Origin of the sequence: Flavobacterium amnicola (genome assembly GCF_004122165.1) — a bacterium.
GTDB classification, from domain to species: Bacteria; Bacteroidota; Bacteroidia; order Flavobacteriales; family Flavobacteriaceae; genus Flavobacterium; species Flavobacterium amnicola.
This window is the reverse complement of record NZ_SBKO01000001.1, coordinates 346,030-403,700: the sequence shown is the minus strand read 5'-3', so window position 1 is coordinate 403,700 and position 57,671 is coordinate 346,030. Positions and strand designations below refer to the sequence as shown.

General features: G+C 34.9%; 57 protein-coding genes and 1 tRNA gene (2 of these 58 only partly in view). 33 read left to right on the top strand and 25 right to left on the bottom strand.

Annotation, left to right across the window (positions count from 1 at the left end; genetic code table 11):
* The 3 genes in view from EQG63_RS01875 to EQG63_RS01865 are tightly spaced (at most 18 nt apart) and all read right to left on the bottom strand, a layout consistent with a single transcriptional unit that may run on beyond the window.
* Positions 1–890: the 5' portion of an efflux RND transporter periplasmic adaptor subunit gene (locus tag EQG63_RS01875; protein WP_129433855.1), read on the bottom strand. The gene continues 250 nt to the left of window position 1, outside the view; the window shows 890 of its 1,140 coding nt (coding positions 1–890); the start codon lies at positions 888–890; the stop codon falls past the left edge of the window.
* Between the two features lie 18 nt (positions 891–908).
* The gene (locus EQG63_RS01870; protein WP_129433853.1) at positions 909–2,258 is read right to left on the bottom strand and encodes a TolC family protein; all 1,350 of its coding nucleotides are present in this window, start codon (positions 2,256–2,258) and stop codon (positions 909–911) included.
* Positions 2,259–2,858 carry a TetR/AcrR family transcriptional regulator gene (locus EQG63_RS01865; RefSeq protein WP_129433851.1) on the bottom strand — a complete coding sequence of 200 codons (600 nt, stop codon included), beginning with the start codon at positions 2,856–2,858 and terminating at the stop codon, positions 2,259–2,261. It abuts the gene before it with no gap.
* A gap of 141 nt (positions 2,859–2,999) precedes the next feature.
* Here EQG63_RS01865 and EQG63_RS01860 point away from each other — a divergent pair, with 141 nt between their 5' ends.
* Positions 3,000–3,974, top strand: a complete 975-nt coding sequence (locus EQG63_RS01860) for a polyprenyl synthetase family protein (protein ID WP_129433848.1) — start codon at positions 3,000–3,002, stop codon at positions 3,972–3,974.
* Here the strand turns inward: EQG63_RS01860 and EQG63_RS01855 are convergent.
* The gene (locus tag EQG63_RS01855; protein ID WP_129433845.1) at positions 3,971–4,906 is read right to left on the bottom strand and encodes a bifunctional riboflavin kinase/FAD synthetase; all 936 of its coding nucleotides are present in this window, start codon (positions 4,904–4,906) and stop codon (positions 3,971–3,973) included. The genes EQG63_RS01860 and EQG63_RS01855 overlap by 4 nt on opposite strands.
* A 135-nt stretch (positions 4,907–5,041) precedes the next feature.
* On the opposite strand from EQG63_RS01855, the gene EQG63_RS01850 reads away from it, so the two are divergent.
* The 4 genes from EQG63_RS01850 to EQG63_RS01835 all read left to right on the top strand — a co-directional run bounded on the left by EQG63_RS01850 (position 5,042) and on the right by EQG63_RS01835 (position 13,499).
* Complete coding sequence (locus tag EQG63_RS01850) at positions 5,042–8,359, top strand: zinc-dependent metalloprotease (RefSeq protein WP_129433843.1); 3,318 nt, start codon at positions 5,042–5,044, stop codon at positions 8,357–8,359.
* A gap of 124 nt (positions 8,360–8,483) precedes the next feature.
* The gene (locus EQG63_RS01845; RefSeq protein ID WP_129433841.1) at positions 8,484–11,288 is read left to right on the top strand and encodes a T9SS-dependent choice-of-anchor J family protein; all 2,805 of its coding nucleotides are present in this window, start codon (positions 8,484–8,486) and stop codon (positions 11,286–11,288) included.
* Between the two features lie 131 nt (positions 11,289–11,419).
* Entirely contained in the window at positions 11,420–13,171 is a 1,752-nt protein-coding gene (gene aspS / locus EQG63_RS01840) for an aspartate--tRNA ligase (protein ID WP_129433839.1), read from the top strand.
* Between the two features lie 130 nt (positions 13,172–13,301).
* Positions 13,302–13,499 (top strand): cold-shock protein, encoded by a 198-nt coding sequence (locus EQG63_RS01835; RefSeq protein WP_129433837.1) that lies wholly within the window; start codon positions 13,302–13,304, stop codon positions 13,497–13,499.
* Positions 13,500–13,580: 81 nt separating this feature from the next.
* Here the strand turns inward: EQG63_RS01835 and EQG63_RS01830 are convergent, their stop codons facing one another.
* On the bottom strand, positions 13,581–14,024 hold the full coding sequence (locus EQG63_RS01830; protein WP_394343564.1) for a nucleoside deaminase: 444 nt from the start codon (positions 14,022–14,024) through the stop codon (positions 13,581–13,583).
* A gap of 171 nt (positions 14,025–14,195) precedes the next feature.
* Here EQG63_RS01830 and EQG63_RS01825 point away from each other — a divergent pair, with 171 nt between their 5' ends.
* Positions 14,196–14,384: a hypothetical protein gene (locus EQG63_RS01825; RefSeq protein WP_129433835.1), complete on the top strand. Its 189-nt coding sequence runs from the start codon at positions 14,196–14,198 to the stop codon at positions 14,382–14,384.
* Between the two features lie 40 nt (positions 14,385–14,424).
* On the opposite strand, the gene EQG63_RS01820 is transcribed toward EQG63_RS01825, so the two are convergent.
* Positions 14,425–15,627 (bottom strand): ABC transporter permease, encoded by a 1,203-nt coding sequence (locus EQG63_RS01820; RefSeq protein WP_129433833.1) that lies wholly within the window; start codon positions 15,625–15,627, stop codon positions 14,425–14,427.
* Position 15,628: 1 nt separating this feature from the next.
* Positions 15,629–16,021 (bottom strand): 30S ribosome-binding factor RbfA, encoded by a 393-nt coding sequence (gene rbfA / locus EQG63_RS01815; protein WP_129433831.1) that lies wholly within the window; start codon positions 16,019–16,021, stop codon positions 15,629–15,631.
* 83 nt (positions 16,022–16,104) lie between these two features.
* On the opposite strand from rbfA, the gene mce reads away from it, so the two are divergent.
* From mce to EQG63_RS01800, 3 genes are all read left to right on the top strand, one after another.
* A complete protein-coding gene (gene mce, locus EQG63_RS01810; RefSeq protein WP_129433829.1) occupies positions 16,105–16,509 on the top strand; it encodes a methylmalonyl-CoA epimerase in 405 nt (134 codons plus the stop codon).
* A 46-nt stretch (positions 16,510–16,555) separates the two neighbouring features.
* Positions 16,556–16,629 (top strand) — tRNA-Ile (locus EQG63_RS01805).
* A 151-nt stretch (positions 16,630–16,780) separates the two neighbouring features.
* On the top strand, positions 16,781–17,143 hold the full coding sequence (locus EQG63_RS01800; protein ID WP_129433827.1) for a YegP family protein: 363 nt from the start codon (positions 16,781–16,783) through the stop codon (positions 17,141–17,143).
* A gap of 81 nt (positions 17,144–17,224) precedes the next feature.
* Here EQG63_RS01800 and EQG63_RS12205 read toward each other — a convergent pair whose 3' ends face one another.
* The 3 genes from EQG63_RS12205 to EQG63_RS01790 all read right to left on the bottom strand — a co-directional run bounded on the left by EQG63_RS12205 (position 17,225) and on the right by EQG63_RS01790 (position 21,114).
* On the bottom strand, positions 17,225–17,449 hold the full coding sequence (locus EQG63_RS12205; RefSeq protein ID WP_164974427.1) for a hypothetical protein: 225 nt from the start codon (positions 17,447–17,449) through the stop codon (positions 17,225–17,227).
* A gap of 201 nt (positions 17,450–17,650) precedes the next feature.
* Positions 17,651–19,807 carry a S46 family peptidase gene (locus tag EQG63_RS01795; protein WP_129433825.1) on the bottom strand — a complete coding sequence of 719 codons (2,157 nt, stop codon included), beginning with the start codon at positions 19,805–19,807 and terminating at the stop codon, positions 17,651–17,653.
* Positions 19,808–19,872: 65 nt separating this feature from the next.
* Positions 19,873–21,114 carry a 3-deoxy-D-manno-octulosonic acid transferase gene (locus EQG63_RS01790; protein ID WP_129433823.1) on the bottom strand — a complete coding sequence of 414 codons (1,242 nt, stop codon included), beginning with the start codon at positions 21,112–21,114 and terminating at the stop codon, positions 19,873–19,875.
* Positions 21,115–21,207: 93 nt separating this feature from the next.
* Here EQG63_RS01790 and EQG63_RS01785 point away from each other — a divergent pair, with 93 nt between their 5' ends.
* Together EQG63_RS01785 and galE are read left to right on the top strand one after the other, a co-directional pair.
* Positions 21,208–22,335 carry a DegT/DnrJ/EryC1/StrS family aminotransferase gene (locus EQG63_RS01785; protein WP_129433821.1) on the top strand — a complete coding sequence of 376 codons (1,128 nt, stop codon included), beginning with the start codon at positions 21,208–21,210 and terminating at the stop codon, positions 22,333–22,335.
* Positions 22,336–22,378: 43 nt separating this feature from the next.
* Positions 22,379–23,395: a UDP-glucose 4-epimerase GalE gene (gene galE / locus EQG63_RS01780; protein ID WP_129433819.1), complete on the top strand. Its 1,017-nt coding sequence runs from the start codon at positions 22,379–22,381 to the stop codon at positions 23,393–23,395.
* A gap of 57 nt (positions 23,396–23,452) precedes the next feature.
* Here galE and EQG63_RS01775 read toward each other — a convergent pair whose 3' ends face one another.
* From EQG63_RS01775 to fabD, 3 genes are all read right to left on the bottom strand, one after another.
* The gene (locus tag EQG63_RS01775; protein ID WP_129433817.1) at positions 23,453–23,704 is read right to left on the bottom strand and encodes a hypothetical protein; all 252 of its coding nucleotides are present in this window, start codon (positions 23,702–23,704) and stop codon (positions 23,453–23,455) included.
* 158 nt (positions 23,705–23,862) lie between these two features.
* Positions 23,863–24,543, bottom strand: a complete 681-nt coding sequence (locus EQG63_RS01770; RefSeq protein ID WP_129433814.1) for a peptidoglycan DD-metalloendopeptidase family protein — start codon at positions 24,541–24,543, stop codon at positions 23,863–23,865.
* An 83-nt stretch (positions 24,544–24,626) separates the two neighbouring features.
* On the bottom strand, positions 24,627–25,499 hold the full coding sequence (gene fabD / locus EQG63_RS01765; RefSeq protein WP_129433812.1) for an ACP S-malonyltransferase: 873 nt from the start codon (positions 25,497–25,499) through the stop codon (positions 24,627–24,629).
* Positions 25,500–25,877: 378 nt separating this feature from the next.
* Between fabD and EQG63_RS01760 the strand changes: the two genes are divergently transcribed.
* On the top strand, positions 25,878–27,236 hold the full coding sequence (locus EQG63_RS01760) for a hypothetical protein (RefSeq protein WP_235827798.1): 1,359 nt from the start codon (positions 25,878–25,880) through the stop codon (positions 27,234–27,236).
* Positions 27,237–27,278: 42 nt separating this feature from the next.
* Here EQG63_RS01760 and EQG63_RS01755 read toward each other — a convergent pair whose 3' ends face one another.
* The 3 genes from EQG63_RS01755 to EQG63_RS01745 all read right to left on the bottom strand — a co-directional run bounded on the left by EQG63_RS01755 (position 27,279) and on the right by EQG63_RS01745 (position 31,057).
* Positions 27,279–27,671 (bottom strand): DUF1801 domain-containing protein, encoded by a 393-nt coding sequence (locus EQG63_RS01755; RefSeq protein ID WP_129433808.1) that lies wholly within the window; start codon positions 27,669–27,671, stop codon positions 27,279–27,281.
* Positions 27,672–27,756: 85 nt separating this feature from the next.
* Positions 27,757–29,346 (bottom strand): OmpA family protein, encoded by a 1,590-nt coding sequence (locus tag EQG63_RS01750; RefSeq protein WP_129433806.1) that lies wholly within the window; start codon positions 29,344–29,346, stop codon positions 27,757–27,759.
* Between the two features lie 193 nt (positions 29,347–29,539).
* The gene (locus EQG63_RS01745; protein ID WP_129433804.1) at positions 29,540–31,057 is read right to left on the bottom strand and encodes a GH3 auxin-responsive promoter family protein; all 1,518 of its coding nucleotides are present in this window, start codon (positions 31,055–31,057) and stop codon (positions 29,540–29,542) included.
* 126 nt (positions 31,058–31,183) lie between these two features.
* Here EQG63_RS01745 and EQG63_RS01740 point away from each other — a divergent pair, with 126 nt between their 5' ends.
* On the top strand, positions 31,184–31,978 hold the full coding sequence (locus EQG63_RS01740) for a DUF2797 domain-containing protein (protein ID WP_129433802.1): 795 nt from the start codon (positions 31,184–31,186) through the stop codon (positions 31,976–31,978).
* Between the two features lies 1 nt (position 31,979).
* On the opposite strand, the gene EQG63_RS01735 is transcribed toward EQG63_RS01740, so the two are convergent.
* On the bottom strand, positions 31,980–32,339 hold the full coding sequence (locus EQG63_RS01735; RefSeq protein WP_129433800.1) for a hypothetical protein: 360 nt from the start codon (positions 32,337–32,339) through the stop codon (positions 31,980–31,982).
* Positions 32,340–32,355: 16 nt separating this feature from the next.
* Positions 32,356–34,986, bottom strand: a complete 2,631-nt coding sequence (locus EQG63_RS01730) for an AsmA-like C-terminal region-containing protein (protein ID WP_129433798.1) — start codon at positions 34,984–34,986, stop codon at positions 32,356–32,358.
* A gap of 211 nt (positions 34,987–35,197) precedes the next feature.
* Between EQG63_RS01730 and EQG63_RS01725 the strand changes: the two genes are divergently transcribed.
* From EQG63_RS01725 to porT, 9 genes are all read left to right on the top strand, one after another.
* Positions 35,198–35,944, top strand: a complete 747-nt coding sequence (locus tag EQG63_RS01725) for an electron transfer flavoprotein subunit beta/FixA family protein (protein ID WP_129433796.1) — start codon at positions 35,198–35,200, stop codon at positions 35,942–35,944.
* 24 nt (positions 35,945–35,968) lie between these two features.
* Positions 35,969–36,937 (top strand): electron transfer flavoprotein subunit alpha/FixB family protein, encoded by a 969-nt coding sequence (locus EQG63_RS01720; protein ID WP_129433794.1) that lies wholly within the window; start codon positions 35,969–35,971, stop codon positions 36,935–36,937.
* Positions 36,938–37,101: 164 nt separating this feature from the next.
* On the top strand, positions 37,102–37,722 hold the full coding sequence (locus EQG63_RS01715) for a bifunctional nuclease family protein (RefSeq protein WP_129433792.1): 621 nt from the start codon (positions 37,102–37,104) through the stop codon (positions 37,720–37,722).
* A 73-nt stretch (positions 37,723–37,795) separates the two neighbouring features.
* Entirely contained in the window at positions 37,796–38,620 is an 825-nt protein-coding gene (locus EQG63_RS01710) for a thymidylate synthase (protein ID WP_129433790.1), read from the top strand.
* A gap of 16 nt (positions 38,621–38,636) precedes the next feature.
* The gene (locus EQG63_RS01705; protein ID WP_129433788.1) at positions 38,637–39,620 is read left to right on the top strand and encodes an energy transducer TonB; all 984 of its coding nucleotides are present in this window, start codon (positions 38,637–38,639) and stop codon (positions 39,618–39,620) included.
* Between the two features lie 35 nt (positions 39,621–39,655).
* Positions 39,656–39,982, top strand: coding sequence for a 2TM domain-containing protein (locus EQG63_RS01700; RefSeq protein ID WP_129433786.1), 327 nt, complete (start codon positions 39,656–39,658; stop codon positions 39,980–39,982).
* Positions 39,975–40,472, top strand: coding sequence for a dihydrofolate reductase (locus tag EQG63_RS01695; protein ID WP_129433784.1), 498 nt, complete (start codon positions 39,975–39,977; stop codon positions 40,470–40,472). The genes EQG63_RS01700 and EQG63_RS01695 overlap by 8 nt, the downstream gene beginning before the upstream one ends.
* Positions 40,473–40,977: 505 nt before the next feature.
* The gene (gene ubiE, locus EQG63_RS01690) at positions 40,978–41,709 is read left to right on the top strand and encodes a bifunctional demethylmenaquinone methyltransferase/2-methoxy-6-polyprenyl-1,4-benzoquinol methylase UbiE (RefSeq protein ID WP_129433782.1); all 732 of its coding nucleotides are present in this window, start codon (positions 40,978–40,980) and stop codon (positions 41,707–41,709) included.
* A 2-nt stretch (positions 41,710–41,711) separates the two neighbouring features.
* Positions 41,712–42,422: a type IX secretion/gliding motility protein PorT/SprT gene (porT, locus tag EQG63_RS01685; RefSeq protein WP_129433780.1), complete on the top strand. Its 711-nt coding sequence runs from the start codon at positions 41,712–41,714 to the stop codon at positions 42,420–42,422.
* Here porT and EQG63_RS01680 read toward each other — a convergent pair.
* The 3 genes from EQG63_RS01680 to pepE all read right to left on the bottom strand — a co-directional run bounded on the left by EQG63_RS01680 (position 42,403) and on the right by pepE (position 44,327).
* Positions 42,403–43,146 (bottom strand): TrmH family RNA methyltransferase, encoded by a 744-nt coding sequence (locus EQG63_RS01680; RefSeq protein ID WP_129433778.1) that lies wholly within the window; start codon positions 43,144–43,146, stop codon positions 42,403–42,405. The genes porT and EQG63_RS01680 overlap by 20 nt on opposite strands.
* 4 nt (positions 43,147–43,150) lie before the next feature.
* Complete coding sequence (locus EQG63_RS01675; RefSeq protein WP_129433776.1) at positions 43,151–43,462, bottom strand: DUF6370 family protein; 312 nt, start codon at positions 43,460–43,462, stop codon at positions 43,151–43,153.
* A gap of 157 nt (positions 43,463–43,619) precedes the next feature.
* A complete protein-coding gene (pepE, locus tag EQG63_RS01670; protein ID WP_129433774.1) occupies positions 43,620–44,327 on the bottom strand; it encodes a dipeptidase PepE in 708 nt (235 codons plus the stop codon).
* Positions 44,328–44,436: 109 nt separating this feature from the next.
* Between pepE and EQG63_RS01665 the strand changes: the two genes are divergently transcribed.
* From EQG63_RS01665 to EQG63_RS01640, 6 genes are all read left to right on the top strand, one after another.
* A complete protein-coding gene (locus tag EQG63_RS01665; RefSeq protein ID WP_129433772.1) occupies positions 44,437–45,159 on the top strand; it encodes a hypothetical protein in 723 nt (240 codons plus the stop codon).
* The gene (locus tag EQG63_RS01660; RefSeq protein ID WP_129433769.1) at positions 45,159–45,896 is read left to right on the top strand and encodes a hypothetical protein; all 738 of its coding nucleotides are present in this window, start codon (positions 45,159–45,161) and stop codon (positions 45,894–45,896) included. The genes EQG63_RS01665 and EQG63_RS01660 overlap by 1 nt, the downstream gene beginning before the upstream one ends.
* Positions 45,897–45,898: 2 nt before the next feature.
* The gene (locus tag EQG63_RS01655; RefSeq protein ID WP_129433767.1) at positions 45,899–46,402 is read left to right on the top strand and encodes a DUF6702 family protein; all 504 of its coding nucleotides are present in this window, start codon (positions 45,899–45,901) and stop codon (positions 46,400–46,402) included.
* A gap of 67 nt (positions 46,403–46,469) precedes the next feature.
* Complete coding sequence (locus EQG63_RS01650; RefSeq protein WP_129433765.1) at positions 46,470–48,716, top strand: M1 family metallopeptidase; 2,247 nt, start codon at positions 46,470–46,472, stop codon at positions 48,714–48,716.
* A gap of 89 nt (positions 48,717–48,805) precedes the next feature.
* Positions 48,806–49,153, top strand: a complete 348-nt coding sequence (locus EQG63_RS01645) for a Sec-independent protein translocase subunit TatA/TatB (protein ID WP_129433763.1) — start codon at positions 48,806–48,808, stop codon at positions 49,151–49,153.
* Entirely contained in the window at positions 49,153–49,722 is a 570-nt protein-coding gene (locus EQG63_RS01640; protein WP_129433761.1) for a phosphatase PAP2 family protein, read from the top strand. Before EQG63_RS01645 ends, EQG63_RS01640 begins: the two co-directional genes overlap by 1 nt.
* On the opposite strand, the gene EQG63_RS01635 is transcribed toward EQG63_RS01640, so the two are convergent.
* Together EQG63_RS01635 and EQG63_RS01630 are read right to left on the bottom strand one after the other, a co-directional pair.
* Positions 49,717–50,358 (bottom strand): O-methyltransferase, encoded by a 642-nt coding sequence (locus tag EQG63_RS01635; RefSeq protein WP_129433759.1) that lies wholly within the window; start codon positions 50,356–50,358, stop codon positions 49,717–49,719. The genes EQG63_RS01640 and EQG63_RS01635 overlap by 6 nt on opposite strands.
* A 100-nt stretch (positions 50,359–50,458) precedes the next feature.
* Positions 50,459–51,406, bottom strand: coding sequence for an NAD(P)H-dependent flavin oxidoreductase (locus EQG63_RS01630; protein ID WP_129433757.1), 948 nt, complete (start codon positions 51,404–51,406; stop codon positions 50,459–50,461).
* 156 nt (positions 51,407–51,562) lie between these two features.
* On the opposite strand from EQG63_RS01630, the gene rlmN reads away from it, so the two are divergent.
* Positions 51,563–52,606: a 23S rRNA (adenine(2503)-C(2))-methyltransferase RlmN gene (rlmN, locus tag EQG63_RS01625; RefSeq protein WP_129433755.1), complete on the top strand. Its 1,044-nt coding sequence runs from the start codon at positions 51,563–51,565 to the stop codon at positions 52,604–52,606.
* Between the two features lie 57 nt (positions 52,607–52,663).
* Here rlmN and EQG63_RS01620 read toward each other — a convergent pair whose 3' ends face one another.
* Positions 52,664–53,485: a hypothetical protein gene (locus EQG63_RS01620; protein WP_129433750.1), complete on the bottom strand. Its 822-nt coding sequence runs from the start codon at positions 53,483–53,485 to the stop codon at positions 52,664–52,666.
* A gap of 141 nt (positions 53,486–53,626) precedes the next feature.
* Entirely contained in the window at positions 53,627–54,493 is an 867-nt protein-coding gene (locus tag EQG63_RS01615) for a hypothetical protein (RefSeq protein WP_129433748.1), read from the bottom strand.
* 117 nt (positions 54,494–54,610) lie between these two features.
* Between EQG63_RS01615 and EQG63_RS01610 the strand changes: the two genes are divergently transcribed.
* From EQG63_RS01610 to EQG63_RS01595, 4 genes are all read left to right on the top strand, one after another.
* Positions 54,611–55,591, top strand: coding sequence for a polyprenyl synthetase family protein (locus EQG63_RS01610; protein ID WP_129433746.1), 981 nt, complete (start codon positions 54,611–54,613; stop codon positions 55,589–55,591).
* 102 nt (positions 55,592–55,693) lie between these two features.
* Entirely contained in the window at positions 55,694–56,254 is a 561-nt protein-coding gene (locus tag EQG63_RS01605; RefSeq protein ID WP_129433744.1) for an RNA polymerase sigma factor, read from the top strand.
* On the top strand, positions 56,241–56,960 hold the full coding sequence (locus EQG63_RS01600; protein ID WP_129433742.1) for a hypothetical protein: 720 nt from the start codon (positions 56,241–56,243) through the stop codon (positions 56,958–56,960). Before EQG63_RS01605 ends, EQG63_RS01600 begins: the two co-directional genes overlap by 14 nt.
* A 15-nt stretch (positions 56,961–56,975) precedes the next feature.
* A protein-coding gene (locus tag EQG63_RS01595; protein WP_317125535.1) for a hypothetical protein crosses the window boundary here: on the top strand, positions 56,976–57,671 show its 5' portion. Its footprint extends 363 nt past the window's final position; 696 of the gene's 1,059 nt are visible here — the first part of the coding sequence; it begins with the start codon at positions 56,976–56,978; its stop codon lies beyond the right edge, outside the window.

The window sequence follows — 57,671 nt, the reverse complement described above, 5'->3', positions numbered from 1 at the left end:
ATTTTTAATTTGGCCACTTGGTTAGGGCGTAATAAACCTTCTGGATTAGGAACGCTTACTTCTATGCCAAAACTTCTGTTAGCAGGATTAATGGTTTTCGCTACTTGACGAATTCTTCCTGAATATTCTTTCCCGATGGAAGTAATTGCAGCCTGTACTGGAGTACCTACTTTTACTTTTCCAACATACGCTTCAGGAATAGAAGTGCTCACATACATTTGGTTTAAATTCACAATACGCATTAAACCTTGTGGACTCGCCGAAACGACTTGACCTCTTTCCACAAAAACTTCATCGACCACCCCATTAAAAGGCGCTTTAATTAATGTTTTTGCAATTTGTGCTTTCATTTGATTTACTGATTTCGACAAACTAATCATTTGAGTTTGTGCTTGTAAATACTGAATTTCTGAACCAATTTTTTGATCCCATAAACGTTTTTGACGTTCGAAAGTTGTTTTGGCCAATTCGTATTGCGTTTGAATGCTGGCTAATTGTTGACTCATACCTCCATCGTCTACTTTTCCTAAAATTTGACCTGTTTGTACACTTTGACCTGCTTTCACATTCAATGAAATTAAAGTTCCTGGCATTTCAGGTTGAATTAAAATGTTTTGATTGGTGTCTACATTTCCTTGAATTTCAAGGTAATGACTAAAAGTCGTGTCTTTTACTGTAAGTACTTCTACTAATGCTTCATCTGCTTTAGAATTAGCTGCAGCTAAAGCGGCATCAATTTTAGTTAAATCAGATTGAAGTACCTCTCTTTTCTTTTTTAATTCGGTAAAGTTTTTAGCTTCAATTAATTGATCGACAGAAGTGGAAGCGTCATTTCCTTTGCAAGAAAATAAAACGACTGATGTTATGGCTAAGATTATTATTTTTTTCATTGTAGTATGTTTATGGGTTTATTTATTGATGACTTTTTGTAAAGTGGCTCTTTTGTTGATGATGTCTACCATAGTTTGCAAGTAGCTTTGTTGGGCCGAGAACAATTGATTTTGCGCTTCGGTAAATTCAAAACTTGTGGATAGCCCTTCTTTGAATTTGATGCTTTGTTTGTTTTCGATGCGTTCGGCTAATCGTAAGGTGCTTTTCGCCGAATTGTATTGTGCAACACTATACTCGTAATCACTTTTAGCTTTTTGATACTGTAGCTTAAGTGTTTGTTCGGTTTCGATAAGTTTTGTTTTGGCTTGTTCGAAAGCAATTTTCGCTTGTGCGGTTCTAGAACTTCTTGCGAAAGAACTAAAAATAGGCACATTTAAACCAATACCAAGGTTGGAGAAATTATACCATCGGTTGTTAGCATTAAACATGGTAAACTCTTTTCCGAAAGTGTTGTATCCAAAATTTACTTGCGCCGATAATGAAGGCAAGGCTTTACTTTTCTCGTACTTTAACTGTAATCGTTTGGAGTCTTCTAAGTTTTTGCTAATTTGATAATCAATATTGTTTTGCAAATCAAAATTTTCATTGAGCAGGGCCATATCAATATTACTGGTGGTTAAAGCGTCCAATTTTTCTGTCAATGTAATGGATTCATCTAAATCGATTCCCATTAATAACTTTAGCATATTGGTAGCAATAGTTTTCATTCTATTGGCATAATCATACGAACTTTTTACCGCTGTCAATGTGATTTGCAAACGTTCAACCGATTCTTCTTCCAGAAACCCATTTTTATAAGTTTCACGCGTGTCTTTAAGTGTTTTTTCTAATGTTTGTTGGTTGCGCTCGATAATTTTGATGCTTTCTTCCGACATTAAAACATTGCCGTAAGCAGTAGTTGTTAATTCGGTAATTTCTTGCGCTGTTTTCTTTTGTGCGTTTTCAGAAATTTTTAAATAGGTTTTTGCTGATTGTAATCCGACCAAATAAGAACCGTCAAAAATTAATTGATTTAACGTTAACGTTCCTACCATGTTGTGTTTTAATCCAAAACCTACTACATCAATTGCATCTGCTGGAGCTGATGGGTTAAAATTTTGGGCTTCAATTCCTTGCTGTTGTATGGCGAACGTGTTTTGATAGCCTAAATTTCCATTAATTTGAGGCAATCCCATAGTGGTGGTTTCCTTCTTTTTAAGTTTGGCAGCTTCATAATCACGATTGGCATTTATGGCACTGTAATTGTTTTTTACGGCGTGATCTATGGCTTCTTTTAGTGAATACGACTTACTAGTGGTAGTCGTTTCTTGGGCAAATAATTGGACTTGAAAAAATATCAAGGCAATAAGTACAATACCTTTCTTCATTTATTCGGATTTATGATTTAATAATTGTTTTTCTAATTCGATGATTCCCTTTGGGGTTGCCATGGCTCTTGTGTGGTATTCTAAAGCTTCCATTTCTAATTTTAATGCCTCACTTTCCAATTGGGTGTTTTCATTAATACTAAAAATCAGGGTATAATAAAATTGTATGTAGGATTCAATATTAATTTCGCTTCTGTACAGTTCTTGTGCAATTCCTTTTCTGATGTTTTTGCCAAACATTTCGCTACAATCTTGAATTTCATTTTCCAATAACTTTCCATAAATTTCTGGATAATGTTTTTTTAATTGATACACTGGTGAGGTATCCGCATTTTGAAACATTTCTTTGAAAAGTCTTCTGATTTCGAAGTTTTCTTGAATAGCATTGAAATCCTTTTCTATGATTTCATCAATAACCGTATGAATTTTTTCATGTACAATCTCTGTCGCTTCTTCAATTAGCGCTTCCTTATTGCTAAAAAATTTGTAAATCGTTTTTTTTGAGATACACATTTCGCAAGCAATATCATCCATAGTCACACTTTTGAAACCGAGTTTCAAAAACATATCCGTTGCTTTCGCTATGATTTTATCTTTCATAAGTATTCTAAATTCTCTGCAAATATAGAATGGAAACTTTTAACACCAAAATAGTTTCCTGTGTATTTACAAAATTTTAACATTTTCTTAATTTTGGCAATTCCCTTTAATTGAAGTATTTTAGCTGAAATTTTCAAAGCAATGCATTCTATAGCCTACTATCAAGAAGTAATTTCCGCTCATTTTTCTTCACTTCAAATAGACAAACAGCCCAATAACTTATACGAACCGATTCGTTATATTTTAGCTCTTGGTGGGAAACGCATGCGTCCGGTTTTAACGTTAATGGCGGCTGAAATTTTCAATGCAGAGTGTTCCAAAGCTTTAAGTGCCGCTACAGCAGTTGAGGTTTTTCATAATTTTTCATTGATCCATGACGATATTATGGATGATGCTCCATTGCGTCGCGGTAACCCAACGGTTCATGAAAAATGGAACATTAATACGGGGATTCTTTCAGGAGATGCGATGCTAATTTTAGCCTATCAGTATTTTGAAAATTACGAACCCAAAGTATTTAAAGAATTAGCCCAATTATTCAGTAAAACAGCATTAGAAGTTTGTGAAGGCCAACAATATGACGTTGATTTTGAAACCCGAAACGACGTGAGTATTTTGGAATACCTAAAAATGATCGAATATAAAACGGCCGTTTTGGTAGGTGCTGCCATGAAAATGGGAGCAATTGTTGCAGAAACTTCGGAAGAAAATGCCAATTTAATTTATGATTTCGGACTCAATTTAGGGATAGCATTCCAGCTTCAAGACGATTATTTGGATGCCTTTGGCGATCCGAAAACTTTCGGAAAGCAAGTTGGTGGCGATATAATTGAGAATAAAAAAACCTTTTTGTATTTAAAAGCAATGGAGTTTGCGACTCCAACCGAAAAGGAACAATTGTTACACTTATTTTCGATTCAACCACAAGATAATGCCGATAAAATAAAATTGGTAAAGGATATATTTGTTACTTCTGGAGCCAGTTTGGCCACTCAAGAAGCCATCAAAGACTTTACTTTTGAAGCCTTCAAAACATTAGAAAAAATGAACATCACCTCAGATAAAAATGAACTTTTGAGAGCTTTCGGAGAAAATCTGATGGGCAGAAATGTTTAGTTGTCGCCTTTTTTAAAGTAACTTAAAGTAGCTTCTTTGTCTTTTGAAAGCTGATTTTTCAATTCTTCGATCGAATTAAATTTTTGTTCCGCTCGAACAAATTGATGGACTGCAATAGTGATTTCTTTGTCGTATAGATCTTCATTCAAATCCAAGAAGTGTACTTCAATCGTCTTTTTGTTTTCGTTTAAAGTGGGTTTAATGCCAATATTCATCATTCCGATATGTGCATTTCCATTCCAAGAACCTTCCACAATATAAACCCCATTTTTAGGCAGTATTTTTTGGGTATCTTCAAGTGCTATATTTGCTGTAGGAAAATTAATGGTTCTTCCAATTTGATTTCCTTTTACGACAATCCCCGAAAACGAAAACGTATAACCAAGATATTGATTGGCTAATTCGATGTTTCCGTCTAAAATGGCATTTCTGATTTTAGTAGAACTTATGGTAATTTCGTTTAATTCCTCTGCGGAAATTTGCTCGACATCAAAATGATATTTTTTTCCGAAATTGATCAAATCGTGAATGTCGGAAGCGCGATTTTTCCCAAATTTATGATCGTAACCAATGATAACTTTTTGAATATTTAATTTGTCAACTAGAATGTTTTTTACAAATTCTTCGCCAGACAAGTTAGATAGTTCAGCATTAAACTCCAAAATCATTAAATTGTCAATTCCGGTTTTTTCTAACTGATGAATTTTTTCTTCGGTCGTATTTAATAGTTTAATATCATATTCCGATTGTAAAACCGTTCTTGGATGCTGCGCAAAAGTGAGAACGATGCTTTGCGTGTTGTTGTCTTTGGTATTGTTTAAAATTCTTTGAAGAATCTTCTGGTGTCCTAAGTGAACTCCGTCAAAAGTGCCAATAGTAAGTACAGTTTTTTGATTGGAATTGTATTCGGAAAGCGAATGAAAAATATTCATGTAGGTAATGTAATTTTTAAACGACAAAGATATTCTTTGTTTTTTATATGTAACAGCCTTTGTATAAAATAAATAACTTTTTCGTTTGTGTTGTTTTTTTTAATAAATTTGAAAATCAACTATAATAATTAAAAGATGAAAAAACAACTACTAACACTTTTAGCGTGTTTTGTTCTGGTACAAGTAAGTGCCCAGACCGGGAACTATTGGACCGCTCGGAAAAGCAACACAGGAAAGATTGTTACGGCAAAAGGTGTCGAAAGGCCATCGTTTCCTAAAACTTTCGATTTGTATGATTTAAATATAAATCCGTTGCGACAAGTTTTATTTTCAACTCAGGCTCTCGTTTCAAAACAAGGAGTTGTTATTAATTTGCCAAATGCAAATGGGCAGATGGAACAGTTTGAAGTATATGAAGCTTCTAATTTTGAGCCAGCGTTACAAGCGCAGTTTCCTGAAATTAGAGCGTATTCTGGAAAAGGAATTACAGATCCATCTGCTACTTTAAAATTGAGTATTGCTCCAAACGGAATTCAAACGATGGTTTTTAGAACCGATAGAGAAAATGAATTCATGGAGGCCTATTCTCAAGATGGTAAGACTTATGCGGTTTACAAATCTCAAAGAAACAAAGGGAGTTTGCCTTTTACATGTACAACTGAAGACAATCAGTTAATGAAAAATGTGAATAGTCAAATTGAAGGAAAAGTAGCATTATCTAGTGATAGAAAATTAAGAACTATGCGATTGGCGCAGTCTGTAACCGCTGAATATTCAGCGTATTATGGATGGACTACTACAATTGGAAATATTGGATTGGTAGTTACTGCAGTTAACAACACGATGACACGTTGCAATGGGGTATACGAAAAAGATTTAGGATTACATTTAAATTTAATTCCAACAACAACCAGTGTTTTCTTTAACAATCCTGCAACAGATGGTTATACAGATGGCGCGGATACCAATTATAATTCTCAATTACAAACCAATTTGACCAATATAATTGGAGATGCAAATTATGACATTGGACATTTGTTCTCAGCAGTAGGTGGTATTACAGGTAATGGAAATGCAGGTTGTATTGGATGTGTTTGTGATACTGGTAAAGGAAGTGGTTTCACCACAAGAAGTGTTCCTCAAGGTGATGATTTTGATATCGACTTTGTTGTGCATGAAGTTGGACATCAATTAGGTGCCAATCATACCTTTACTATGGGGGCTGAAAGATCTGGAAACAATATGGAACCAGGTTCAGGAGTTACCATCATGGGGTATGCAGGGATTACATCTCAAGATATTGATAACCATTCTATTGATACTTTTCATGCCACTTCAATCAGTCAAATGCAATCGAATTTATCTGGTAAAACATGTCCTGTTGTTACAGATGTGCCAAATATGGCGCCGACTGTTGCAGCGGGTGTAGATTATGTTATTCCAATCAGTACACCTTTTGTTTTAGAAGGGACGGCTACCGATCCAAATGGAACGTTATCGTATCAATGGGAGCAATTTGACCACGACACCGCCAATCAAACGGGGGCAAATAGTGATGCAGCAACAAACAAAACAATTGGACCTAACTGGCAATCATGGCCACCAACGAGTTCAGGTAATCGCTACATGCCAAGAGTAGAGTCTATTATTGCCAATGCTGCCACGACTTCTGCTACTGTAAACGGAAGTAATGATGCAGGAATTTTAACAGAAGCGTTAAGTTCGGTTTCAAGAACTTTAACTTTCAGATTGACTGTAAGAGACAATGTTCCATATGTGGCTAGCACAAATGTTGGACAAACCAATTTTGATGATAAAGTGGTAACGGTATCTAATACTTCAGGACCATTTGTAGTAAATATACCAAGTGCTACAGGTTTGTCTTATACTGTTGGAACGAATCAAACAGTTACCTGGAATGTTGCTTCAACAAATGCAGGTGCTGTGAATTGTCCATTTGTAGATATTTATTTGTTTACAGATAACACGTTAACAAATGGTATTTTACTAGCCCACAGGGTTCCTAATGATGGCTCTGAAACGGTTACCATTCCAAATAATGCTGGGACGACGCACCGTGTTATGGTTAGAGGAAATAATAATATTTTCTTTGATATTTCAAATAACAATTTCACAATTGCGGCTCCTGCTTCTTCGTTTGCAGTATCTTTTAATAGAACAGCTGGAGAACAAAACAAATCAGTGTGTCAAGGACCTAATACTATTAATTATACTATAGACTATACGGCTTTAGCGGGTTTTAGCGGAACAACTAATTTTACAGCAACTGGAGTACCTGCTAATACAACTGTAGTGTTCACGCCAACGTCATTGTCAGCTAATGGTACAGTTAATATGGCAGTTACTACAACAGCTTCAACTCCTGTTGGACTTGCCAATATCATTGTGAATGCTACTTCAGGAGCAACGACAAAAACAGTTCCTTTTTATTTAGATGTTAATGCAGCTCCTGCTGTACCAGTTTTAACAACTCCAGCTAATAATGCGACTGCTCAAAACACTACTTTAAATCTAACATGGGGAGCCACTGCCGGTGCTACAAATTATGATGTTGAAGTTTCTACAAATGGAACTTTTACAGCAATCGTAGCTACAGGGAATACCACAACAACCTCATTTAGTGTTTCGGGACTAACACAAGGAACAGATTACTGGTGGAGAGTTTTACCAAAAAACAGCGGTTGTCAAGGGGTGTTTACTTCAGGATTTAAGTTTACTACTTTTGTTTTAAATTGTACGAATTACAATAATAATACTCCTGTTGCTATTTCGGCAAGTGGAGCGCCAACAATCAATTCAATTATTAATGTGCCAAGTGGAGGAACACTATCTGATGTTAATTTAACAATGAATATTACCCATACTTATGTTTCCGACTTAACTATTACGTTATTAGGACCAACTGGCGCATCAGCAATAGTTTTCAACCAATCCTGTGGGTCAAGCCAAAACATTAATACAACTTTTGATGATTCTGGTTCGGTGTTAGCTTGTGGTGGAAATCCAGCAGTAAGTGGAATTGTAATTCCTGCAAATGCACTTTCAGTATTTAATGGAACAAATCCTGTTGGAAACTGGACGTTACGAGTTGCAGATGGATTTAATCTTGATGGGGGTACATTAAACAGTTGGTCATTAAATCTTTGTAGTACAGCGGCTCCGCTTTCAACACAAGATTTCGAGTTTGCTGATTTTTCAATCTCACCAAACCCGTCAAATGGGAACTTTAATGTGAAGTTTAGTTCTGTTTCAAGTAATGGTATTACTATTAATGTTCATGACATGAGAGGTCGACAAGTGTATGAAAAATCATATACAAGTAATGGCGCTTTCAATCAAGATATAAGCTTAAACAATGTTGAAGCCGGAATTTATTTAGTATCTATTGTAGAAGGAAACAAGAAAATAGTAAGAAAAATTATTGTTGAATAAATCTTCTTACCTTAAACCAAAAAGCGAGGCTCTTTACTGAGTCTCGCTTTTTTTGTTAAAAAAAAACAATTCCTTAGTTTATTTGTGACAAAAGAATATATTTGTGTCCAAAAAATTAAAAAATATGAAAAAATTATTACTATTTATTTTCATTTTGAATTTATCATTATCCTATTCTCAGGTGGCTAAATTAGTGCAACCGATAGAGAACAAAACTAATGTTTTTCAAACTGAAATTGAAAAAGCAAGAGCAACATCTCCTGGTGGAGTTGTTAGATGTGCTACACATGAGCATCATTTAGCGCGTCAAGCTAGCGGTAAAGCAGCTAGTGATGAAGCGTTTGAAAACTGGTTAGCGCCAAAAGTTTTAGAAATTCAAAAACAACGTGCTGAAGGCAGATTAAGGTTGCCTTCTGTTATTAGAATACCGGTAGTTGTACACGTAATTCACAATGGTGATGCAGTAGGAACTAACGAAAATATTGCTGATGCTCAAGTTTTAGCACAAATTACTGTTTTAAATCAAGATTTTAGAAAGATGACAGGTACGCCTGGAGCTGGAGCTGGAGTTGATACTACTATTGAGTTTTGTATGGCTACAGTAGATCCAAGTGGTAATCCTACCAATGGTATTGATCGTAGAAATTTAGGGATTGCTTCTTTTGACCAGGCAGGGGTGGAAACCAACATGAAGCCAAATACTATTTGGGATCCAACTAAATATTTTAACATGTGGACAGCTTCGTTGTCAGGTGATTTAGCGGGTGTTTTAGGATATGCACAATTTCCATCTGGTTCTGGTTTAGCAGGAATGCCTTCTGCAGATTGTGTATCTGGCGAAGCATCTACAGATGGTTTCATATGTGCTTACGGTACTTTTGGTTGTAGAGCAATTTATCCAGGAGGAAATTATTCAGATACTCAATATGACCAAGGTAGAACAGCAACTCACGAAATCGGACACATGTTTGGTTTAAGACACACTTGGGGTGACGCTACCGATTGTTCAGGAGATGATTATTGTGCTGATGTACCACCTTGTAGTAATTCATATTTTGCAGCCGAAGCTACTTGTTTAAAACCAGTTCAATGTAGTGGACAGGCAAGACAAACAGAAAATTACATGGATTATTCAGATGATACATGTATGAATAGATATACACAAAATCAAAAGGATAGAATGTTGGCTGTGATACAAAACTCTCCACGTAGAGATGACTTGTTAGTATCACCCGTATGTAATGTAGCTACATCATCTATTCAATTTAAGAGAGTTGATTGTTCAACTCGTTTGATTAATGCAGATGTAGCTGAAGGAAATGGCTGTAGTTTTACAGATTATACTATTCCATTAAGCATCAATAAAGCGCCTACTCAAAATGCAGTAGTTACTTTTGCTATCGATGGTACTTCTGTGGCTAATGCAAATGATTTTACTATTCAAACTCCAACAGTTACATTCCCAACTGGAACAACAGCTGATAGAAACCTTGTAGTAAGAGTTTTAAATGACGGTTATGTAGAACCAAATGAAAACCTAGTAATTACTTTTACAGTGAATGCAAACGGTGGAGATGCTGTAGCGCATTCTGAAGGTAATAAACTAACAATGACAATTGTTAATGATGATGTAGCTTCTGCAGCAACTGTTGTAAATTCATTAATCAATGAAGACTTTGAAGATGCTGCAGGTTGGACATTACTTGATGGTGATGGTGATACAAGAAACTGGGGCGTTCTAAATGGGGCTGAGGGAATTGGAACAGCTCCTAATACAATAGTAGGAACATGTGCTTATTCAGAGAAAAGATTAACTTATTTAGGAGGAACAGGAAATGCTACTCCAAATAATTTTATGATTAGTCCACAAATTACCATTCCTGCAGGAACTACAGCTGCATCATTACAATATATTATTGCGGGTTACGGAGCTACGGCTGGAGATTATACTGTTTATTTTTCGACAAATGTATCTTCTGCTGCAAACATTATAGCAGGAACGGTTCTACAAGCAACTTCTACTCAAGCGGCAAATACTTCAGTTTTAAGAAATAATGTAATTCCACCAGCATTATATGGTCAAACAGGATATATCGTATTCAGACATGCTAATAATAATGCAAACGTAGGATTGTTGTTGTTAGATTCTGTATTATTAAATGCTACAGTGACAACGCAAGTTCAAACAGCGATTACTGCTGCTGCGAATTGTCAAACATCATTACCAATAAATGGTACTGTATATGGTAGAAATACAAATGGTAATGTTATTGCAGATGTTACTGCTAGTGGTACAACATTCGATTATGGTTGTACTTCTATATTGGTTTCTCGTGATTTAGCTGCTGCTGGTGCTGCCGCTGTGAATTATGGGTCAAACACTGCTGCTAGTCAAAGAGTGATGGCTAAAAGAATTACCGTTACACCAACAACTAATAATCCATCTGGTGCAGGAACAATCAAGTTCTACTTTACAGATGCAGAAGTTGCAGCTTGGGAAGGTATTACTGGTGGAGCTAGAGCGAATTTAAAAGTAATCAAAGGAGGTTCAGGTACTGTTTTAACAACAACTACTGGAACTTTTGGAACTAATTTCACATTAACTGCAACTGTAGCGAACGGAATTGGTGGAGATTATTATTTTGGTACGGTTGCTACTTTAGGAAGAGATAATTTTGAGTTTGCTAGCTTGAATTTATATCCAAACCCTAATAAAGGAAACTTCAATATCGAATTAGAATCAGATTCAAATAGCGATATTAAAGTAAGTGTAGCCGACTTAAGAGGTCGTCAAATATTTGATAGAAAATATGCAAACAACGGTACTTTTAATCAAACTATCAATTTAGAAAATACACAATCAGGGGTTTATTTAGTAACCATTACTGATGGTGTTAAGAAAACAGTTAAGAAAATTGTGATCGAATAATTGTAATTTTTTTTTACAAGTAATTTGATAAGGGGTATGTCTAGACATACCCCTTATTTTTTTATTTTCAATGGAAAAAGTTAATAGGCTTTATTTTAAAAATAGTATTTTTGCATTCAAATTTTTTTATCATGTACAGAAGTCATAATTGTGGGCAACTAAACGCATCACACATCAATACAGAAGTTACTCTTTCAGGGTGGGTTCAAAAATCACGCGACAAAGGATTTATGATTTGGGTCGATTTGCGTGATCGTTACGGAATTACACAATTAATTTTTGACGAAAACCGTTCGGAAAAATCCATGTTTGAATTAGCGAAAACACTAGGTCGTGAATTTGTTATTCAAGTGAAAGGAAAAGTGATTGAGCGTGAGTCGAAAAATGCGAACATGAGCACGGGGGATATCGAAATTTTAGTTTCTGAATTGACCATTTTAAATTCGGCAATAACGCCGCCTTTTACTATCGAAAATGAAACCGATGGAGGAGAAGATATTCGTATGAAGTATCGTTATTTGGACATTCGAAGAAATCCAGTAAAAGAGAGTTTGTTATTCCGCCATAAAGTGGCTATGGAAGTTAGAAAATACCTTTCCAATCAAGATTTTTGTGAAGTCGAAACACCTTATTTAATCAAGTCAACTCCTGAAGGAGCTCGTGACTTTGTGGTACCGAGTCGTATGAATCCGGGGCAGTTTTATGCCTTACCACAATCCCCTCAAACGTTCAAACAATTGTTGATGGTAGGTGGTATGGATAAGTATTTCCAAATTGTAAAGTGTTTCCGTGATGAGGATTTGCGTGCCGACCGTCAGCCAGAATTCACACAAATCGATTGTGAAATGGCATTCGTAAATCAAGAAGATATTTTAAATATGTTTGAAGGGTTAACGCGTCATTTATTAAAAGAAATTAAAGGAATTGAAGTAGATAAATTCCCAAGAATTACCTATGATTATGCCATGAAAACCTATGGTAACGACAAACCAGACATTCGTTTCGGAATGGAATTTGGGGAGTTGAATACGGTAGCACAACATAAAGATTTTCCAGTATTCAATTCGGCCGAGTTAGTAGTTGGAATTGCAGTTCCGGGTGCTGGTGAATACACTCGTAAAGAAATAGATGGTTTAATTGATTGGGTAAAACGTCCTCAAGTGGGTGCCTCTGGAATGGTGTATGTAAAATGCAATGAAGACGGAACGTATAAGTCATCCGTTGATAAATTCTATGATCAAGACGATTTGTCTAACTGGGCAAAAGCAACAGGTGCAAAAGCAGGAGATATGATTTTTGTACTTTCAGGCCCGGCTAATAAAACTAGAGCACAACTGAGTGCGCTTCGTATGGAACTCGCTACTCGTTTAGGGTTACGTAAACCAGATGAGTTTGCACCGCTATGGGTGGTTGATTTTCCATTATTGGAATGGGACGAAGAAAGCGAAAGATACCATGCGATGCACCATCCATTCACTTCGCCAAAACCTGAAGATTTACATTTAATCACTACCGAACCTGGAAAAATTAGAGCGAATGCCTATGATATGGTTTTAAATGGAAACGAAATTGGAGGTGGCTCTATTCGTATTCATGACAAAGATTTACAAGCAAGAATGTTCGAATTGTTAGGATTCTCTAAAGAAGAAGCCGAAAATCAGTTCGGATTTTTAATGAGTGCCTTCCAATACGGAGCGCCACCACACGGAGGGTTAGCCTTTGGATTGGATAGGTTGGTTGCTATTTTAGGAGGTCAAGAAACTATTCGTGATTTCATTGCCTTTCCGAAAAATAATTCAGGAAGGGATGTAATGATTGATGCACCATCGGTAATAGACAATAAGCAACTTGATGAACTAGCAATTCAGCTTAATATACAATAAGTTAAAGAGAACTTCGGTTCTCTTTTTTTATTTTTATTAATTGGTTGATTTTGAAAAAGTTTCAATAAAACTTTTTTGTTTCGATAAAAATTTTATCTTTGAAACTTATTAATTTATTTTTATTAAAAGAATGCAAACAGGTAAAGTAAAATTTTTCGTTGAATCTAAAGGTTTTGGATTCATCACTGATGATGAAACAGGTGTGGATATTTTTGTTCACGTTACTGGAACTAACGGTAAAGAGTTAAAAGAAGGTGACAAAGTTTCATATGAAGAAGAAGATGGACGTAAAGGTAAAGTTGCTACTAACGTAGTAGTTATCGATTAATATAAAATATTTTTTGATTACCGAATGAAGGTACAACCACGCTTAGGCGTGGTTTTTTTATTTCCAGAGATAATGAAGAGTTTATCTTTTGTTTTTAAAAAAAGTAGTCATTAAGTTAGAGCATTCCTGTTCCATAATTCCAAAAATGATTTCTGTTTTGGGGTGTAATTGCGAACCCATAGCTCTAAAGCCTCTTTTTTCGTCGGATGCGCCACAGACTATTTTTGTAATTTGGCTCCAATACAAGGCTCCTGCGCACATCTGACAGGGTTCTAGGGTTACATATAGCGTGCAATTTTTTAAATATTTGCCGCCCAAAAAATTGGCTGCTGCTGTTATCGCTTGCATTTCGGCGTGTGCCGTAACATCGTTTAAGAGTTCGGTTAAGTTATGGCTTCGAGCAATGATGCGGTTGTTTATGACTACGACAGCACCTACGGGTATTTCACCTTTATCAAAGGCATCCTCCGCTTCTTGGAAAGCTTTTTGCATGAAATATTCGTCAGTAAAAATACTTTCTTCCACTTGAAATTTTTTTTAAATGCTTTTGATACTTGAAGAGTAAAGTCGGTGTAGTTTTACTTCAATAAAAAAAACCTCTTAGCAGAGGTTTATATTTGTTTTTTATGTTTTCTAATTACTGAAAAATATCCGAATACAACTGCAATCGCAATTAACCCGATTAAATTTTCATTTATGGGTAATCCTGGAGGGAATGGTGTAGGCGGTGGCGGTGGAGTATTTGCGCTAAACATTGCTGTTGAGGACAATAAGCATAACGCCATCGTCAGTATTAGGTTGATATTTTTTGGAGCACTTTTCATACGGCGTAAAAATATAAAAAATATTTACTCTTCAAAACATTTATCTGCTTTTTTTTCATAATAATAGCTCTTGTTAAGAAAAGGTTACTTTTATAATAAATTTAGTTTTCCAGGAGGTTTTTAGTTACTCTACTGCTTGCAATATAGGATGCTATGAATCCTAATACAAAAATGGTGGCAAAGACGATTACAAAGTTTATCCATTCAATTTTTATTGGATAAGGCATGGTTTCTGTAATCATAATTAATTTGAATTTAAGCTGAGCGAGTACCAAAATTAAGCCCAAAATAATCCCCACAATGCCGCCCACTACAGTTAATAAAATTCCTTGGAGTAAAAAAATATGTTTGAGCTGATGCACAGGGGTGCCAACGCTGTATAATGTTTTTAAATTGGAATGCTTGTCTAGTATCATCATAATGATGGCTCCAGCGAGTGTAAAAAGGGTCATAATGATAACCAAAGTGAAAATCAAATAAATAGCTGTGTTTTCGGTGTTTAGCATTTTGTGTAAACTATCATTCAGCTGTCTTCTGTTTTTGATGGTTACGTGGTTGTCAAATATTTTATTTAACTGAGTTGTAATTCCATTTTCATTTGCAAGCGTATCAATGCTAATTTCAATTCCAGACACCTGATTTTCATTATACTGCAGTAACTCTTGAGCAAGTTGTAAATCGGTGAATACATATTTTGAATCCAATTCGTCATTAATGGCATAAATTCCCACGGGAATCAAGATGGATTTATTGAAGGCATCATCGGCATTACTGATTGTGCCTTTCCCGGGTTTTGGAACAAAAATTTCAAAATTATTATTCAAGTCAAATAGTCCTAGAGAGAGTTTTTGAGAGATTCCGTTGCCAATGACCACTTGTGGAGTTCTGTTGGTGAGCCACTGCCCTTGATAAATTGTTTTTTGAACCTTATTTACATTGTTGTATTGACTGTCTATTCCTTTTAATTCGGCGACTTGTTCTTTTCCTTTGTAGACAAAAAGGGCTTTCTCTTCAATTACTTTGCTGTAAAATTTTATTCCATCAATCGCTTTTAATTTTTCCAATTGACTTTCAGAAATGACAAAAGATTTCCCTTTACTCGGAATTATTTTCAGGTCTGGATCAAAATTATTACTAAACGAAAGGCTAAAATCTTTCAATCCACTAAAAACAGAAAGGACAATAAACAAGGCCATGGCACCTACAATAATACCAACTCCTGCAATTTTGGTAATAATGTTAATGGCATTACTGGTGCTAGTCGTTTTTAAGTAGCGTTTGGCTATGTAAAGCGGAAAATTCAATTTATGATTTCTTTCTTTTTTCTAAAAGATCTGGATTTTCAATAGGGTTTTCTTTGCCCGATAAAGCGTCGTCAATTTTTTCAATATAATCCAAACTATCGTCGATGTAAAAAGATAGATTAGGTACTTTTCTTAATTGTAATTTTACACGCTGTGATAAATCATGCTTAATAAGTGGCATGTTCGATTTTACAGCTTCAAGAATTTCAACAGCTTTGTCTTGTGGAAACACACTTAAATATACTTTAGCCACCCCCAAATCGGTAGTCACACTCACTTTTGAAACAGAAATAACAAGATTGGTAATTCCGTTCTTGCGAATCTCTCCCTGTAAGATATCAACTAAATCTTTTTGTAAAACACTTCCTATTTTTTTTTGTCTATTTGTTTCCATGGTGCAAAAATACGATTTTTAGTTTAAAATGGGCAAAGTAACAAGGCTACAATGTTTTATATTTGCATAATTAAGACGATAAAATGAGAAAAATTGAACATATAGGAATAGCTGTCAAAAATTTGAAGGAATCCAATCTGCTTTTTGAAAAATTATTTGGTGCACCAGCTTATAAAGAAGAAGAAGTAGCAAGTGAAGGGGTGAAAACGTCATTTTTCATGAACGGACCAAATAAAATTGAATTGTTGGAAGCCACGAATGATGACAGTCCGATTGCAAAATTTATAGAGAAAAAAGGGGAGGGAATACATCACATCGCTTTTGATGTGGAAAATATTTATTTCGAAATTGAACGATTAAAAGCAGAGGGTTTTGTGGTTTTGAATGAAATTCCGAAAAAAGGAGCTGACAATAAGTTGGTTGCCTTTTTACACCCGAAAACCACTAATGGCGTGCTGATAGAATTATGTCAAGAAATTGCAGAATAATTTTGAAGTCGTTAAAAAATATAGTAATATTGCAACCTCATTAACCGGTCCTATAGCTCAGTTGGTTAGAGCACCTGACTCATAATCAGGTGGTCCCTGGTTCGAGCCCAGGTGGGACCACATCGGTTAAATTAGAAACCCTATAAACATTACGTTTGTAGGGTTTTTTTATTTGGGGATGATTGAGGGGTAGATTGAATTGTTTTTAAAATTGTTTATATCTTTTGTTTGAAACAACGATACATGCAGGTTGGATGATTATTTTTGTGCTATGGCGACCTTTGTAATAAGTAGAAGATTAAGCGATGATTTTAAGTTTGAATTCGTTTCTCGAAGAGGGAAAACGATTTTAACGAGCGATAGCTATGAATTGCGTTACGAATGCGAAGAAGATATCGAAATAATGAAAAAGGCTTTACCTGAAGCTGTTTTTATGAAATTTAGAACTTCTAGCGGTAAGTTTTATTTTAGGTTGATTATCGGCAAAAAAGAATACGCTACCAGTCGAAAGTATACGACACAACTTTTGATGCAAAAAGGAATAGATGAAATTATGCGTTCGATGGAAATTTCGGAAGTGTTAGATTTCTCTTCCAACGAATTTGCCTTTCCTGAAATTGAATTCCAAGACTAAATAACTTAACTGTACGAAAGTGCTAAAAAAAAGAAAAGCCCCGCTATGCGGAGCTTTGTAAAAATATTAGATTGTATCTAATTATTTTTTTACTTCTTCTTTAACAGCTTCAGTAGCAGTTGCAGCAGCTTCAGTAGCAGCAGCAGCAGCAGTATCAACAGCAGCAGCAGCAGTGTCAACAGCAGCAGCAGCAGTGTCAACAGCTTCTGTCATTTCTGTAGTAGCCTCTTCAGTAGCAGCAGCTTGATCTTTACAAGAAACACTCATCATAGCAACTAAAGCCATAGTTAAAACAACTTTTTTCATCTTACTTAATTATAAAAGGTTAATTATTAATTCGTCGCAAAGATATAAATTTTTTAATATGTAAAACTTTTTTTGAATTTTTTTTTATAAAAAATATCTTTTATCGACGAAATGGTATTTTACAATATATGTGCCAAAAATAGAAAGTGAGATTAAAAAAGAATAATTTTTAAATATCCGTACTATTTATGGCACTTTGTTTTACTTTTTTTTCTTCGGCATTGATTTGACGATTTTCATTTCTTCAATCAAATTTTTTGCTCCAGCATACTTATCAATGATAAATAAAATATAACGAGCATCGACCATAATATTTCTGCAAATGTCTGGACTGTAATAGATATCACTCATGGTTCCTTCCCAAACACGGTCAAAATTACAACCAATTAAGTTTCCATTAGCGTCCAAAGCAGGAGAACCTGAATTTCCACCAGTTGTATGATTTGTAGCAATAAAAGCCACTGGCATTTTTCCGTTTTTGTCGGCATACTGTCCGTAATCTTTCGTTTGGTGTAAATCGATTAGTTTTTTTGGTACATCAAATTCATAGTCGCCAGGTACGTATTTTTCCATCACGCCATCTAATGTGGTAAATGGAGAATAAGTTACAGCATCCGATGGTTTGTAGCCTTTTACTTTTCCATAAGTCACACGTAAGGTACTATTAGCGTCTGGGAATATACGCGCCGATTTTGGACTTAATTCCATAATCGCTTTCATATACGTACGTTGCAAGGCAATATTTTTTAAGTTCATTTCCTCATATCTTGGGAAAACATTTTTAATGTAAACATCCGCAATCGATTTTACTAGGGCATAGCCTTTATCTTGGTTTAGTTTTTCGACCACCGTTTTAGCATCACCGTTTAATAGTTCTTTTAAGCCATTATACGAAGTCAATTTCGAATTGGTGAAGATGTCCGTAGCCAATTGAGCAGCATTGATGTTGTTTAATGTCGAAGGCAAAAATTGTTTTGGTGTTTTTGTCGCGTAAATGGCGATTAATTTTTCAAAAACTTTTTCGTCTACTTGGGCGTTGAAATCTTTATATAATCCTTCGAAAGCTGCAATCGCATTGTTTTTTCTGTCGTTAAAAGCTTGCTCTCCTTTATTGTTGTAAAGTTGTTCCAATTGATACAATCGAAACCCGAAAGATAGAATTTCGGTATTACGTTGCACTACTTCAGTAAAGTAATCTCTTGCCAAAGCATATTCTTTAATGTTGGCGTAATTGGTTTTGAATTCGTTTAATAAATTACCGTATTCGGCTTGTTTGCCGGCTTTGTTTATTTTTTCGGTTAAATTTGCTTCAAATTTTTGTTTGATACCAACAGCATTCGATTTTTTCAATCCTTTGGTTTCTCCAATCCATTTTTTCCAATAATTGGCAACTCCTGCATATTTGGAAGCATATTGAATTTTTATCGCGTTGTCTTTACGCATAAATCCGTCTTGTACTTTTAAAGCGGCGTCACGGACTTCAATTTTGGCAGGATTCAATTCATTCATGATTTGTTCTACCGCGAAAGAAGGCAAATATTCTTGTGTTCTTCCAGGGTAGCCCATGACCATAGTGAAATCATTTTCTTGAATCCCTTTGATAGAAATAGGGAAGAAATGCTTCGGTGTGTATGGAATATTATCTTTAGAATATTCGGCTGGTCGGTTGTTTTTATCAGCGTAAATTCTGAATAACGAAAAATCACCTGTATGACGTGGCCACACCCAGTTGTCAGTATCCGAACCAAATTTACCAATAGAACTCGGTGGTGCCCCCACTAAACGGATGTCTTTAAAGGTTTCGGTGACAAATAATAAATATTGATTGCCATCATAAAACGTCTTGATGCTGTTTTCTTGCCAAGCTTCTTTTGGAAGTGTTTTTGTTAAATTCGAAATATTTTCCTGAATTTTCTTTTGTTTGTCCGATTCTGCAGTAATTGAAGCAACTCCTTCGGTTACTTTTGAAGTCACATCTTCAATACGAACAATGAACGTCACGAATAAATCCTTGTTAGGTAATTCTTCGTCCATTTTATAGGCCCAAAAACCGTTGGTTAGATAGTCATGCTCAACCGTAGAATGACTTTGAATATTGTCATAACCACAGTGGTGATTAGTTAAAATCAATCCTTTTGGAGAAATTACTTCGGCAGTACAGCCACCGTCAAAATGAGGAACCGCATCTTTTAAGCTCGATTTGTTCACCGAATAAATGTCTTCGGCCGTAATTTTCATTCCCAGATTTTTCATCTCGGTTTCGTTCATTCCTTTTAATAATGAAGGAATCCACATACCACCCTGTTGAGCGAAAGTTGGTAGTACGAATAAAATAAGTAGTAAACGTAAAAATTTCATATTGATAATTTAAGAATGTGCAAGTTACAATTTTAGTGTTGTTTGTGATTTATTTTAAGGTTTTGTTAAGAAATGTGCCTTAAAATGCTTGCCGTTGCGCCTTTGTTCATTTGTACAAAAGTGCTGCAAATATGTCCTTTTTCGTGACGTTCGTCTTGGTTTTGGACTAACAAATCAAAGGCTTGATTCAATTCTGCTTGGGTTTTTATCGAAAGACAGCCTTCTTGATGCACCAAAGCGGTGGCTTCGGCAAAATGAGAATAGTTGGGGCCAATAACGATGGGTAGTCCAAAAGTAGCCGGTTCTAAAATGTTGTGTACGCCTGGATTCCCAAATCCGCCTCCTACATAAGCAATATCGGCATAACTATAAATTTTGGTCAAAATTCCGATGGTATCAATAATAAACACATTATAATCTGAAAGTAGCTTTCCTTCCATTTCAGAATAAAGAACCACTTTTTTTGTAATTTGTTTTTTAAGATTGGTAATTTGTTCCTCTTTAATGTTGTGCGGGGCAATGATAAATTTTACGTCATGACTTGTTGCGTTGATGTAATTTACCAGTAACTCTTCATCTTTCGGCCACGAACTTCCAACTACAATGGTTGTCCTTTTTGTCATTCCGAACGAAGTGAAGGAATCTATAAAACCCAATGAATTATCACGTTCTAAAATCGCAACAACTCGGTCAAAGCGAGTATCGCCAGAAACGGTAACATTAGTAAAATCAATGCTTTTTAATAACTCTTTAGAAGATTCATTTTGGACAAAGAAGTGATGAAAACTTTTTAATGCGTTTCGGTAAAATCCGCCATACCATTTAAAAAATGATTGGTTGTTTCTAAAAACGCCAGAAATCAAATAGGTTGTAATCTGCTTTTGTTTCAGCTCTTTGAGGTAGTTTGGCCAATATTCATATTTGATAAAAAAGACCATTTCGGGATTTACAATCCCTAAAAATTGTTTGGCATTTCTTTTGGTGTCTAGCGGAAGGTAAACGGTAACATCGGCAACAGTATTGTTTTTTCGTACTTCATAACCCGAAGGGGAAAAAAATGTCAGTACAATTTTATGGTTGGGGTACTTTTCTTTTATTTTTTCGATGACTGGTAACCCTTGTTCGTACTCCCCTAACGAAGCAGCATGAAACCAAATGGTAAGATCGTCTTTTTGGAGTTTGGATTGTAAATTTTTAAAAACTGTTCTTCGACCATCCACAAATAATTTGATTTTCGGACTAAATAGCGCTACTATTTTGAGTAACTGCTGAGCGATTTCGACCAATAAAGTATAGAGAAAAAACATAGTTGCGATTTAATGACGCTAAAATACATTAGTTTTCTAAAATTTATTAAAAAAGCTATTAAATTAGTAGCTTTGCAATCTAAATTTTTCGTGATGAGAAAACTACAAATGGTTGACTTAAAAAGTCAATATGAAAAAATAAAAGAAGAGGTAAACGCTTCTATTCAGGAGGTTTTAGATACAAATACCTATATTAACGGACCTTTAGTACATCAATTTCAGGCCGATTTAGAAAACTATTTGGGCGTAAAACATGTTATTCCATGTGCCAACGGAACCGATGCTTTGCAAATCGCAATGATGAGTCTTGATTTAAAGCCTGGAGATGAAGTGATTACTGCCGATTTTACCTTTGCGGCCACAGTAGAAGTGATTGCTTTGTTGCAATTGACTCCGGTTTTAGTAGATGTAGATATGAGTAATATGAACATTTCTATCGAAGCGATAAAAAAAGCCATTACGCCAAAAACCAAAGCGATTGTGCCAGTACATTTATTTGGACGTGCTGCCAATATGGATGCGATTATGGAAATTGCCAAAGCACATAATTTATATGTAATAGAAGACAATGCACAAGCGATTGGTGCCGATTATACTTCAAAAGACGGCTCGAAGAAGAAAGTTGGAACCATTGGTCATGTTGGAGCAACATCATTTTTCCCGTCAAAAAACTTAGGCTGTTATGGAGATGGTGGAGCAATTTTCACCAACGATGATGCCTTGGCACATACCTTAAGAGGAATTGTGAACCACGGAATGTATGAACGATACCATCATGACGTAGTAGGGGTGAACTCTCGTTTAGACAGTATACAGGCTGGGGTTTTAAAAGCAAAGTTACCGCATTTAGATACGTATAATAAAGCACGTCAAGAAGCGGCTATGAAATATTCTACAGCTTTGGGGAAAAATCCAAATTTATGGGTGCCAACTATTTGTGAAGCTTGTGATTGTCATGTGTTTCATCAATATGTGTTTCGAGTGTTAAATGGCAAACGTGATGCTTTATTGGAACATTTACAATCGAAAGGAATTCCATGTGCGATTTATTATCCAATTCCATTACACAGTCAAAAAGCTTATTTGGATGCGCGTTACAAAGAGGAAGATTTTCCAGTAACTAATTTATTGGTGAAGGAAGTAATTGCTTTACCGATGCATACCGAATTAGATGATGAACAAATTAAATTTATCACCGATTCAGTTTTAGAGTTTGTTTAATTGAGTTTGCAGTTTTAAACTGTAAGCTATTTACTAAAAAAAAATGAAAATACTTGTAACTGGCGGGTTAGGGTTTATTGGTTCACACACTGTTGTCGAATTGCAGCATGAAGGTTTTGAAGTGGTTGTCATAGATGATCTTTCTAATTCTTCTATGGATGTTTTACATGGAATTGAAAAAATTTCTGGGAAACAACCTGAATTTGAAAACATAGATTTACGTGAGAAAAAATCGGTACAAGATTTTTTTAAAAAATACAATGATATTTCTGGTGTAATACATTTTGCAGCGAGTAAAGCAGTTGGAGAAAGTGTTGAAAATCCGTTGAAGTATTATGAAAACAACATCAATACTTTAGTATATTTATTACAAGAATTACAACAAAAAAAAGAAGTTTCTTTTATTTTTAGTTCTTCCTGTACGGTTTACGGTCAAGCAGCAACAATGCCTATTACCGAAAGTGCACCAGTACAACAAGCCATGTCGCCCTATGGAAATACGAAGCAAATAGGCGAAGAAATTATTCGTGATGTAGCTAATGTTTCGGAGATGAATGCTATTTTACTGCGATATTTTAATCCGATCGGAGCACATTCTTCTTCAGAAATCGGAGAATTACCTTTAGGAGTTCCACAAAATTTGGTGCCCTTTATTACACAGACAGCAATAGGTTTACGAAAAGAGCTTTCCGTATACGGTGATGATTATGCAACACTTGACGGAACGGCTATTCGGGATTATATTCATGTGGTAGATTTAGCAAAAGCACACGTAATTGCATTACAACGATTGTTGGCGAATAAGAATCAAGAAAAAGTGGAAACTTTTAACATAGGTACTGGCACCGGTAGTTCTGTGTTGGAAGTAATACATGCTTTTGAAAAAGTTTCTGGTCAACAATTACCTTATAAAATCGTAGGTAGGAGAGAAGGAGATGTTACTTCTGCGTATGCCAATACCGATAAAGCAAATAATATTTTGGGATGGAAATCACAATCTACTTTGGAAGAAGCCTTGCAAAGTGCATGGAATTGGGAGCAAAAAATAAGAAATAAATAAATAAAAAATAAAATCCCGAGGTGACTCGGGATTTGTTTTTTATAAGCATAGCTAGAATTAGTGTTTAGCTTCTTCTTTAACTTCTTTAGCAACCTCTTCCACTTTAGCAGCACCAGCGGCAGTAGCGTCTTTAGCAGCGTCTACAGCATTTGCAGCAGCAGAATCTACTTCAGCAGCAGCTGAGTCAACCGCTTCAGTCATTTCAGTTGTAGCAGCATCCATTGCTTCTCCAGCTTCTTCTTGTGTTTTGTCTTTGCAAGATGTCATTAAAGCCGCAATTACAGCTAAGCTTAAAATTGTTTTTTTCATTGTTTTAAATTTTTTAGAATTAATAATGTTATTATTTAACTATAATATTAAATAAAATATTTTGTAATTCCAAGAAATATTTTCGTGAGTAGAAAAAAAGAGGTGAAATTGATTTTCTTAGGTTTCCTTTTTTTGGAAGGAAGAAATTATATAAACGCTTACTTTTTGATTTTTAGTAATAGATTTGGATCGGGACAATTTTTTTCATAGAAAGAAAGTGTAGACAAACTACAAACGCCAGGATAATCTCCGGTTTTGTTTTCGAGATCTACAATGACTTGGAAATGCAAATGTGGCGCATAATCGCCATTGATGGGCGGCATTCCTAAATTGGCAATTTGTTCTCCTTTTTTTATGAGCTGTCCTACTTTTTTGTTCTCAAGACTATCCAAACTCAAATGACCGTACAACGTATAAAAGGTAACGGATGCAATTTTGTGCTCTAAAATAATGGTTGGGCCATAATCTCCTAAAGCAGTATTGTTTTGAAAACTATGAATTTTACCTTCTAAAGCCGCATAAATGGGAGCGGTTTCATTAATCCATAAATCCAAGCCAATGTGAATGTTTCTTTCTTCCGTTTCTTCCGAATGGAAAACAGCACTTCTCTTGTATAAATTCCGATTTTCTAAATAGCCGCCATAGGCAATTTTGCCTTTATGGAAATTTAAATGATTTTGAATATAGATTGCATATTCGTTGGCTGTATTGATGCCAGATGAAGCTAATTCAACATTGTTGATCGACAAATCTAAGGGGACATAATCGGAATATTCAATAGCATTACTAATGACTTTTGCTGCTTTTGTTTCTTGCAATATTGTAAGTAATTCGTCCATGTTATAATCTTTGCTTTTTCATAAAGATATATAAAAAAAACTCCGACTGAAAAATCGGAGCTTATTAATAAGGGTAGTGTTTGTTATGCAGAAATAGTTTCTATCTCTTTATTGATTTTGTTAACCAAACCTACTAAAACTTTTCCAGGACCTACTTCTGTAATGCTTGTCGCCCCATCGGTAATCATTTGTTGTACCGATTGAGTCCATTTTACAGGAGCGGTTAATTGAATAATTAGATTCTTTTTGATTTCATTAGCATCACTCACAGCGTTTGCGGTTACATTCTGATATACCGGACAACTCGGAGCGTTAAAGGTTGTTGCCTCAATAGCTGCGGCCAGTTCTTCTCTTGCAGGTTCCATCATTGGTGAGTGGAAAGCACCTCCAACAGGTAGGATTAATGCGCGTTTTGCTCCTGCCTCTTTCATTTTTTCACAAGCCAATTCAACGGCTTTGTACTCGCCAGATATTACCAATTGTCCGGGGCAGTTATAATTAGCTGCTACGACAACTCCATCAATAGAAGCACAAATATCTTCTACAATTTTATCGTCTAAGTTTAATACTGCCGCCATTGTTGAAGGTGTTATTTCACAAGCTTTTTGCATTGCCAAAGCACGTTGTGAAACTAATTTTAATCCGTCCTCAAATGATAATGTTCCGTTGGCAACCAATGCTGAAAATTCCCCTAAGGAATGTCCTGCTACCATGTCTGGTTGGAAGTTTTCTAATGTTTTAGCTAAAATTACCGAATGTAAAAAAACAGCGGGTTGGGTTACTTTTGTTTCTTTTAATTCTTCGGCGGTACCTTCAAACATGATGTCGGTAATTCTAAAGCCTAAAATATCATTGGCTTTTTCAAATAAAGTTTTAGCTGCTGCTGAATTTTCATATAAATCTTTACCCATTCCGGTAAATTGTGCGCCTTGTCCAGGAAATACGTATGCTTTCATAAATGGTTGATTCAAAATTTTAAGGAGACAAAAATACATATTTTTTGGTAACTCGTTTTGTAACTTTTGTTGATTTTTTACGTTTAACCACTAAACAAACTTCAAACTAAAATGAAAAACATCATTACTCTTTTAACTCTAATTTTTGTAGGGATAATTTTATGGTACTTAAATCTACCAGTTCTTAATTACGGCTTTACTGGTTGGGCCTTTTTACTCTTTTTGTTGGTTGTGCTAGGGGTCTTTTTATCAACAAGACTTCAAATCAGTAGTGATCAAAAACAGATAAAAATTTTATCAAAACCAAGCAAAGTTTTTTTGTTTATTGCCTTAGGACTACTTTTTTACATTTTTATTTTGCCAATTGGAAGCTCAAAAATGATTAGAACACAAGCACATCAACAACTGATTGGAAAAGTTGATAACGGTGATAAAATCTCGAAACACATCGCACCTATTTCTATGGACGAAATTCGTGTGGTAGATGAAGATTTAGCGTATTTATTAGGTGAAAAAATTCTCGGATCACAGCCTGCGTTAGGAAGTCAAGTCCATTTAGGGGAATTTTACATTCAACAAGTGAATAAAAAACTCTATTGGATAGCTCCTTTATTGCATTCGGGATTTTTTAAGTGGATGAACAATAAAGAGGGAACCGCTGGTTATGTCATGGTTTCGGCAACGAACGAGCGGGATGTGAAATTAATCCAAAATGTTGCAGGGAAAGCCATTAAAATAAAATACCAACCGGATGCTTATTTTGGGAGTGAAATAAAACGTCACATTTATATGAATGGTTATATGACTACGGGTTTGACTGATTATACTTTTGAAGTGGACGATGCAGGAATGCCTTACTGGGTTGTGACTAAATATCAAAAAACAATTGGTTTTAGCGGAAATGATGCGGTTGGGGTAATTGCAGTGAATGCACAAAATGGTCAAATTAAAGAATATACAATGAAAGACACTCCCAAATGGATTGACCGTATTCAGCCCATTCATTTTGTCGAAGAACAATTAAACGATTGGGGCGAGTTGGTTCATGGTTATTGGAACTTTTCTAACGCAAACAAATTGCAAATCACCGAGGAAATGACTTTGGTTTATGGAAAAGACAATAAATCCTATTGGTATACAGGTTTGACTTCCGTTGGTAAAGATGAATCAGCGGTTGGTTTTGTGTTGGTTGATACGCGTACCAAAAAAGCTACTTTTTACAAGCAAAGCGGGGCAACCGAGTATGCGGCACAAAGCTCTGCACAAGGAAAAGTGCAAGAAAAAGGATATGATGCTTCGTTGCCAATCCCTTATAATATTAATAATATTCCAACCTATGTGATGACATTAAAAGACAAAGGAGGTTTGGTGAAAATGTTTGCTATGGTTTCTATCAACGATTATACCATTGTGGGAGTTGGAAATACGATGCGAGAAGCGTTAATGTCTTATAAAGGGGCTTATAACATGTCTGGTAATATCATAAAGCCGAATGCTAATACCGACAAGAAGACACTACAATCTACTATTGTTAGAATTCAAAACGATGTTAAAAATGGGAATAGTTTTTACTACTTTACGGTAACCGATTACCCAAAAATATTTGTCGGAACTTCACAATTGTCTAATGAATTACCCATAACGAGAGTAGGCGATGTTGTTGAGATTTCTTTTGATATCGATAATGAAGATGTCATAGATGTTTCCACATTTAAGAATAATTCTGTTGGGAAATAATAGTAAATGACACCTAATGAGTTTGACTTGTTAGGTGTTTCTTTATTTCAACCTTTCTAAAACACCTTTTCGTTTGACGATATTTTTATAATCCCACTGAATATCACGTGCTTTTTGAAGCCAACGCTTTAAATCGTTGAAGTGGATTTCGTCCTGCGAAATATAATCGATGGAGGCATCTTTAAATTTTCCACTGCCGGGTTTCAGTAGTGGTTCTTCGAAACTATCGCCACTCCAAAATAATACGCGTATTCGGCCCTTTAATTTGCTGTAACCCACAACAGGATTTCCTTCCAAAAACCAAACGGGATGTGCGTGCCAAATTTTATTTTCAGCTTCAGGCAATTCCGAAGTAAAAACACTTGCTAATACATCACAAATGGCTTTGTCATCAGGAGTTTGATTGTTGTTGTAATTGCTAATATCAGAATTCATAGTTCGTTTATTGTGATATGAATGTAACTAAAAAATCCCGGGTTGCAATACAACTCGGGATTTTTTTAATATTCTAAAAATGAGATTATTTGATAATTACAAACTCTACACGTCTGTCGGTTTCAAATTCTTTTTCGGTACAATTTGATTTACAGTTCGACAATGGCATTGTTTCTCCATAGCCCTTAGATACTATTCTAGAAGGATCAATTCCTTTTTTAATTAAATACTGTAAGGCTGATGCCGCTCGTTTGTCTGATAAAATTAAATTGTAAGTATCCGAACCGCGAGAATCCGTATGGGCATTTACCGTTATTTTCATTTCAGGATTAGCCGTTAAAGCATCGTAAATTTTATTTAAAGAAAGCGTCGATTCCTTTTTGATAGAAGCTTTGTTGTAGTCGAAATAAATGTTTTCGATCACAATATTGGTCGCAGTAATTTCTGCTTTTTTCTGATCCAATTCTACTACAGTTGTGGTGCTGCCAATAGGAGCAATGACAGGTAGTGAAAAATCCAAATACCCCTCTTTGTTAGCCACAATAGTATAGTTTTCTAACGGAGTTACTTCAAAATTAAAAGCACCGTTTTCAGAAGTTGTTTGTGTTGCCACTTCGTTTCCTTCCGTGTCGATTAGACTGATTTTTGTGTTAGGCAAAATGATCTTACTTATTTTTTCAGTAGCATGTCCTTTTAACGTATTGCTGTTTTTTTGAAGCTCAAATCGATAAATATCATACGATCCTAAACCTTCATGTCTGTTAGAAGTAAAATACCCTTTCTTTTTTGATGCTAAAATAAATGCAATTTCGTCTGTAGAAGTGTTAATGGTCTTTCCTAAGTTTAGTGGAGTAGAATAGCTATTTTTTCTAATTCTAGACACAAATACGTCATGTCCACCATATCCAGCGTGTCCGTTTGAAGAAAAGAATAATTCTTTTTCTGGTGAAGCATAAGCAAATTTCTCGTCGCCTATGGTGTTGATTTCTGAACCTAAATTTTTAGGATTAACCGGCAATCCATTTTCGTCAATATCGGCAACATACAAATCATAACCGCCAAAACCACCTGGCATGTTCGAAGAAAAATAAATTTTCTTTCCATCAGCAGAAACATTAGGATTTTCTATAGAATAATTCGCATTATTAAAAGCTACGGCTTCTTTTTTAATCCAAGCATTACTACAACGACAGGTTTCGTCAAAAACAGCTTTGTATAATTGGTAATTGGTGCTGTTTTCAGGAGTACTGTTGGTATAATATACTGTTTTTTGATTTGGTGAAAAAGTAATACCACCTTCGTTTCCTTTTTCGTCTAATACAGAAGCGAAGAAATAAGGGTGGGATAAATTACCAGTTTTGTCTATGTTTAAACAGTATAAACTATTGTAAGGATTGCCTGTATTGGCATCTCGACCAGCTCCGATAGCTCCTGTTTTTCTGGATGAATACATGATGTATTTGTTCATAAAAAAGGCGGCTCCAACATCTGATAAAGTCGTGTTAATTCCTGTTGAAATAATCTCGTATTTGTCGTTCAACTCTAAAATTGAAGTTGCGAAAGAAGTATTTTCTAAATGATCATTTGCAATAAATGCCTCTTGAGAGAACGAAAGTGTAGAAATAAATAATAAAACGATTGAAAAAAATGAATTTTTCTTAAAAATTGAGTTCAAAATTAGTGGTTTTTGGAAATTCAAGCGCGAAAGTAAAGAAGCGATACTGTTAAATATAATTTATTAGATAACAGACATGAAAAAGTCGACGAAATGCACACGAGATAAATTTCAAATAATTCAAAATACCGTTTGTCGGTGATTATTGCATTTTATCGAATGAAAAATCTAATTTTCGCAGAATAATGCAAAACTATTTGAGTTGGAGGGATAATAAATTTTCAAGATAATCTCTTGAATTCGAAAGTCTTGGTACTTTGTGTTGTCCGCCTAGTTTATCTTGTTCTTTTAACCAATCATAAAATAAATTTTCACGAGCTACATTCACTTTTAGCGGATTTAAAGTCATGTTGTTGTAGCGCTTGGCTTCGTAGTCGGAATTTAAAGACTGAATGTTTTCATCCAACAACTGACTGAATTTCGCAAGGTCTTCCGGTTGCTTTTTGAATTCTATAATCCATTCGTGAGCTCCTTTTTCTTTTCCTTTCATAAAAATCGGAGCAACGGTATAATCTTTTACTTCAGTTTGTGTTGCCATACAAGTTTTAGCAATGGCCATATCCGTATTTTCAACCATTAACTCTTCTCCAAAAACATTAATATGATGCTTGGTCCTACCGGTCACTCGTATGCGATATGGATCTAAAGAAGTAAAACGTACGGTATCGCCAATTAAGTAACGCCACAAACCCGAATTGGTGGTAATGACCACAGCATAGTTTTTGTTGAGTTCTACTTCCGCCAAACGAATGGCTTTTTCGTTAGAAGTGCCAAAGATGTCCATTGGAATGAATTCATAGAAAATACCATAATCTAACATCAACAGTAAATCATTGGAATTATTCAAATCCTGAATGGCGAAAAACCCTTCCGAAGCATTGTAAATTTCATAGTATTTAAACGAATCATTCGGTAAAATCTTCTTGTATTGTTCTCGATACGGATCAAAACTGACACCACCATGAAAATACACTTCCAGATTAGGCCAGACTTCAAATAAATTGGTTTTGCCTGTTTCTTCCAGAACTTTGTTTAAAAGCACCATCATCCAAGAAGGAACCCCTGCAAAGCTAGTTACGTTTTCTACTTTTGTTTCGTTAACAATGGCTAATAATTTGGTTTCCCATTCGCTCATTAACGAAGTTTTATTACTCGGCGTACTACTAAATTCCGCCCAAAAAGGCATATTGTCAATCAAAATGGCAGACAAGTCACCAAAAAAGGTGTTGTTGTCTTCGTATAATTGTTTACTTCCGCCCAAACGAAGACTTTTGCCAGTAAATAGCGAAGAATTTTCATTATTATTCAAGTACAAGCATAATAAATCTTTTCCTGCTTTGTAATGGCAATCTTCAAGCGCTTGACTACTTACGGGTATAAATTTGCTTTTTGCATTGGTAGTACCGCTTGATTTGGCAAACCATTTGATGGGTTCGTTCCAAAAAACATTTTGTTCACCTTTTCGGGTTCTTTCAATTAAAGGCTCTAAATCTTCATAAGTTGAAACTGGAACACGCTCCTGAAAAGTATGGTAGGATTTTACCGATTCGAAATCATATTGCTTGCCAAAAACCGTATTTTCTGATGATCGAATCAATGTCATTAACAAATCTTCCTGTACTTCATTAGGGTATTTTAAAAACAGTTCCATTTGGTGGATACGCTGTTTTAAAACCCATGAAGCAATAGAATTTATGATTGGTAATGGCATTTAAATTTTAGATATTAGATTTTTGAATTTAGATTTTCGATAACCTAAATAAAACAATTAACTTTACATTCTTTTCAAAAATAGGAAATAATTCTAATATCTAAAGTCTAATATCTAAAATCTGCAATGCTATACGAAGGCGTACTAACCAAAATGCAAACCGAATTTTCAAATCCGATAGCCTATTATTTGGTGTTTGAAAATAGCTTTTTAAACCTTAACCAATTGTTGGGTAAAGAGTTGGAAATAGTGCATCAAGGGTATCAATGTTTGGAATGTGGGAAGAAGAAAAAAATATTTCGACAAGGATTTTGTTACGATTGTTTTATGGGAAGTGCATCGGCTGGCGATTGGATCATGAAACCCGAATTGAGTACCGCACATTTGGATATTGAAGATCGTGATTTAGACTATGAAAAAAAAGTGCAATTGCAACCGCATATTGTCTATTTGGCATTGTCGAGTGAAGTGAAGGTAGGGGTAACCCGTAAAACGCAAGTGCCCACTCGTTGGATTGATCAAGGAGCGATTCAGGCGATTCCAATTGTGGAAGTTCCCAATCGTTATTTGGCTGGAATTACCGAAGTAGCACTAAAAAGTTTGTATGCCGATAAAACCAATTGGCAAAAAATGCTCAAAGGAGAAATCCCAGCGGTTGATTTAATTTCAGAGCGAAATGGTTTGAAATATGTGATCCCAAAAGAAGTGCAAGAATATTACCACCCTGAAAGTAACGACTTATACGAATTGCAATATCCTGTTTTAGAATATCCAAAGAAAGTGACGAGCTTAAATTTAGATAAATCTCCAAATTTTTCCGGAAAACTAATGGGAGTAAAAGGACAATATCTGATTTTCGAAGACGGGACCGTTTTTAATATTCGAACCTATGAAGGATATGTAGTCAGGATATCTCTATAGTTTAAGATGAAATAAACGAAGTTAATGCTATCATGTTTTCAGCATCAATCATGGCCTTTTTTAATGAGCTAATAAGGTGGTCTGAAATTAACGGGTTGACTTCCTTTTTTTTGTAAACAGTATTGGCTAGATTAGAAAGGTGTGCGACCAATTTTTTTATTTCTGTCAGATCAAAAATCCCATTTTCGGCTTTATAAGCTATTTTATTGGCTTCTTCATGTAAAAATTTCGCTTGTGTAAAAATATCCGAATTATAATCCGAAGCATTTACGATACTGTAAATACTGCCAATGTCACCTGCTAAAGTGATAATGGCAGCAGTTATTTTTTGTATGTCAGAAATTTTAGCTTCTGTATTCATCTATTTCTGTCTTTTATTAAGGATTTTTCTTTTTTCCGAACAAACCATTCAATACTTGATTCGCGGTGTTTTTAACAGCATCTTTTTTAGGATCACTTGTTTTGGAAGTGTCTTTTGGTTTTCCACCAGATAATATATTGCTCAAAGCATCCGTTCCTTTTCCAAGGTATTTTTCCTTTTGCAGTTTCGCCACTTGCATGACTAAATTGCTGGTCGCTTGTTTCATATCGGTACTTACCTTTGGGTTTTTGAAATTCCCGGTCATTAGAGCCGTAATTGGCACACTTTCGATTTTAGAAGCTTCTGCTGGAGTTAGTTTGGCTAATAATTTATTGGCTTCCGCGCCTAAATATTTCGCAGGAACATCCATTTTGATATTGTAATTCATGCTTTGATCAAAGCCATGAGCCCCTCCAATCTCGGCATTAATATCTTGGTATTTCACTTTGAAAGGTTTTACGACCACTTTGCCATCTTTAAACGAAACAGCGGCTTTAATGTCGTTTAGATTGATTTTACTGACATCTAAAAACTTAACTTGAGAGCCTAAAGCGGTAAGCATTTGTGAATTCTTAGCATTTACCGTTGAAGATAATAATTGTCCCAACAAATCTCCTGTAATTGTTTTTAAATCGGGAGTCATTTCTACAGCATCCAAATTACCATTCAATTTAATAGTAGAATTTAAACGCCCTGTAATAGCACCCGCAATTGGAGCGATACTTCTTAGCATGTCTAATTGTGTAAAAGACTTGGCAATGTCTACCTTGCTTAAATCTAGTGCCATGTTGAATTTTGGCGTATTTCCCTTGGTAGATACCATTCCATTAACGCCAATTTGTCCATCGAAGATATTCGTCATTAAATTTTGAAGCGTTACCGCTTCATCACGAATAATCATTTTTCCTGAAACGGCTTTTAATGTCAAATTATCATATACCACAGTATTGGCTTTAGCAGCAATGGTACAGTCTAAGAATGCTGGAATTTTAACTGCTTCTTTCTTAGTAGCAGTTTTGCTTTCCGAACCACTAGAAGAACCACTTCCTGAGCCTGATTTCGCTTCAGGTGTTGGAGCCATAAAATCGGCAACCAAGAAATTGTTAGAGTTCAAATTGAAATTTCCTTTCAGAATTTGATTTCGGAACATAAATCCATAGAAGTTATCTAAAGTTCCAGTTACTTTAATATCAGAGTTTCCAGTAATCATATCCAAATTATTCAAACGAATCTGGCTATTGTTGAAAGCTACTGCGGCTTGTTTTATTTTTACAGGTTTTGCCATTTCTGGACCAGCATAATTAAATCCGGTTAAGGTGATATTTCCTGAATTTTGAATGTTCTCATACTGACTTTTCTCTACCGATTGCATATCAAATTTTGTTACCACATCAGCTTTTAAAATTCCAGACAAGGGTTGGTCTAGTTTTACCGGATACGCTTTTGTGAAATTACCAAGGTTAATGATACCTTTCAATTCAGCATTTACTAGCGCATTGGTCATGGCATTTCTAATATTGGCTTTGGCGTTAAATACATCTTGATCAATTTTGAAAGACAATTTATTTAAATCGACATAAGTATCATTAATTAAGCCAGTTTCATTGATGATTTTGGTATCAATGATGATATTCTGTACCGATTTTGGTAAATCCGGATATTGAAACGAAGCATTATTAGAAGCAATGGCAATATTGAATTTCGGAACCGTAGTGTCGGTTAAAGTTCCTTTTACTTTTCCATTTACGGCGAAATCACCCGTAGTTTTCACCGAATTCAAATCACCCGCATATTGCGCAGGCACTAAACCTAAGAAATTTTTGAAGGATGAGGTGGGTGTTTTAAAACTTAAATCATATTCTTGTCCATTTTCCAACAACTGGAGGAAGCCATTAAATTCTAATGGAAGTTCATTGATTTTGACTTTGTTGTCTTTAAAAGTGTATTTGTTTTTTTCTAAATCAATCCCTAAAACGGCATCTAAGGTAATGGCTACATTTTTCATGTAGTTCATCTTGTCCATGTCTAACGATAATTTAGTGGTCGAATGCGTGTCTAAATCCAATTTTTGTGTACCAAAATTACCAGTGCCTTCATGGTTTAATTCGGACATCACTAGTTTTATTTTAGAGCGCTCGTCGTAGTATTTGAATTTGAAGTTTTCAACCGAATAATTTTGGATATTCATCGAAAATGGTTTGCTTTCTTCTTTGTTGTCTTCCGGTGTAGTTTCTTTTTTAGCGATATCAAAATTTCCTTTCCCGTCTTTGTTGAAAAGAATATTGGCTAATCCATTTTTCACGGAAATTGCTTTTAGGGTCATGGGTTCTTTGCTGTTTTTCCATAATTCGGAAACCGACATCTCTAAATTTAATTCATCAAACGCCACTAATGTATCCCCTTCAAAAGGCGCTTTATTGATCACCACTAATTTTTCTATTGCCACAGTCGCTTGTGGAAAATTTTTGAACAAACTCAAATCGGCATCCGCAAAAGAAACTTTAGCATCGACACTTTCATTAATGGTTTGTTGAATTTTAGCTTTTATCTGGTCTTTAAAAAACAGCGGAATAGCGGCCAGCGCTGCAGTAATCGTTAGAACGAAAACACCAATTCCGATTGCAATTTTTTTATTTTTTGTTTTCATGGGGTTGATTTTTTATTTAAACGCAAAAAGCTTGCCTTCTAGTGCAAATTTAGAATTTATTTAACAGGAATTGATTTAAAAAATCGACAAAACTGACATTAAATTTCAGATAGCTTAAAATAAAAAATAAAAATATTATGCGTGCATAGTATTTTTCAAGTATTTTTATTTAAATTTGTAAACCAATTTTTTAAACTAAATAATTAAGAAAATGAAAATATTAGTTTGCATCAGTCATGTTCCTGATACTACTTCAAAAATTAACTTTACCAACGGTGATTCAGAATTTGACACAAACGGGGTTCAATATGTAATTAATCCAAATGACGAGTTTGGTTTAACAAGAGCCATTTGGTTTCAAGAACAACAAGGTGCCAATGTAACGGTTGTGAATGTGGGAGGTCCTGATACAGAACCAACCTTAAGAAGAGCATTAGCTATTGGAGCTAACGAAGCGATTCGTGTCAATGCGAACCCAACAGACGGAATGTTCGTAGCAAAACAATTAGCAGAAGTAATCAAAACAGGTGGTTACGATTTAGTGATTGCTGGTAGAGAATCTTTAGATTATAATGGTGGAATGGTTCCAGGTATGATTGCGGGAATTTTAGGATCTAACTTTGTAAATTCTTGTATTGATTTAAAAGTGGAAGGAACTTCAGTAACTGCTGTTCGTGAAATTGATGGAGGTAAAGAAACCGTTTCTACAAGTTTACCATTAATTGTTGGTGGTCAAAAAGGATTGGTGGAAGAAAAAGATTTACGCATTCCTAACATGCGTGGTATCATGACTGCTAGAACCAAAGCGTTACAAGTTTTAGAACCCGTAAGTGCTGATAGCAACACAAAAGCAGTAAAATTTGAAAAACCAGCTCCGAAATCGGCAGTGAAATTAATCAGTCCAGACAACCTTGACGAATTAATCAACTTATTACACAACGAAGCAAAAGTTATCTAAGCTAACTCTTTAAATTAAAAAATCATGTCAATATTAATATACGCAGAATCAGCAGAAGGTAAATTCAAGAAAGTAGCTTTCGAATTGGCTTCTTATGCAAAAAAAATAGCCGAAACTTCGGGACAAACCGTAACCGCTCTAACGATCAATATGAGTGATGTTTCAGAATTAAGTAAATACGGAGTAGATAAAGTATTAAAAGTAACTAACGATAAATTAGCCAACTTTACCGCAAAAGCTTATGCTGATGCTGTAAAACAAGCGGCTGAAAAAGAAGGCGCTAAATTAATCTTATTGTCTTCTACAACAGACAGTTTATACCTTGCACCACTAGTTTCTGTAGCGTTAAACGCAGGTTTCGCTTCAAACGTAGTGGGATTACCAGTAAGTATGTCTCCTTTCCAAGTAAAAAGAAATGCCTTTTCAAACAAAGCATTCAATATTACGGAAATTGCTACAGATGTTAAAGTATTGTGTTTGGGTAAAAACTCTTACGGAATTTTCGAAAATGCAGGAGCTGCTGCGGCTGAAGATTTCGCACCATCTATTTCTGATGCCGATTTTGGTGTTAAAGTACAATCGGTAGAAAAAGGATCTGGAAAAGTAACGATTGCTGATGCAGATGTTGTAGTTTCTGGTGGTCGTGGAATGAAAGGTCCAGAAAACTGGGGATTAATTGAAGATTTAGCGGCGGTACTTGGTGCAGCTACGGCATGTTCAAAACCAGTTTCTGACATTGGTTGGAGACCTCACAGCGAGCACGTGGGACAAACAGGAAAACCGGTGGCAACGAACTTGTATATTGCCGTGGGTATTTCGGGAGCGATTCAGCACATTGCTGGAATCAACTCTTCTAAAGTAAAGGTAGTAATCAACTCTGATGCTGATGCACCTTTCTTTAAAGTAGCCGATTATGGTGTAGTAGGAGATGCTTTTGAAGTACTTCCAAAATTAATTGAAAAATTAAAAGCTTTCAAAGCACAAAATTCATAATAATCAATGTTGAATTGATTAAAAAAGAGTCACATTTTGTGGCTCTTTTTTGTTTAAAAAAGTAAAAGTTTTTTGTTACTTTGCAGTTCGTAGTAGTGTAAAATAAATTATTACAGTAAAAATAGAGAAACGGAAATGGCTTCCTTCCTCGCAATGACAATACAATGAGTTTAGTAAAACTAACTATAAAAGGAATTTCTTACAGTCAAACCCAAAATGGGGCCTATGCTTTAATTTTAAATGAAGTGGATGGTGATCGTAAACTGCCTATCGTTATTGGCGCCTTTGAAGCACAATCAATCGCAATCGCTTTAGAAAAAGAAATAAAGCCGCCAAGACCATTAACACATGATTTATTTAAAAATTTTGCCGACCGATTTGACATTGTCATCAAACAGGTTATTATTCATAAGTTGGTTGACGGGGTGTTCTATTCCAGTATGATTTGCGAGCGGGACAAAATTGAAGAAATTATTGACGCGAGAACTTCCGATGCGATTGCTTTGGCATTACGTTTTAATGCGCCAATTTTTACGTATAAAAACATTTTAGACAAAGCAGGTATTTACTTAAAAGTAAATCCTGATTCGGAAAATCCAGAAGAACAATTAGACGATATTTTATCCTCTCCTGAAACTTTTGGACTTAGTGATGAAGATACCAAAAATATATATGCCAAGAATAGTCTTTCCGAATTGCACGAATTGTTAGATCAAGCGGTGCAAGAGGAAGATTATGAAAAAGCAGCTAAAATTAGAGACGAAATTTCAAAAAGAGAATCCTAAAAGTTTATTTGTTGATTTGGTTATTCGTTTATTCGATTCCACAAATCCACGAATTAACACATAAACAAAGAAGATGAAGCAGTATTTAGATTTAGTGAGCCATGTTTTAGAGCATGGAAATCAAAAAGGCGACAGAACAGGAACGGGGACCAAAAGTGTTTTTGGCTACCAAATGCGTTTCGATTTGAGCGAAGGTTTTCCAATGGTAACCACTAAAAAACTGCATTTAAAATCGATTATTTACGAACTACTTTGGTTCTTGAAAGGAGACACCAATATTACTTATTTAAAAGAAAATGGGGTTAAAATTTGGGACGAATGGGCTGATGAAAATGGTGATTTAGGACCGGTTTATGGCCACCAATGGCGCAATTGGAACAGCGAAGAAATTGATCAAATTACTGAATTAATTGAAACCCTAAAATCCAATCCAAATAGCCGAAGAATGTTGGTTTCTGCCTGGAATCCTTCGGTTTTGCCAGATACATCCAAATCATTTGCTGAAAATGTAGCCAACGGGAAAGCAGCTTTGCCACCTTGTCATGCTTTCTTTCAGTTTTATGTCGCCGACGGGAAATTGTCTTGTCAATTGTACCAACGCAGTGCCGATATCTTTTTAGGAGTGCCGTTTAACATCGCTTCTTATGCTTTATTTACCATGATGGTAGCGCAAGTGTGTGACCTACAAGTAGGCGATTTTATTCACACGTTTGGCGATGCACACATCTACAACAACCACATGGAGCAATTGGAATTGCAGTTGTCTCGCGAACCAAAACCGCTTCCAAAAATGATTTTAAATCCTGAAGTAAAAAACATCTTCGATTTCACTTTTGAAGACTTTACTTTGGTTGACTATGACCCACACCCACATATTAAAGGGGTCGTAGCGGTTTAATTCCATAACTAATTCCATGAAAAAATTACTAACACTAGCTTTTGTATTAGCTACCACTTTGCTATTTGGGCAAACAGAAAAATATAAAAAATATTATTTAGATTCTTTGGGTTTTGAAACAGCTGTAAAAGATCACAAATATTATAGAATTATTAAGGACTATCACTTAAAAAAAAATGAATATGAAGTTACCGACTATTATCTGGGCGGTCGAATAAAAACTGAGAGAACTTATAGCTCCAAGTTTCACCACTCTCCAATTGGCTCTGAAAAAGAATACTATCCTTCAGGACAATTGAAAAATCATAGGAATTACAATCTTAACTCTGAACTATATGGGCCATATATTTCCTTTTATGAAAATGGGAAAAAGGAAATTGAAGGAGAAGTTATCAAGATTAAAATAGACTCTGTTAAAGAACATCAGGTTTTAAAGATTGTATCTTATTGGGATGAAAACGGAACACAAAAAGTATTTGAAGGCAAAGGGTTTATGATTGAAAAAGATGTGAATAATATTGAATCATCAAGAGGTAAATTGGAGAATGGATTGAAAACAGGAATATGGACAGGATTTAATTCAAAATATAAACTTCAATTTGCGGATCAATACGAATCAGGAATTTTTATGGGCGGCATGAGCAAAGATGGAAATGGTAATGAAAATGCATATGTAAATATTGAAAGACAACCCGAATTTAAAGGAGGGAAAGAAGCGTATGTGAATTTTGTTCAAAAAAAATTCAGAATTCCAGAAGTTGACAGAGATATTAAAGGACGTATATACATTAAGTTCAATGTTAATCCTGATGGGAATGTTTCAGATGCTGAAATCATTCGCGATTTGGATGAAAAGTTGTCTAAAGAGGCGATACGATTTGTTTATTCAACCAGTGGATTATGGACTCCCGGCGAATACAGAGGATTCAAAGTAAAAGCAAATTTTACATTGCCAATAGCAATAGACGTTGATGTTGTAAATAAATCTAGATTAAATTAAATTCCATATCTTTAAATCCGTAAACTTTTTCATTTATGGACACCAACCAACACGAATTATACGAATATGCGCGTTTGCGATTAAAGCAAAAGAAAAAATTATACTTTCATTTTGTGCTTTTTGTATTAGGAAGTATCTTCTTTGTAATTGCTAATCGCTTATTAGGCGTTTTTCCGGAAACACATTGGTTTTTATGGGCAATCACGATTTGGAGCTTTATTTTCATCCTTCATTTCATCCGTGTGTTTATTACCGATAGTTTTATGAATAAAAACTGGGAGCGCAGCCAAATAGACAAATTGATTGCCAAACAAGAACGCAAAATAGAACAACTTCAAAAAGATTTAGATAAAGATGTCTAAAAATATTACGCTCATTGCCGCTGCCGGACAAAACAATGAATTGGGAAAGGACAATGATTTGTTGTGGCATTTGCCCGATGATTTCAAACGCTTTAAAGCCATAACTACAGGGCATTACATCATAATGGGAAGAAAAACTTTTGAAAGTTTTCCGAAACCGTTACCCAATAGAACCCATGTTATCATCACTCGAAGCGAAACCTATAGTGTTCCCGATGGGTGTATTGTAGTCAATTCCCTAAAAAAAGCGATTGATGTTTGTCCAGAACGCGAAACTGTTTACATTATTGGTGGTGGCGAAATTTACAAACAAAGCATCGATTTTGCAGATTGCATAGAACTCACACGCGTACACAATAGCTTCGAAGCCGATACTTTTTTTCCGGAAATTGATTTGAAAGAATGGGAAGTAACACATTCGGAATTTCATGACAAAGACGAGAAGCATCTGTATTCCTTTACTTTTGAAACCTATAGAAAAAAAGCATAAAAAAAGCACCTCTAAATGAAAGAGGTGCTTTTATTCTAATGTTTCGTCTTGGTAAAAATTCAATCGATTTTGTTTTTCATCGTTTTATCAAAGTTATATTGACCGATAAAAAAACTAGAGAGGTGAATCTCTAACGTTGTATTACCAAATACCACTAAAGTAATACAACAAAACTAAAATTTCCAAAAACAAATTTAACCCAAAGAACGTTTGTGACACTAAATAAAGTAGAGATAAAAAATTTCTACATTTAGACTTGATTGAATAAAGCAATAATTGTGTCGTAATTATTGTTTTTCTTTACCATTAAGTTAAAAAAACTTTTAACGATTAATTAGAATATAAATTTAACACATTTATTTAACTCTCACAATACCAAATACTTGGTATTTTAACAAATACACGTTTTCAGTTAGAATTAACGATAATTATTTAAATTTTATCGACAAACAACACCTTTTTATGTATTAAAAATTAAATTCTATATTTGTTCAAAATTATTTTCATGTCAATTAGTACAAAACCTTATAAAAATTCCGCTACAAGTAAGAAAGAACAGGTCTCCGAAATGTTTGACACTATTTCTGAGAACTATGATAATTTAAATAGAGTAATCTCTTTCGGAATTGATGTTAAATGGCGTAAAAAGATTTTAAAAATGGTTTCCGAAAAGCAACCAAAACAAATTCTAGACATTGCTACGGGAACAGGTGATTTGGCGATTCTGATGGCCAACACTAACGCAGACAAAATTATTGGATTGGATATTTCAGCCGGAATGTTGGAAGTAGGGAAACAAAAAATTTTTCAAAAAAATCTTTCTGATAAAATTGAAATGATTTTAGGTGATTCGGAGAACATGCCGTTTGAGGACAACTCGTTTGATGCTGTAACAGTTGCTTTCGGAATAAGAAACTTCGAAAATCTAGAAAAAGGATTGTCAGAAATTTTACGTGTATTAAAGCCAAATGGAATTTTTGTTATTTTAGAAACATCTGTACCGGAAAAATTTCCATTCAAACAAGGATATAGTATTTATACCAAAAACATCATGCCTTTAATTGGGAAACTGTTTTCAAAGGATAAAGTGGCGTATCAATATTTGGCCGATTCTGCATCTATTTTTCCATACGGGGAACGTTTAAACAATATTTTGACAAAAATTGGGTTTATAAATGTAAAACATGCACCACAAACATTTGGTGTGGCTACTATATATTCGGCTTCGAAACAATAAACATGAAAAAAATATTTTTAATAGTACTTATTATAATTTCAACCATTAGCAACGCGCAAATATTTAAAAAAAGCATGTTCGCTAAAAAACCTATTATTAACCTAGAAAATTTTGACAAACAAAGGCTACATTTTGGTTTCTTTTTAGGGTTTAATAATTATGATTTTAAAATCGATAAAAAAATCGACGACAAAGAAGATATTATTGTCGATAGTCAAATGGGTTTTAATGTGGGTTTGATTTCTAATTTACGCCTTCATGAATACATTGATTTGCGTTTTGAGCCAGGATTGTATTATGGGCAACGTAATTTGCATTTTCCTCATCTAACGGATGAAGTGGATGCTTTACGAGAAGTGAAATCGACGTATATCCATTTTCCTTTATTGTTGAAATTTTCGTCCAAACGTATCGGAAATATTAAGCCATATTTATTAGGTGGAGTAGCTACAGCGATGAACTTGTCTAGTAATGCCAAATCATTAGACGATAACTCTTCCGACCGATTTAGAATGAAGAAAAACACTAATTTTTATGAAATAGGAGCTGGAATTGATTTATATTTTGAATACTTCAAGTTTTCGCCTTCCATTCGTGGTGTTTTCGGTATGAAAAACGAACTTATTCCAGATAATGATCCAAATAGTCCATGGACGGGGAATGTGGCCTCAATGCAAACACGTGGCGTATTTATCAATTTTGCCTTTCATTAAAACTTCGTTTAAATTCACTTAAAACTATTGCCGTAGCTGTGGCTACATTCAAACTTTCGGTACGTTGCAGGTTTCCAAATCGCGGTATTGCAATTTTTTCAGTGACATGCTTTTCTATAGCTGCAGAAATGCCATTGGCTTCGTTTCCTAAAACAATAATTCCTTCTTGGTGAAGATTCTTTTTATAGATGTTTTCACCTTCCATGAAAGTGCCGTAAATGGGAAGTTCTGTTTTTGATAAATAATTGTTTAAATCAAGGTAGGTAATGTTTACTCGGCTTATAGAGCCCATCGTGGCTTGAACCACTTTTGGGTTGTACACATCAACACATTCTGAAGAACATACCATTTGAGAAATGCCAAACCAATCACACAAACGAATGATGGTGCCTAAATTTCCCGGATCTCGAATATCATCCAGCGCAATAATTAATCCACTAGTATTTATTTTAGCTTCCGTTGGAATTTTAAATAAGGCCAAACAATCATTTGGAGTTTTGAGTGCCGAAATTTTCTTTAAATCCGATTCGGATATGATACTTTTCTTGTCTTCTGAAATTTCAGGAAACATAGCGGAAGTACAAAAGACATGAACCAATTCTAAAGTGGAATCAATAAGTTCTTCAATAACTTTAATGCCTTCTGCAAAAAACAACTGTTCTTGTTTTCTGTATTTTTTTTGTTGTAAACTCGTTATAAGTTTGATTTGGTTTTTGCTAAGCATCTTTTTAAGGAATTAAAGCGAAATTTTTAACCAAAAACTTTCCATTTTTTACAGTGCCTGAGACTTTAGCTTTGCGAATGGCATTACAAAATCCATCTTTGGCATGCGAATCGCCGTGATCATCAATTGTGGTGCCCACTAAATAATAAGCTTTATTGTCTAAACGAATGGCCAAATCACAACCTCTGTCTTTTAATCCAAATTGGCATTGCCCACAGGAAGCCTCCACAATTTGATTTTTGATCTGTTTCTTTTTTTCTTGAGCTACTACATTAAGAGAAAGTAGCAACGCAACTAGGAATAGTATGTTTTTCATGTTTTAATCGGTTTAATTCACAGCGTTTTGGACCACATTTTAATCTTCTTGGACCACATGAAGTGGCAAGAATTAGTACTACAAAAATCAGGATAACTTTTTTCATATGCTAATTTAAATGTTGTCGTAATAGAAAGGGCCAAAAAAGTGCTACATTTTAGGTTAAAAAATTTAAATTCTCCCCAGGAGCCATTTCTACAGGAAACTCGTTGGCTCTAAACAATCGAGCGGTTAAATTTCCTCTGATTATAACATCCTTATCATATACTTCAAGCCAACTTCCTTCACGCAACCCAAGAACAGAGATTGGATTTATTTTGTGAAATTCATTAATTCTGGTTTCTCTGGTTTCCCCCATATGTGTGGAACCATCTATTGGATCTAAATAATGTGGGTTTAAGTTGAAATTGATTAAGGCTAACGCATCAAAACTTGGAGGTAAAACAATTGGCATATCATTGGTATTATTAATGGTTTTTCCGCCAATATTGCTTCCAGCGCTCGTGCCTAAATATGGAGTACCGTTTTCAATAACTTCTTTTAACGGTTCGATCAATTTGTTTTCATATAATTTAGATATCAATAAAAAAGTATTGCCGCCGCCCGTAAATATAGCTTCGGCATTTTTTATAGCCTCTATTGGGTTTTCAAATTCATGAATCCCTTTTACTGTGATGTTTATTCTTGAAAAAGCTTCACCGACTTTAGAAGTATAATCCTCATAAGAAATACCGCTTGGTTGTGCATACGGAATGAAAAGCAAAGTTTTTACACCAACGAAATGGTTGGCTAAAGTGGGAAGTAAATAGTCTAAATAACTTCCATTATATAGTGTTGAGGTACTGGCAAGAATGACTTTTTTCATCGTTAGTTTTTTCTAAAAGCCAAAGATATTGAGAATTAACAAATATTTACCAATCCGTTAATAGCATTTTGGGAATACTCATTTTTATTTTTACCATTCAAATGAAGGTATGAAGAATTTATTGTTTTTCTTTTTAATAGGTGTTCAAAGTGTTTTTTCTCAGTCAGTACTGAAGGGGAAGATAATTTCGGATGGCGCTATTTTAGATTCGGTTTTTGTGGTCAATAATTCGACTAAACAAACCGCCTATACTTTAAAGGATGGATCCTTTACGATAGCTGCTTGTCCAAATGATGAACTTGTTTTGGCATCTCCCAAAATGGAAGGACTACAAATTAAATTGAATTCGAATTCCTTTAAAATGGATCCATTAATCATTGCAGTGAAAATAAAGGCTTTCGAGTTAGACGAAATAAAAGTGAGTCATATTACGGCAAAATCTTTGGGAATCATTAGTAAAAGTGTAAAAACATATACACCGGCCGAAAGAAAACTGTACACCGCTTTGGGAGGGCAAAAAAATCTTTACGGAACCAATACGCGTATTTCAGTAGATGGGATTTTGAATGCTATTTCGGGTAGAACAGCTTCGTTAGAAAAAATTGTGCAAGTTGAAAAATATGAGACTAACTCTCAAAAAATGCTATATTTACTCACCGAAGACTTTTTTCTAACGACTTTAAAAATTTCCAAAGAAAGCTTAGAAGGATTTCTGGTATATACTTCCGAAAATTTAGGGATTGCCAAACTATTAACGGATAAAAATATTGCAGCATTAAAATTGCGATTGGTTGAAATGGCATTCAAGTTCAAAGAAATGAAGGGTGAATAATGTATAAAATTCTGTTTTTTCTGTGTTGCATACAAAGTGTTTTCTCTCAATCCATCTTGAAGGGAAAAGTGATTGCAGATGGAAATCCCGACGGAATTATGATTGTTAATTACACTACAAAAGCCAACACCGTTACTCAAAATGGAGGTTTTTTTACTATAGAAGCCAAAGTGAATGATAAACTAGTGGTCACTTCCAATGCCATTCATGGCGTTGAAATCAAATTGGATAGCTATTCCTTTACAAAAGAAATGTTGTACATAAAAGTGCAATCCAAAGTAAATCAACTAGAGGAAGTGTATGTCAAGTCAATTACAGCAAAATCATTAGGTATCGTTTCTAAAGATATAAAAACCTATACACCAGCCGAACGAAAATTACGCACTGCCGAAAAATTAAAATGGTACAGTCCACTTTTAATTCCATTAGGAGGGATGAGTGTGGATGGTATGATCAATCAAATTAGTGGTCGCACAGCAATGTTAAAAAAAGAAGTGCAAATTGAACGTAAAGAAAAGCTGTTGGAAAAAGTGGAAGTGATGTTTGAAGAGTCATTTTATACTCAAAATTTAAAAATTCCAAAAGAAAACGTCAAAGGTTTTCAGTTGTATTCGTTAGATTATCCAAAATTCACACAAGCCGTTAAAGAGAATAATCGATTTTTGGCTGTATTTTTGCTAGGAGATATTGCAACGCAGTATAAAATGCTAATTTTGTCTGAAAACAACCCAAAATAAGAATGAAAAAGTATCTTCAAATAGCGATTCTAACTTTTGTAATCATTGGATTTTCTTCGTTTACTATCCATAAATTTTATGTCTCAATTTATCAAATAAACTATGTAACGGAAAAGAAAATGTTGCAAATAACCTCGCGCATATTTGTAGATGATTTAAATAAAATGCTTTCCGAAAAATACAAGACCAAAGTGAATTTAGGGGAAAAAGAAGAATCCATTCAAGATGTAGAAGTAATGAAAAAATACATCTTCGAAAATTTCAAAATTACAGTGAATGGCAAACCCAAAACTATTCATTTTGCCAATAAAGAAATGGAAGGAAATGTATTGATATGCTACTATAATGTTAAGGAGATTCCAAAAATCAAAACGTTGGAAATTGTTAATTCCGTTTTGTTAGATTTAAACGATGAGCAACAAAATATTGTCCATACTACTGTTTTGGGAAATAAAAAGAGTTTTCTTTTTTCAGGGACAAATGCAAAAGGTTTGTTAAAAAACTAAAAAAATTATATTCCCGCGTTTATTTTTTTAAATTTATCACTCAAATTTAGTCCTATTTTAATCGGTTATGAAGAATTTAAAGCTTTTATTGATTGCATTATCTGTTTCAGGTAGTGTTTTTGCACAAGATCCAGTACAGCAAAAACCAAAGCAAGAAGGTCATGGAGATACCAGTAAATTTCGTCAAATGTATGATTTGATGGCTACTCCTAATATGTATCGTACGGCTTCAGGGGCACCTGGTCCGGAATACTACCAACAAAGAGCCGATTATAAAATGGACATCGAATTGGACGATAAAAAGGCACGTCTATATGGTGTAGAAACCATTACGTATACGAATAATGCTAAAGAATCTTTAGATTATTTATGGGTGCAGTTAGACCAAAACCATTTTGCCAAAACGTCAAAAACACCATTGGTTCGAAGTGAAAAAATAGATGCAGCCATGAGTGCCAGAGGTTTTTCTCGTACTTATATGGAAGAAAAGTTTGATGGAGGTTTTAAAATCGACTACGTTCAAGATGTCACAGGAGCACCAATTTCGTATACCGTTAATGAAACAATGATGCGAATTAACCTAAAAACGCCATTAGCATACGGACAAAAATTTACTTTCAAAATCAAATGGTGGTACAATATTGGAAATTATATGGTTGATGGTGGACGTAGTGGTTATGAGCAATTTCCAGATGGAAACAGGTTATATGTACTCGCACAGTTTTTCCCAAGAATGGCCGTTTATAATGATGTTGAAGGTTGGCAAAACATGCAATTTTGGGGACAAGGTGAATTTGCGTTGCCATTTGGTAACTATGAAGTAAATATTACGGTTCCTGCGGACCATCTTATGGAAGCAACGGGAAGTCTTCAAAATAGAGCAGAAGTAATTTCTCCAGCACAATTACAACGTTATTTATTGGCTGAAAAATCATTTGACAATCCAGTAATTATCGCTACTCAAGCAGAAGCTATTGAAAGAGAAAAATCAATTTCTGATAAAAAGAAAACTTGGAAATTTAAAGCCGAAAATGTTCGTGATTTCGGAATTTCTACCTCTAGAAAATTTATTTGGGATGCTATGGCAGTCAAATTAGGTGGAAAAACAGTAATGGCGACTTCAGTGTATCCTAAAGAAGGAAACCCGCTTTGGGAACAGTATTCTACAAGAGCAGTAGCACATACCTTAAAAAGTTATTCAAGCCATACATTTGATTATCCTTATCCAAAAGCTGTTTCTGTAAATGCACAGGACCAAGGGATGGAATACCCAATGATTTGTTGGAATTTCGGTCGTCCAGATGAAAATGGTGTGGTGTCCGACAGAACAAAATACGGCATGTTAGGTGTAATTATTCACGAAGTAGGACACAATTTTTTCCCAATGATTGTGAATTCAGACGAGCGTCAATGGACATGGATGGATGAAGGTCTAAATACTTTTATGGAATATTTAGCTGAAATAGAATGGGAAGCTAATTTCCCAGTTGATAGAGGACCAGCTAAATTAATTGTTCCTTATATGAGTGGTGATCAAAACTGGATTGAACCTATTATGTCAAATTCGGAAGTGATTAAGCAATTTGGAAATAACGCTTATGGAAAGCCAGCAGCTGGATTGAATATTTTACGTGAAACGATTATGGGACGAGAATTGTTCGACCACGCGTTTAAAACCTATGCAAACCGTTGGAAATTCAAACACCCAACACCAGAAGATTTCTTTAGAACAATGGAAGATGCTTCTGGAGTTGATTTGGATTGGTTTTGGAGAGGTTGGTTTTACACTACTGATTATACTGATATTGGTGTAAAAGAAGTAAAACAATTTTATGTTTCTAATGATGAGCCTGCGGGTTTTAAAGCTCAAGAAACAAACAGACGTAACCGATTTAGAAATACGGGGCCAAAAGTGTATATGGTGGATAGCGCTAGTGCCGATTTCAAACCAGAAATGAACACTAGTTTTGATGCAAAATTGGTAAAAACATTAGACGAATACATATCAAAAACATTTAGTGAAGAAGAAAAAGTGAAGTTAGTAGCTCCGAAATATTTTTACCAAGTTACTTTTGATAAACCAGGAGGATTGGTAATGCCATTAATCGTAGAACTTACGTTTGAAGACGGGACAACTGAAAATCACAAATTCCCAGCCCAAATTTGGCTTAAAAACGATAAAGAAGTTTCTAGAACTTTTGCGACTCAAAAGATTATTAAAAAAATCAAAGTAGACCCTAAAGAAGAAACTGCCGATATAGATGTCACTAATAATGCTTGGCCAAAAGAGGAAGTAAAGTCAAAATTTGAATAAACAATTTTTTATAAAAGGATTAACTAAAAGTTCAATTTAAACAAAGGTGCATTTTTGTACCTTTGTTTTTTAATTTAAAAGAAAAGCTAATGTTTGGAATTGGTGGAGGCGAATTAATTTTAATCATCTTTATAGCGTTAATGTTGTTTGGATCAGAGAAGATTCCAGATATTGCACGTGCCCTAGGAAAAGGAATGGCGCAGCTTAAAAACGCTACCAACGAAATTAAATCGGAAATTCAAAATAGTGCAAATACTCCTGAAATTTCAAATCTTACCGATAATTTCTCAAAAGAAGTAGATGCAATTAAAGAAAGTATTAAAGGTAGAATCACCCAAGATTTACCTGCTGAAAATCCATTAGATATTACTTCTGAAATTAGTGAAGTCAAAGAGAATTTTGAAGACTTAACAGGACCTATAAAACGTCAGCTCTAATGTTGGAAAAACTGATACAAGTAGATAAAAGTTTATTGGTTTTCCTCAACGGATTGGGTTCTGAAAACTTTGATGGTTTTTGGTTGTTCATTACCAAGCAGTTGCATTTAACGCCTTTTTTTGTAGTGATGCTGTATTTGGTGTATAAAAAGTTGGGAAGCTGGAAGAACTTCTTGTTGGTTATCCTTTCTATTGCTTTATTAATCACCATAACCGATCAATTTACCAATCTGATAAAAGATACTTTTCAGCGATTGCGACCGTGTAATGATCCGCAAATAAACGGAATTATCAGAATTGTAAAAACCAGCGACACCTATAGTTTTTTCTCAGGTCATGCCGCCAATTCTATGGCGAGTACCATGTTTGTCTTTATGATTTTGAAAAAGCATTACAAATATGCCTTTTTACTTTTTTTATTCCCTTTGATATTTGCTTATAGCCGAATTTACTTGGGACTGCATTTCCCTGGAGATATTCTAACGGGTTATTTGGTAGGCGCTACTTTTGGGTTTGGTTTTTATAAGTTGTACGAAATAATACTTTTAAAATACTTTCCAAAATTATAGTACACGACTCACGGTCAAGCCATCACGTATCGGAAGTAAAACAGTTTCCACTCTTGGATCTTCTTTGATGATTTTGTTGTATTCCAATAGAATTTGAGTGCTTTTATCGTTTGGATTTACTTCTTCCAGTACTTTTCCACTCCATAAAACATTGTCGGATAAAATAATACCTCCTTTATTCATTAATGGGACAATCATTTCGAAGTAATTGATGTAATTTTCTTTATCGGCATCAATAAATACCAAATCAAATTTTTTATTAAGTGTAGGGATGATGTCCAAGGCATCACCTAGATGTGCCTGAATTTGATTGGCCCAAGGCGATTGGCCAAAATATTTTCGTTGAAAATCAACCAACTCTTCTTTGATGTCAATAGTGTCTAGAGTTCCGTTTTCGGGTAAGCCTTCGGCTAAACACAAAGCGGCATAACCAGTATATGTCCCAATTTCCAAAATGTTTGTAGGGCGAATTATTTTAGAGAGCATGCTCAAAACCCTTCCCTGAAAATGCCCGCTCAACATTCGAGGTTGCAATACTTTTTGATGCGTTTCTTTGTTCAAACGGACCAATAATTCGGGTTCATTTTCACTATGCTTGGCTACATAGTCTTCTAATTCTTCGGAAATAAAATGCATAAGGTTGTAAATTACAAGTGCAAAAATACAAATAACTAAGCGAAAAAGAAAAAGCGGAAAGTTTCCTTTTCGCTTTTCAAATTCAACCAAAAAATTATATTTATTTAACTAGACTTTCTATTATTTTTTGAACAGGCAATATGGCTTTCGAATGTTCAATCGTAGGGCCTGCTACCCAAACCGTTTTATAGGTCGCTTGTGTGGCTGCTTTCGTAACCGCATTATTTCCAATCATAAAACGAATGAGTTTCGCCCACTTTTTGAAGCGTTTATTGGTGTTTAAAAAGCGTTCAAACCAATTTAATTTAGTGCCAATTTGTTGTACGTAGGGCGTATTAATAACCGTGCAGGGAGTACCTGAAATTTTTTCGGTCATCACAATGTCTTTAGCACCATAATCAACACAAGCTTGTTTGTATTCTTGCGAAACAGTGGCTTCAATAGACGGGATAAATAAACTACCAATGGAAGCTCCAATGGCTCCTGCCGCTAGCATTTTGTCTAAATCTGATTTGTTGCCCACACCACCCGCAGAAATAACGGGTAATGAAGTATTGTCGTTTAACAATTGGATTAATTCTTCTGGATTAAAGTTACCTCTGTGTCCGCCTGCTTGGTTATTGACAGCAATCAGAGCATCAGCTTTTAAGCTTTCAACTTTTTTTGCAAAACCCAAATCAGTCACGTCACAAAAAACTTTGACACCAACTTTATGTGCTTCTTTAATTGTTTCTTCTGGACTTCCCAAAGAGGTAATGATAAAATCTACCTTTTCTTCGCACAATACTCGAAGTTGGTCTTTGTATTTGATATTCGATTTGTTGACAATCAAATTGAATCCAAAACTTCCGCCAGGGACTTTTGCAGCTCTCAATTCGGCTATAGCCGCCTTTAATTCTTCTAAAGTCCTATAATTTAATGCCGGAATGCATCCTGCAACACCTGCTTTCATTCCTTCAATAACCATTGCTGTATTCGACACCAAAAACATTGGAGCCATTATAATAGGATGTTTGATTTGTAGTATTTCCTGTAATGTTGGTTTCATAACTGAAGGAATTTAGTTAATATTTATCAAATATACTAAAAATTAGTATGCATGCATATTAAAAAATAGTAATTATAATAGATAATCGATGTGAGTTTACAACTGGCAATGAAATTCTTATTGCTGTTCAAATTTTAGAATTCCTATCTTTGCACCATGCAAATTGAAAAAAGGGACATAAGAGCATTAACAAAAGAGCAATTACGAGAATTTTTTGTGGCCAATGGTGACAAAGCATTTCGTGGAAATCAAGTATACGAATGGTTGTGGCAAAAAAGAGCCCATACTTTTGAAGACATGACCAATGTTTCTAAGGAAACCAGAGCCATGTTGGAAGCTAATTTTGTGATCAATCATATCAAGGTTGATACCATGCAACGCAGTAGTGACGGTACGGTAAAAAATGCGGTACGTTTGCACGATGATTTAATTGTGGAATCGGTTTTAATTCCAACAGAAACCAGAACAACCGCTTGTGTTTCGAGTCAAGTGGGTTGTAGTTTGGATTGTAATTTTTGCGCTACAGCACGTTTAAAACGAATGCGTAACTTGAATCCGGATGAAATTTATGACCAGGTTGCGGCTATCGATGCTGAAAGTAGGTTGTATTATAATCGACCGCTTTCTAATATCGTTTTTATGGGAATGGGTGAGCCGTTGATGAATTACCCTAACGTGATGAAGGCGATTGATAAAATCACTTCTGTGGAAGGACTAGGGATGTCACCAAAACGTATTACCGTTTCTACGTCGGGAGTTTCCAAAATGATTAAGAAAATGGCGGATGATGAAGTAAAATTCAAATTAGCAGTTTCGTTGCATTCTGCTATTGAAGAAACGCGTAATCAAATCATGCCGTTTACTAAAAATTTTCCGTTACCTGAATTAAGGGAAGCGCTAGAATATTGGTACCGAAAAACAAAAAGTAAAATTACCTATGAATATGTGGTTTGGAAAGGAATTAATGATGACAAAAAATCGATTGATGCCTTGGTTAAGTTTTGCAAACACGTGCCTTGTAAAGTAAATATTATTGAATACAATCCGATTGATGATGGCGAATTTCAGCAAGCTAATCCAGAAGCTATTGAAAACTATATTAAATCGTTAGAAAACAATGGGATTGTGGCTAAAGTGCGTCGAAGTCGTGGAAAAGATATTGATGCGGCTTGTGGTCAGTTGGCGAATAAAGAAGTATAAAAAAAATCCCGTCTCATTTTAAAGACGGGATTTTTTATGTTATATCTTCGATTTTTATTAGAAGAAAAGTCTAATTTGTCGAGTTGTTCCGTTTATAGTTAAGTCAGCAATATTGTCACAATTACCATTTCCGTAATCTAAAATCGCAACATCACTATTTCTGTGAAATTCTATTACTCCCTCTGCTGTGTATCTGCAAGAAAAATCACGTCTAATAGGAGTTGTTATTACCGAAGAGTCAACCGAACCATCAGGAAAAGTAGTAGTTGAATGTCCAGTGATTACATGTACATTATCCGATAAAGTCCATGTGTCATAACCTGCTGTAAATTCGTTTACACGAATTCCTTCACGATCATACTCGCTTCCATTAGCAAAAGTGATGTGCATATCCACTTCGAATCTTTTTTCTGGATTACCATTCGCGTTTTCACGGGTTCTTGTCATCGTTTTGTTTCCTACAATATGGTTGTTATTGTGATAAAAATCATCAAACGTGTACGAAATAACAGAAGTTAAAGTATCGAAATCAGCACTAAAATGCATGATAATTTTTCCTCTCATTATAGTACCATTTCCTATATCACAACCAGCAGTTCCAAAATCTACGGTTCTAGTGTAAGAAGTTAATGTACGATTTACTGTTACAACAGCACAAGGAGGTAAAAAAGATGCAGGAGCAACTTGTCTTTTAGCGGCAGCTTCCTGTGTAAGATATTGATTTTCAACTAAAGCACTAATGTCTTCAATGGCAGCATCAATTTTATTTTCTGCAAGAATATCAGCTTCAGTTATTGGTTTGCTTGTGTTTTCATCTTTTGAACAGCTTGTAAAAGCTACAGTAGCGATAGCGATAAGTGCTAAAATTTTATTTTTCATAATCTCCGTTTTAAGCGTTTGAGGATAAGACAAATATAGATTAAAATGTTAAAAAAACAATATAAAAAATAATTTTAATGTTTTTTTTAAAAAGCCCCAATTTTAAAGGAATCAGGGATTTTTATTTGCTTTATTTTGAAATTAACGTCTTAAAGTAATGGTAAAAGGAACTCCATTGATAGTAACAATCGCTTGATTGTCACAATCACCATTTCCATAGTCTAAAGTGGAAGTGTTTCCGTTTCGTGCAAAAGTGATAATACCTTTGACAATATTGGAACAGTTTAATTTGATGATTAGCGGATTTGTAATAGTACTAGTTCGCTCTATTCCATTAGGTGATGTAGTGTTCCAACTTCCAGTGACTTGATACACATTATCGGTCAATTCAGGGGTTGCTTGTCCCTCAACAATTTCTTTTACTCGACTTCCAACTCTTGTAAATACACTTCCATTCGGCATAGTAGCAGTTAAATTCATGGTCATCGTAACTATAGGATGTGTGCTTGGGTTGGCGGCACTTGTCCCTAACACTCGAGTGAACGTTTTGGCACCATTAAATTTTATAGCATTGTGATAAAAATTTACAAAATTGTAATTGATAGTATGAGAAGTTGCCGAAGGTTGGTACTCGAAACTAATAATAATTTGTCCCTTTAAAATATTTCCGTTTGGCATTTCACAACCTGTCGTGCCAAAATCGATGGTTTTTGTGATGATATCTCCTGGAGTTAAAGTTGTTCCGTAGGCTGGAACTCTAGTTACTGTAGCGCAAGATGGTAATAAACTTTCTTGCGGTACTGCACTTCTGCCAGAAATTCCATCTTCCGTGGTTAATTGTTCTTCCACAATTTTTGATACATCATCCGTTGCCATATCCATTTGTGCATTTGAAGCCGCTTCCGGAACAGTTATAGGTGTTTCGGTGACTGCTTGATCGTCTTTATTACAACTAATAGTTAAAAATAAAGCACTAATAAGTGTGGTGATATAAATTCTTGTTTTCATAATATGTAGTTTTTTATGGTTTAGCAATAAGACCTTGATAAATTGATAAGGTTTAATTTGATTTGAAATTTTAACATTTTTTAGTTTCCGCAGAATTATTCTATCTTTGGATTTCCAATGGATATTACTTCGCAAATAAAAGCACCGATACTTCAAGAGATGGAACTTTTTGAAAAAAAGTTCCAAAACTCGATGTCTTCTAAAGTGGCGCTTTTAAACAGAATCACCTATTATATCGTCAATCGCAAAGGTAAACAAATGCGACCGATGTTTGTTTTCTTGACCGCAAAAATGATTTCTGGAGGTGAAGTAATCGAAAGAACGTATCGCGGGGCTTTGGTTATTGAGCTGATTCATACCGCAACTTTGGTGCATGATGATGTAGTAGATGACAGTAATCGTCGTCGTGGATTTTTCTCTATTAACGCGCTTTGGAAAAACAAAATTGCGGTTTTAGTTGGGGATTTCCTGCTTTCTAAAGGATTGTTGCTTTCTATAGATAATGGTGATTTCGATTTGTTGAAAATCATTTCGGTAGCGGTTCGGGAGATGAGCGAAGGAGAATTGCTTCAAATTGAAAAAGCACGCCGTTTGGATATTACAGAAGCCATTTATTATGAAATCATCCGTCAAAAAACAGCGACTTTAATTGCTGCTTGTTGTGCCTTAGGAGCGTGTTCGGTTACTCCTGAAGATGCTGAAACGGTTGAAAAAATGCGTAAATTTGGCGAACTTATCGGAATGGCTTTTCAAATTAAAGACGATTTATTCGATTATACCGAAGAAGCTATCGGCAAACCCACAGGTATCGACATCAAGGAACAGAAAATGACACTTCCGCTCATTCATGTTTTAAACAATTGTACTGAAAAGGAAAAAAGCTGGTTAATCAATTCTATAAAAAATCACAATAAAGATAAAAAACGTGTTAAAGAGGTTATTGCCTTTGTAAAAAATAAGGGTGGCTTACTCTATGCGGAACAAAAAATGATTCAATTTCAACAAGATGCGTTGTCTCTTATCGCTTCTTTCCCAAATTCTACCTATAAAGAATCCTTGATTTTAATGGTTAATTACGTTATTGAACGAAAAAAATAATTTTTTTTCAACCCTCATGCAACCTTTTTCAATTGCATCTCGTCTATGTCAGTAGAAGGGCGTTTCAAAATAAAATTCCAACACTCTTCCTAGTTTAAAAATATGAAGGTAATCAATTTACATCAAGAGGAAATAGCGTTAATCGAATTGGCTGTTCAAAACAATAGACAGGCCCAACATAAGATTTATTCTAAATTTTCATCTAAAATGCTGAGTGTTTGTCGACAGTATGTAAAAGACGTTCATCAAGCGGAAGATGTCATGATTACTGCTTTTATGAAAGTGTTTGTGCATTTGAAAAATTTTGAAAACAAAGGGAGTTTTGAAGGCTGGATTCGAAGAATAATGATCAACGAATGTATTTCTTTTATAAGAGTCCAAAAACAAGTAAAATTTATCGATGATGAAAACTACTTTGAAGAAACGACCAATAACATTGAAAGCCAATTGTCGGTTGAAGACATACAATTTCTAATTGATCAATTACCTGATGGTTACAAAATGGTGTTTAACTTATATGTAATTGAAGGGTATAAGCACCACGAAATTGCCAAAATGTTATCGATTAATGAAGGGACTTCAAAATCGCAATTGTCTCATGCAAGAAAAATGTTGGCCAACCAAATCAACCAATTAAAAAATTACAGCAATGGAACCGAATAATGTAGAAAAACAAATACGAGAAAAGCTGAATGCGAGAGAAATTCAGCCTGCGGCTCACTCTTGGGATAGATTAGATGCCATGCTTTCGGTTCAAGAAGAAAGTTCGAAAAAAAGAGGTTTTCCTTGGATGAAAATTGCCGCTGGATTGGTACTGTTTTTGGGGATTGGATATGTTTTTCTTATGCAAAATGAAAGTCAAGAACAACCGTTCCAAAACAATCAAGAAGTAGTAGAAAGTCCTAAAGCAGAGGAAACAAAATTGAATAACAAGAATTCAGAAGTTATAGGTACCGAAATCAATTCCAATACAGTAATTTCAAAGGAAACGCGTATCGCTGAAAACTCAAAATCAAAAGGAAAACAAGATGTTAAACCAAAGCAAATGAAGTACCCTGTTGAGGTTATACAGCAAGAGCGTACAAACAAAATTGCGGAGGCTAATACAGAAAAAACGAACGAAATTTCAAATGGCGTTGTGACAACTGAAAAGGTGCTGCCTATTGTAAACAAAGACGTTATTGCGGAGAATAAAACCATAAGTAAGCCAAAATTAAAAGTAGATGCCAACGCTTTGCTGAATCAAGTCGAAGGAGAAGTAATTCTCACTTTTCGTCAAAAAGTAATGAAAAGTATGGTTAAAAATTATAAAGACGCCAAAGAATCTTTTGCCAGTAGAAATTTAGAAGAATCATCAAATAATCAATAAATCATCAATCAAAAAATGAACATTATGCAACAAGTAGTACTTTATTTAGGAATTTTAGTTTTAGCAACATTTAGCAAAACGTACGGACAAGAAACTTTCGAACAAAAAGCAAAAGGAATTGCCTATCAAATTGAGAAAATCACCAAAGAAGAAAAAGCGGCTTTGAAATATCAAATCGAAATGGTAAATAACGAACTTGAAAAAGGAACCATTGATAGAAATCAAGCGGATGAAAAAAAACTAAAATTAGCGGAAGAAACAGCTTCAAAAATTGAAACAAGAGTAGCGGTAGAAGAACAAAAATTGACACAATTGGTGAAAGAAAAAGTGGAAGGGAGAATCGCCACGTTAGATACTGCAAAACGTTTTGGAAGAACCTACGGAAAAGGAATAAAAGTCCATGTAGGAGCCAAAGACACAACAAAAGTGTCTGAAAAAAGAACGACTTCTCAATTGGTTTTTGCAGCTGGTGTTAATAATTTGGTAACCAATAAAGCGATAGCACATTCCGATTTTAGATATTGGGGTTCTCATTTCTATGAGTTAGGTTGGAGTTACAATACTCGTATTTTGAAAAACAACAATTTATTACATTTTAAATACGGTTGGTCGGTGCAATACAACAATTTACGTCCAACAAACAATCGTTATTTTGTAGAAAATGGAAAGCAAACGAACTTGCAAACGGCTGCTATAATTTTAGAAGATTCT

What these genes read in the sequence shown, in the direction of transcription:
- EQG63_RS01870 (WP_129433853.1), bottom strand. Translation starts at nt 2,258, where the DNA reads ATGAAGAAAGGTATTGTACTTATTGCCTTGATATTTTTTCAAGTCCAA.
- EQG63_RS01865 (WP_129433851.1), bottom strand. Translation starts at nt 2,858, where the DNA reads ATGAAAGATAAAATCATAGCGAAAGCAACGGATATGTTTTTGAAACTC.
- EQG63_RS01860 (WP_129433848.1), top strand. Translation starts at nt 3,000, where the DNA reads ATGCATTCTATAGCCTACTATCAAGAAGTAATTTCCGCTCATTTTTCT.
- EQG63_RS01855 (WP_129433845.1), bottom strand. Translation starts at nt 4,906, where the DNA reads ATGAATATTTTTCATTCGCTTTCCGAATACAATTCCAATCAAAAAACT.
- EQG63_RS01850 (WP_129433843.1), top strand. Translation starts at nt 5,042, where the DNA reads ATGAAAAAACAACTACTAACACTTTTAGCGTGTTTTGTTCTGGTACAA.
- EQG63_RS01845 (WP_129433841.1), top strand. Translation starts at nt 8,484, where the DNA reads ATGAAAAAATTATTACTATTTATTTTCATTTTGAATTTATCATTATCC.
- aspS (WP_129433839.1), top strand. Translation starts at nt 11,420, where the DNA reads ATGTACAGAAGTCATAATTGTGGGCAACTAAACGCATCACACATCAAT.
- EQG63_RS01835 (WP_129433837.1), top strand. Translation starts at nt 13,302, where the DNA reads ATGCAAACAGGTAAAGTAAAATTTTTCGTTGAATCTAAAGGTTTTGGA.
- EQG63_RS01825 (WP_129433835.1), top strand. Translation starts at nt 14,196, where the DNA reads ATGGGTAATCCTGGAGGGAATGGTGTAGGCGGTGGCGGTGGAGTATTT.
- rbfA (WP_129433831.1), bottom strand. Translation starts at nt 16,021, where the DNA reads ATGGAAACAAATAGACAAAAAAAAATAGGAAGTGTTTTACAAAAAGAT.
- mce (WP_129433829.1), top strand. Translation starts at nt 16,105, where the DNA reads ATGAGAAAAATTGAACATATAGGAATAGCTGTCAAAAATTTGAAGGAA.
- EQG63_RS01800 (WP_129433827.1), top strand. Translation starts at nt 16,781, where the DNA reads ATGGCGACCTTTGTAATAAGTAGAAGATTAAGCGATGATTTTAAGTTT.
- EQG63_RS12205 (WP_164974427.1), bottom strand. Translation starts at nt 17,449, where the DNA reads ATGAAAAAAGTTGTTTTAACTATGGCTTTAGTTGCTATGATGAGTGTT.
- EQG63_RS01795 (WP_129433825.1), bottom strand. Translation starts at nt 19,807, where the DNA reads ATGAAATTTTTACGTTTACTACTTATTTTATTCGTACTACCAACTTTC.
- EQG63_RS01790 (WP_129433823.1), bottom strand. Translation starts at nt 21,114, where the DNA reads ATGTTTTTTCTCTATACTTTATTGGTCGAAATCGCTCAGCAGTTACTC.
- EQG63_RS01785 (WP_129433821.1), top strand. Translation starts at nt 21,208, where the DNA reads ATGAGAAAACTACAAATGGTTGACTTAAAAAGTCAATATGAAAAAATA.
- galE (WP_129433819.1), top strand. Translation starts at nt 22,379, where the DNA reads ATGAAAATACTTGTAACTGGCGGGTTAGGGTTTATTGGTTCACACACT.
- EQG63_RS01775 (WP_129433817.1), bottom strand. Translation starts at nt 23,704, where the DNA reads ATGAAAAAAACAATTTTAAGCTTAGCTGTAATTGCGGCTTTAATGACA.
- EQG63_RS01770 (WP_129433814.1), bottom strand. Translation starts at nt 24,543, where the DNA reads ATGGACGAATTACTTACAATATTGCAAGAAACAAAAGCAGCAAAAGTC.
- fabD (WP_129433812.1), bottom strand. Translation starts at nt 25,499, where the DNA reads ATGAAAGCATACGTATTTCCTGGACAAGGCGCACAATTTACCGGAATG.
- EQG63_RS01760 (WP_235827798.1), top strand. Translation starts at nt 25,878, where the DNA reads ATGATTAGAACACAAGCACATCAACAACTGATTGGAAAAGTTGATAAC.
- EQG63_RS01755 (WP_129433808.1), bottom strand. Translation starts at nt 27,671, where the DNA reads ATGAATTCTGATATTAGCAATTACAACAACAATCAAACTCCTGATGAC.
- EQG63_RS01745 (WP_129433804.1), bottom strand. Translation starts at nt 31,057, where the DNA reads ATGCCATTACCAATCATAAATTCTATTGCTTCATGGGTTTTAAAACAG.
- EQG63_RS01740 (WP_129433802.1), top strand. Translation starts at nt 31,184, where the DNA reads ATGCTATACGAAGGCGTACTAACCAAAATGCAAACCGAATTTTCAAAT.
- EQG63_RS01735 (WP_129433800.1), bottom strand. Translation starts at nt 32,339, where the DNA reads ATGAATACAGAAGCTAAAATTTCTGACATACAAAAAATAACTGCTGCC.
- EQG63_RS01730 (WP_129433798.1), bottom strand. Translation starts at nt 34,986, where the DNA reads ATGAAAACAAAAAATAAAAAAATTGCAATCGGAATTGGTGTTTTCGTT.
- EQG63_RS01725 (WP_129433796.1), top strand. Translation starts at nt 35,198, where the DNA reads ATGAAAATATTAGTTTGCATCAGTCATGTTCCTGATACTACTTCAAAA.
- EQG63_RS01720 (WP_129433794.1), top strand. Translation starts at nt 35,969, where the DNA reads ATGTCAATATTAATATACGCAGAATCAGCAGAAGGTAAATTCAAGAAA.
- EQG63_RS01715 (WP_129433792.1), top strand. Translation starts at nt 37,102, where the DNA reads ATGAGTTTAGTAAAACTAACTATAAAAGGAATTTCTTACAGTCAAACC.
- EQG63_RS01710 (WP_129433790.1), top strand. Translation starts at nt 37,796, where the DNA reads ATGAAGCAGTATTTAGATTTAGTGAGCCATGTTTTAGAGCATGGAAAT.
- EQG63_RS01705 (WP_129433788.1), top strand. Translation starts at nt 38,637, where the DNA reads ATGAAAAAATTACTAACACTAGCTTTTGTATTAGCTACCACTTTGCTA.
- EQG63_RS01700 (WP_129433786.1), top strand. Translation starts at nt 39,656, where the DNA reads ATGGACACCAACCAACACGAATTATACGAATATGCGCGTTTGCGATTA.
- EQG63_RS01695 (WP_129433784.1), top strand. Translation starts at nt 39,975, where the DNA reads ATGTCTAAAAATATTACGCTCATTGCCGCTGCCGGACAAAACAATGAA.
- ubiE (WP_129433782.1), top strand. Translation starts at nt 40,978, where the DNA reads ATGTCAATTAGTACAAAACCTTATAAAAATTCCGCTACAAGTAAGAAA.
- porT (WP_129433780.1), top strand. Translation starts at nt 41,712, where the DNA reads ATGAAAAAAATATTTTTAATAGTACTTATTATAATTTCAACCATTAGC.
- EQG63_RS01680 (WP_129433778.1), bottom strand. Translation starts at nt 43,146, where the DNA reads ATGCTTAGCAAAAACCAAATCAAACTTATAACGAGTTTACAACAAAAA.
- EQG63_RS01675 (WP_129433776.1), bottom strand. Translation starts at nt 43,462, where the DNA reads ATGAAAAACATACTATTCCTAGTTGCGTTGCTACTTTCTCTTAATGTA.
- pepE (WP_129433774.1), bottom strand. Translation starts at nt 44,327, where the DNA reads ATGAAAAAAGTCATTCTTGCCAGTACCTCAACACTATATAATGGAAGT.
- EQG63_RS01665 (WP_129433772.1), top strand. Translation starts at nt 44,437, where the DNA reads ATGAAGAATTTATTGTTTTTCTTTTTAATAGGTGTTCAAAGTGTTTTT.
- EQG63_RS01660 (WP_129433769.1), top strand. Translation starts at nt 45,159, where the DNA reads ATGTATAAAATTCTGTTTTTTCTGTGTTGCATACAAAGTGTTTTCTCT.
- EQG63_RS01655 (WP_129433767.1), top strand. Translation starts at nt 45,899, where the DNA reads ATGAAAAAGTATCTTCAAATAGCGATTCTAACTTTTGTAATCATTGGA.
- EQG63_RS01650 (WP_129433765.1), top strand. Translation starts at nt 46,470, where the DNA reads ATGAAGAATTTAAAGCTTTTATTGATTGCATTATCTGTTTCAGGTAGT.
- EQG63_RS01645 (WP_129433763.1), top strand. Translation starts at nt 48,806, where the DNA reads ATGTTTGGAATTGGTGGAGGCGAATTAATTTTAATCATCTTTATAGCG.
- EQG63_RS01640 (WP_129433761.1), top strand. Translation starts at nt 49,153, where the DNA reads ATGTTGGAAAAACTGATACAAGTAGATAAAAGTTTATTGGTTTTCCTC.
- EQG63_RS01635 (WP_129433759.1), bottom strand. Translation starts at nt 50,358, where the DNA reads ATGCATTTTATTTCCGAAGAATTAGAAGACTATGTAGCCAAGCATAGT.
- EQG63_RS01630 (WP_129433757.1), bottom strand. Translation starts at nt 51,406, where the DNA reads ATGAAACCAACATTACAGGAAATACTACAAATCAAACATCCTATTATA.
- rlmN (WP_129433755.1), top strand. Translation starts at nt 51,563, where the DNA reads ATGCAAATTGAAAAAAGGGACATAAGAGCATTAACAAAAGAGCAATTA.
- EQG63_RS01620 (WP_129433750.1), bottom strand. Translation starts at nt 53,485, where the DNA reads ATGAAAAATAAAATTTTAGCACTTATCGCTATCGCTACTGTAGCTTTT.
- EQG63_RS01615 (WP_129433748.1), bottom strand. Translation starts at nt 54,493, where the DNA reads ATGAAAACAAGAATTTATATCACCACACTTATTAGTGCTTTATTTTTA.
- EQG63_RS01610 (WP_129433746.1), top strand. Translation starts at nt 54,611, where the DNA reads ATGGATATTACTTCGCAAATAAAAGCACCGATACTTCAAGAGATGGAA.
- EQG63_RS01605 (WP_129433744.1), top strand. Translation starts at nt 55,694, where the DNA reads ATGAAGGTAATCAATTTACATCAAGAGGAAATAGCGTTAATCGAATTG.
- EQG63_RS01600 (WP_129433742.1), top strand. Translation starts at nt 56,241, where the DNA reads ATGGAACCGAATAATGTAGAAAAACAAATACGAGAAAAGCTGAATGCG.